This window comes from Micromonospora sp. NPDC023888 (genome assembly GCF_040639415.1).
Taxonomy (GTDB): domain Bacteria; phylum Actinomycetota; class Actinomycetes; order Mycobacteriales; family Micromonosporaceae; genus Micromonospora.
Window position 1 is genome coordinate 56,735 of sequence record NZ_JBEZZW010000019.1, and the last position, 55,789, is coordinate 112,523.

Annotated in this window: 52 protein-coding genes, 1 pseudogene and 1 riboswitch (1 of these 54 only partly in view); of the genes and pseudogenes, 24 read left to right on the plus strand and 29 right to left on the minus strand. The window is 72.5% G+C overall.

Features of this window, described 5'->3' with window-relative positions; translation table 11 throughout:
- On the minus strand, nt 1–219 hold the beginning of the coding sequence (locus AB0F61_RS18740) for a histidine kinase (RefSeq protein WP_357811093.1). 933 nt of this gene lie to the left of the window's left edge; only the first 219 of its 1,152 coding nucleotides appear in the window; the start codon lies at nt 217–219; its stop codon lies beyond the left edge, outside the window.
- A 132-nt stretch (nt 220–351) separates the two neighbouring features.
- On the opposite strand from AB0F61_RS18740, the gene AB0F61_RS18745 reads away from it, so the two are divergent.
- Both AB0F61_RS18745 and AB0F61_RS18750 read left to right on the plus strand, forming a co-directional pair.
- Complete coding sequence (locus tag AB0F61_RS18745) at nt 352–1,224, plus strand: hypothetical protein (protein ID WP_357811096.1); 873 nt, start codon at nt 352–354, stop codon at nt 1,222–1,224.
- Between the two features lie 110 nt (nt 1,225–1,334).
- Complete coding sequence (locus AB0F61_RS18750; protein ID WP_357811099.1) at nt 1,335–3,080, plus strand: DEAD/DEAH box helicase; 1,746 nt, start codon at nt 1,335–1,337, stop codon at nt 3,078–3,080.
- Nucleotides 3,081–3,155: 75 nt separating this feature from the next.
- On the opposite strand, the gene AB0F61_RS18755 is transcribed toward AB0F61_RS18750, so the two are convergent.
- From AB0F61_RS18755 to AB0F61_RS18770, 4 genes are all read right to left on the minus strand, one after another.
- Nucleotides 3,156–3,560, minus strand: a complete 405-nt coding sequence (locus AB0F61_RS18755) for a DoxX family protein (RefSeq protein ID WP_357811102.1) — start codon at nt 3,558–3,560, stop codon at nt 3,156–3,158.
- 131 nt (nt 3,561–3,691) lie between these two features.
- Entirely contained in the window at nt 3,692–6,022 is a 2,331-nt protein-coding gene (lon, locus tag AB0F61_RS18760; protein ID WP_357811105.1) for an endopeptidase La, read from the minus strand.
- 140 nt (nt 6,023–6,162) lie between these two features.
- Nucleotides 6,163–7,032, minus strand: a complete 870-nt coding sequence (locus AB0F61_RS18765) for a manganese catalase family protein (protein WP_357811108.1) — start codon at nt 7,030–7,032, stop codon at nt 6,163–6,165.
- A gap of 83 nt (nt 7,033–7,115) precedes the next feature.
- The gene (locus AB0F61_RS18770) at nt 7,116–7,847 is read right to left on the minus strand and encodes a HAMP domain-containing sensor histidine kinase (RefSeq protein ID WP_357811111.1); all 732 of its coding nucleotides are present in this window, start codon (nt 7,845–7,847) and stop codon (nt 7,116–7,118) included.
- Nucleotides 7,848–7,945: 98 nt separating this feature from the next.
- Between AB0F61_RS18770 and AB0F61_RS18775 the strand changes: the two genes are divergently transcribed.
- Both AB0F61_RS18775 and AB0F61_RS18780 read left to right on the plus strand, forming a co-directional pair.
- Entirely contained in the window at nt 7,946–8,554 is a 609-nt protein-coding gene (locus AB0F61_RS18775) for a response regulator transcription factor (protein ID WP_357811114.1), read from the plus strand.
- 140 nt (nt 8,555–8,694) lie between these two features.
- On the plus strand, nt 8,695–9,042 hold the full coding sequence (locus AB0F61_RS18780; protein WP_355030559.1) for an Lsr2 family protein: 348 nt from the start codon (nt 8,695–8,697) through the stop codon (nt 9,040–9,042).
- A gap of 127 nt (nt 9,043–9,169) precedes the next feature.
- Here AB0F61_RS18780 and AB0F61_RS18785 read toward each other — a convergent pair whose 3' ends face one another.
- Complete coding sequence (locus AB0F61_RS18785) at nt 9,170–10,447, minus strand: hypothetical protein (protein WP_357811118.1); 1,278 nt, start codon at nt 10,445–10,447, stop codon at nt 9,170–9,172.
- Between the two features lie 283 nt (nt 10,448–10,730).
- Entirely contained in the window at nt 10,731–11,606 is an 876-nt protein-coding gene (locus tag AB0F61_RS18790; RefSeq protein ID WP_357811121.1) for a DUF2726 domain-containing protein, read from the minus strand.
- A 162-nt stretch (nt 11,607–11,768) separates the two neighbouring features.
- Between AB0F61_RS18790 and AB0F61_RS18795 the strand changes: the two genes are divergently transcribed.
- The 5 genes from AB0F61_RS18795 to AB0F61_RS18815 are packed head-to-tail and all read left to right on the plus strand — an operon-like array spanning nt 11,769 to nt 14,143.
- On the plus strand, nt 11,769–11,960 hold the full coding sequence (locus AB0F61_RS18795; RefSeq protein ID WP_357811124.1) for a hypothetical protein: 192 nt from the start codon (nt 11,769–11,771) through the stop codon (nt 11,958–11,960).
- Nucleotides 11,957–12,277 carry an Asp23/Gls24 family envelope stress response protein gene (locus tag AB0F61_RS18800; protein WP_357811127.1) on the plus strand — a complete coding sequence of 107 codons (321 nt, stop codon included), beginning with the start codon at nt 11,957–11,959 and terminating at the stop codon, nt 12,275–12,277. Before AB0F61_RS18795 ends, AB0F61_RS18800 begins: the two co-directional genes overlap by 4 nt.
- 1 nt (nt 12,278) lies before the next feature.
- Complete coding sequence (locus AB0F61_RS18805) at nt 12,279–12,800, plus strand: DUF6286 domain-containing protein (protein ID WP_357811130.1); 522 nt, start codon at nt 12,279–12,281, stop codon at nt 12,798–12,800.
- Nucleotides 12,797–13,357 (plus strand): hypothetical protein, encoded by a 561-nt coding sequence (locus AB0F61_RS18810; protein WP_357811133.1) that lies wholly within the window; start codon nt 12,797–12,799, stop codon nt 13,355–13,357. Before AB0F61_RS18805 ends, AB0F61_RS18810 begins: the two co-directional genes overlap by 4 nt.
- Before the next feature lie 60 nt (nt 13,358–13,417).
- Nucleotides 13,418–14,143 (plus strand): helical backbone metal receptor, encoded by a 726-nt coding sequence (locus AB0F61_RS18815; RefSeq protein WP_357811136.1) that lies wholly within the window; start codon nt 13,418–13,420, stop codon nt 14,141–14,143.
- Nucleotides 14,144–14,174: 31 nt separating this feature from the next.
- On the opposite strand, the gene AB0F61_RS18820 is transcribed toward AB0F61_RS18815, so the two are convergent.
- Entirely contained in the window at nt 14,175–15,119 is a 945-nt protein-coding gene (locus tag AB0F61_RS18820; RefSeq protein ID WP_357811139.1) for a TerC family protein, read from the minus strand.
- 301 nt (nt 15,120–15,420) lie between these two features.
- On the opposite strand from AB0F61_RS18820, the gene AB0F61_RS18825 reads away from it, so the two are divergent.
- Nucleotides 15,421–15,813 carry an FKBP-type peptidyl-prolyl cis-trans isomerase gene (locus AB0F61_RS18825; protein ID WP_357811142.1) on the plus strand — a complete coding sequence of 131 codons (393 nt, stop codon included), beginning with the start codon at nt 15,421–15,423 and terminating at the stop codon, nt 15,811–15,813.
- 240 nt (nt 15,814–16,053) lie between these two features.
- On the opposite strand, the gene AB0F61_RS18830 is transcribed toward AB0F61_RS18825, so the two are convergent.
- Nucleotides 16,054–16,440: an STAS domain-containing protein gene (locus tag AB0F61_RS18830; RefSeq protein ID WP_357811144.1), complete on the minus strand. Its 387-nt coding sequence runs from the start codon at nt 16,438–16,440 to the stop codon at nt 16,054–16,056.
- Between the two features lie 276 nt (nt 16,441–16,716).
- Here AB0F61_RS18830 and AB0F61_RS18835 point away from each other — a divergent pair, with 276 nt between their 5' ends.
- Entirely contained in the window at nt 16,717–17,733 is a 1,017-nt protein-coding gene (locus tag AB0F61_RS18835; protein WP_357811147.1) for an SMP-30/gluconolactonase/LRE family protein, read from the plus strand.
- Nucleotides 17,734–17,793: 60 nt separating this feature from the next.
- Here the strand turns inward: AB0F61_RS18835 and AB0F61_RS18840 are convergent, their stop codons facing one another.
- Complete coding sequence (locus tag AB0F61_RS18840) at nt 17,794–19,062, minus strand: Ig-like domain-containing protein (RefSeq protein WP_357811150.1); 1,269 nt, start codon at nt 19,060–19,062, stop codon at nt 17,794–17,796.
- Between the two features lie 625 nt (nt 19,063–19,687).
- On the opposite strand from AB0F61_RS18840, the gene AB0F61_RS18845 reads away from it, so the two are divergent.
- Together AB0F61_RS18845 and AB0F61_RS18850 are read left to right on the plus strand one after the other, a co-directional pair.
- A complete protein-coding gene (locus AB0F61_RS18845) occupies nt 19,688–20,638 on the plus strand; it encodes a sugar phosphate isomerase/epimerase (RefSeq protein ID WP_357811153.1) in 951 nt (316 codons plus the stop codon).
- A gap of 22 nt (nt 20,639–20,660) precedes the next feature.
- Complete coding sequence (locus AB0F61_RS18850; protein WP_357811156.1) at nt 20,661–22,760, plus strand: PQQ-dependent sugar dehydrogenase; 2,100 nt, start codon at nt 20,661–20,663, stop codon at nt 22,758–22,760.
- A gap of 171 nt (nt 22,761–22,931) precedes the next feature.
- Here AB0F61_RS18850 and AB0F61_RS18855 read toward each other — a convergent pair whose 3' ends face one another.
- The 4 genes from AB0F61_RS18855 to pdhA all read right to left on the minus strand — a co-directional run bounded on the left by AB0F61_RS18855 (nt 22,932) and on the right by pdhA (nt 28,448).
- Entirely contained in the window at nt 22,932–24,611 is a 1,680-nt protein-coding gene (locus AB0F61_RS18855; RefSeq protein ID WP_357811303.1) for a right-handed parallel beta-helix repeat-containing protein, read from the minus strand.
- Between the two features lie 158 nt (nt 24,612–24,769).
- On the minus strand, nt 24,770–26,239 hold the full coding sequence (locus AB0F61_RS18860) for a dihydrolipoamide acetyltransferase family protein (protein ID WP_357811163.1): 1,470 nt from the start codon (nt 26,237–26,239) through the stop codon (nt 24,770–24,772).
- Nucleotides 26,236–27,252 (minus strand): alpha-ketoacid dehydrogenase subunit beta, encoded by a 1,017-nt coding sequence (locus AB0F61_RS18865; RefSeq protein WP_357811306.1) that lies wholly within the window; start codon nt 27,250–27,252, stop codon nt 26,236–26,238. Before AB0F61_RS18865 ends, AB0F61_RS18860 begins: the two co-directional genes overlap by 4 nt.
- Nucleotides 27,249–28,448 (minus strand): pyruvate dehydrogenase (acetyl-transferring) E1 component subunit alpha, encoded by a 1,200-nt coding sequence (pdhA, locus tag AB0F61_RS18870; RefSeq protein ID WP_357811309.1) that lies wholly within the window; start codon nt 28,446–28,448, stop codon nt 27,249–27,251. Before pdhA ends, AB0F61_RS18865 begins: the two co-directional genes overlap by 4 nt.
- A gap of 73 nt (nt 28,449–28,521) precedes the next feature.
- Between pdhA and AB0F61_RS18875 the strand changes: the two genes are divergently transcribed.
- Nucleotides 28,522–29,028 carry an Lrp/AsnC family transcriptional regulator gene (locus AB0F61_RS18875; protein WP_357811166.1) on the plus strand — a complete coding sequence of 169 codons (507 nt, stop codon included), beginning with the start codon at nt 28,522–28,524 and terminating at the stop codon, nt 29,026–29,028.
- A gap of 73 nt (nt 29,029–29,101) precedes the next feature.
- Nucleotides 29,102–31,267, plus strand: a complete 2,166-nt coding sequence (locus AB0F61_RS18880) for an acyltransferase family protein (RefSeq protein WP_357811169.1) — start codon at nt 29,102–29,104, stop codon at nt 31,265–31,267.
- 21 nt (nt 31,268–31,288) lie between these two features.
- Here AB0F61_RS18880 and AB0F61_RS18885 read toward each other — a convergent pair whose 3' ends face one another.
- The 4 genes from AB0F61_RS18885 to AB0F61_RS18900 all read right to left on the minus strand — a co-directional run bounded on the left by AB0F61_RS18885 (nt 31,289) and on the right by AB0F61_RS18900 (nt 35,677).
- Entirely contained in the window at nt 31,289–32,260 is a 972-nt protein-coding gene (locus tag AB0F61_RS18885) for a DNA primase small subunit domain-containing protein (protein WP_357811172.1), read from the minus strand.
- Nucleotides 32,261–32,462: 202 nt separating this feature from the next.
- Nucleotides 32,463–33,767 carry an acyltransferase gene (locus AB0F61_RS18890; protein WP_357811175.1) on the minus strand — a complete coding sequence of 435 codons (1,305 nt, stop codon included), beginning with the start codon at nt 33,765–33,767 and terminating at the stop codon, nt 32,463–32,465.
- Nucleotides 33,768–33,788: 21 nt separating this feature from the next.
- A complete protein-coding gene (locus AB0F61_RS18895) occupies nt 33,789–34,763 on the minus strand; it encodes an NAD(P)-dependent oxidoreductase (protein ID WP_357811179.1) in 975 nt (324 codons plus the stop codon).
- A gap of 23 nt (nt 34,764–34,786) precedes the next feature.
- Entirely contained in the window at nt 34,787–35,677 is an 891-nt protein-coding gene (locus AB0F61_RS18900) for a glycosyltransferase (RefSeq protein WP_357811182.1), read from the minus strand.
- A 196-nt stretch (nt 35,678–35,873) separates the two neighbouring features.
- Here AB0F61_RS18900 and AB0F61_RS18905 point away from each other — a divergent pair, with 196 nt between their 5' ends.
- The 4 genes from AB0F61_RS18905 (at nt 35,874) to AB0F61_RS18920 (ending at nt 39,644) form a co-directional block, all read left to right on the plus strand.
- Nucleotides 35,874–37,433 (plus strand): glycosyltransferase family 39 protein, encoded by a 1,560-nt coding sequence (locus tag AB0F61_RS18905; protein WP_357811185.1) that lies wholly within the window; start codon nt 35,874–35,876, stop codon nt 37,431–37,433.
- A gap of 44 nt (nt 37,434–37,477) precedes the next feature.
- Complete coding sequence (locus AB0F61_RS18910; RefSeq protein ID WP_357811188.1) at nt 37,478–38,209, plus strand: histidine phosphatase family protein; 732 nt, start codon at nt 37,478–37,480, stop codon at nt 38,207–38,209.
- The gene (locus AB0F61_RS18915; RefSeq protein ID WP_357811191.1) at nt 38,193–39,062 is read left to right on the plus strand and encodes an NAD(P)H-hydrate dehydratase; all 870 of its coding nucleotides are present in this window, start codon (nt 38,193–38,195) and stop codon (nt 39,060–39,062) included. Before AB0F61_RS18910 ends, AB0F61_RS18915 begins: the two co-directional genes overlap by 17 nt.
- An 81-nt stretch (nt 39,063–39,143) precedes the next feature.
- Nucleotides 39,144–39,644, plus strand: a complete 501-nt coding sequence (locus AB0F61_RS18920) for a hemerythrin domain-containing protein (RefSeq protein WP_357811194.1) — start codon at nt 39,144–39,146, stop codon at nt 39,642–39,644.
- Nucleotides 39,645–39,706: 62 nt separating this feature from the next.
- On the opposite strand, the gene AB0F61_RS18925 is transcribed toward AB0F61_RS18920, so the two are convergent.
- Entirely contained in the window at nt 39,707–40,513 is an 807-nt protein-coding gene (locus tag AB0F61_RS18925) for an SDR family NAD(P)-dependent oxidoreductase (RefSeq protein ID WP_357811197.1), read from the minus strand.
- 147 nt (nt 40,514–40,660) lie between these two features.
- Nucleotides 40,661–40,750: riboswitch (ZMP/ZTP riboswitch) on the plus strand.
- Between the two features lie 19 nt (nt 40,751–40,769).
- Here AB0F61_RS18925 and AB0F61_RS18930 point away from each other — a divergent pair.
- Nucleotides 40,770–42,206, plus strand: a complete 1,437-nt coding sequence (locus AB0F61_RS18930; RefSeq protein WP_357811200.1) for a glycine hydroxymethyltransferase — start codon at nt 40,770–40,772, stop codon at nt 42,204–42,206.
- A 118-nt stretch (nt 42,207–42,324) separates the two neighbouring features.
- On the opposite strand, the gene AB0F61_RS18935 is transcribed toward AB0F61_RS18930, so the two are convergent.
- The 10 genes from AB0F61_RS18935 to AB0F61_RS18980 all read right to left on the minus strand — a co-directional run bounded on the left by AB0F61_RS18935 (nt 42,325) and on the right by AB0F61_RS18980 (nt 50,898).
- Complete coding sequence (locus tag AB0F61_RS18935) at nt 42,325–42,585, minus strand: hypothetical protein (protein WP_110566555.1); 261 nt, start codon at nt 42,583–42,585, stop codon at nt 42,325–42,327.
- 233 nt (nt 42,586–42,818) lie between these two features.
- Nucleotides 42,819–43,136: an antibiotic biosynthesis monooxygenase family protein gene (locus AB0F61_RS18940; protein WP_357811203.1), complete on the minus strand. Its 318-nt coding sequence runs from the start codon at nt 43,134–43,136 to the stop codon at nt 42,819–42,821.
- A complete protein-coding gene (locus tag AB0F61_RS18945; protein WP_357811206.1) occupies nt 43,133–44,383 on the minus strand; it encodes a beta-ketoacyl synthase N-terminal-like domain-containing protein in 1,251 nt (416 codons plus the stop codon). Before AB0F61_RS18945 ends, AB0F61_RS18940 begins: the two co-directional genes overlap by 4 nt.
- Nucleotides 44,380–45,654 (minus strand): beta-ketoacyl-[acyl-carrier-protein] synthase family protein, encoded by a 1,275-nt coding sequence (locus AB0F61_RS18950; protein WP_357811211.1) that lies wholly within the window; start codon nt 45,652–45,654, stop codon nt 44,380–44,382. The genes AB0F61_RS18945 and AB0F61_RS18950 overlap by 4 nt, the downstream gene beginning before the upstream one ends.
- A gap of 55 nt (nt 45,655–45,709) precedes the next feature.
- Complete coding sequence (locus tag AB0F61_RS18955) at nt 45,710–46,114, minus strand: cupin domain-containing protein (RefSeq protein ID WP_357811214.1); 405 nt, start codon at nt 46,112–46,114, stop codon at nt 45,710–45,712.
- Nucleotides 46,107–46,862: an SRPBCC family protein gene (locus AB0F61_RS18960; protein WP_357811217.1), complete on the minus strand. Its 756-nt coding sequence runs from the start codon at nt 46,860–46,862 to the stop codon at nt 46,107–46,109. The genes AB0F61_RS18955 and AB0F61_RS18960 overlap by 8 nt, the downstream gene beginning before the upstream one ends.
- The gene (locus AB0F61_RS18965; RefSeq protein ID WP_357811220.1) at nt 46,859–48,301 is read right to left on the minus strand and encodes an acetyl-CoA carboxylase biotin carboxylase subunit; all 1,443 of its coding nucleotides are present in this window, start codon (nt 48,299–48,301) and stop codon (nt 46,859–46,861) included. The genes AB0F61_RS18960 and AB0F61_RS18965 overlap by 4 nt, the downstream gene beginning before the upstream one ends.
- 19 nt (nt 48,302–48,320) lie before the next feature.
- Nucleotides 48,321–48,833 (minus strand): acetyl-CoA carboxylase biotin carboxyl carrier protein, encoded by a 513-nt coding sequence (gene accB, locus AB0F61_RS18970; RefSeq protein ID WP_357811223.1) that lies wholly within the window; start codon nt 48,831–48,833, stop codon nt 48,321–48,323.
- Nucleotides 48,830–50,563, minus strand: coding sequence for an acetyl-CoA carboxylase carboxyltransferase subunit alpha (locus tag AB0F61_RS18975; protein WP_357811226.1), 1,734 nt, complete (start codon nt 50,561–50,563; stop codon nt 48,830–48,832). Before AB0F61_RS18975 ends, accB begins: the two co-directional genes overlap by 4 nt.
- The gene (locus AB0F61_RS18980; protein WP_357811229.1) at nt 50,560–50,898 is read right to left on the minus strand and encodes a TcmI family type II polyketide cyclase; all 339 of its coding nucleotides are present in this window, start codon (nt 50,896–50,898) and stop codon (nt 50,560–50,562) included. The genes AB0F61_RS18975 and AB0F61_RS18980 overlap by 4 nt, the downstream gene beginning before the upstream one ends.
- A gap of 444 nt (nt 50,899–51,342) precedes the next feature.
- On the opposite strand from AB0F61_RS18980, the gene AB0F61_RS18985 reads away from it, so the two are divergent.
- The 4 genes and pseudogenes from AB0F61_RS18985 (at nt 51,343) to AB0F61_RS19000 (ending at nt 55,507) form a co-directional block, all read left to right on the plus strand.
- Nucleotides 51,343–52,140, plus strand: a complete 798-nt coding sequence (locus AB0F61_RS18985; RefSeq protein WP_357811232.1) for a BTAD domain-containing putative transcriptional regulator — start codon at nt 51,343–51,345, stop codon at nt 52,138–52,140.
- Between the two features lie 90 nt (nt 52,141–52,230).
- Nucleotides 52,231–52,548, plus strand: a pseudogene (locus AB0F61_RS18990) (TcmI family type II polyketide cyclase); the annotation flags it as partial.
- Nucleotides 52,549–52,702: 154 nt separating this feature from the next.
- Nucleotides 52,703–54,052 (plus strand): NAD(P)/FAD-dependent oxidoreductase, encoded by a 1,350-nt coding sequence (locus tag AB0F61_RS18995; protein WP_357811235.1) that lies wholly within the window; start codon nt 52,703–52,705, stop codon nt 54,050–54,052.
- A gap of 285 nt (nt 54,053–54,337) precedes the next feature.
- A complete protein-coding gene (locus AB0F61_RS19000; protein WP_357811238.1) occupies nt 54,338–55,507 on the plus strand; it encodes a hypothetical protein in 1,170 nt (389 codons plus the stop codon).
- Nucleotides 55,508–55,789: the final 282 nt, after the last annotated feature.

A 55,789-nucleotide genomic window follows, 5' to 3' on the forward strand; every position in this document is an offset into this window, starting at 1 on the left:
GGGGGTGACCGCGGCGTACAGCACAGCGGTCTGGGTGGCCGCGGAGATGAGGATCCCGACCGCGCCGAGCACGACGCGGCCGGCGGACGACTCCCGGGTCAGGCCGACGGCGGGCAGCAGGACACCCGCCCACACGCCGGTGGCCAGCGACAGCAGCGTCGCCCGCCGAGCCCGGTGCAGCCGGCGGTCCGCCCGGGGGGTCACCGCCTCGCTCGCCACGCACCGATCCTAGGACCGCCCGGCGCCCGGTCCACCCGTGCGACATGTCACGGTCGGACCGTGCGATCCGCGCGGGATTCCGGTGACGGACGAGCCTGCCGACCACGCCGGGACACCGGCAGGGTCAACGGCATGGAAAACACACGGGTGTACGCGGACAGCATGGTCGTACCGTCGCCTGCGCCGATGCCGGCAGCGCCCGGCGCCGGCACGCGACGGCTGTGGTGGCATCTCGCCGAGATGGCGGTGGCGATGGTCGTCGGGATGCTGCTGCTCGGGCCCCTGTGGGACGCGGCCGGCGCCCCGCTCGGGATCAGCGGGACGCTCGGCCGGCCGGACGTCGCCGCGCTGGTGATGGCCACGAACATGACGGTCGGGATGACGGTGTGGATGCGCTACCGGGCGCACCACTGGCGTGGGGTCGTCGAGATGGCCGCGGCGATGTACGTGCCGTTCCTGTTGGTGCTCGTACCGTTCTGGGCCGGCTGGCTGGACGGCGACGCGCTGATGCTCGGCGGTCACCTGCTGATGGTGCCGGCGATGGTGCTGGTGGCGGTGCGCCATCGGCACGAGACGCCGGTGGCGGTACGCCGGCATCCGACCGTGGTGGCGCTGGCCCACCGCTGGCCGGCCGGGCTGGCGCTGCTGATGACGGTGGACATGTGGGTCGAGCCGAGGGTGCTCAGCCCGTGGACGATGCTGGTGTTGCCCGGCGGGTACCTGCTGATCGGCATGGTCCGACGCACCCTGCGCGGGCCGGGCGTGCTCGCCACCCAACTGGTCGGCCTGGCCGTCTGGGTCGCGCTGACGCTGACCGCGGTCGTGGTCGGGGGTCAGACGGCCGCGTGGCTGGTGGCGCTCGGTTGGCTGGCGCACGCCGGATGGGACCTGGCCCACCACCGCACCGGCCGGGTGGTGCCACGCGGGTACGCCGAGTGGTGCGTTGTGCTCGACGTGACGCTGGCGGTCATCATGATCGTGGCAATCCTGACCGGCGCCGTCTGACGGCTCCGCCCGACGGGGCCGATCTTGTGCGGGGGGTGCCGCTGGGCGCTGATCGCGCTCTTGTGGCGGTCGGCGCAGCGGCTCGGACGGCGTAATGAAAGGCTTGGCACATGAGTTCCGCACCTGCACAGCACGACGCACCGACCGACGCACCGATTGACGCCACCCCCGGCGGCACCGACGAGGTGAGCGCCTTCACCGAGCTCGGGCTGCGCGCCGAGCTGCTGGGAGCGCTCGCCGCCCTCGGGTACGAGGAGCCGACCCCCATCCAGCGGGAGGCGATCCCGCCGCTGCTGCAAGGGCGGGACCTTTTGGGTCAGGCGGCCACCGGCACCGGCAAGACGGCGGCGTTCGCGCTGCCGCTGCTGAACCTCATGACGCCCCACCGCCGCGACGGCGACCCGGTGGCGCTGGTGCTGGTGCCGACCCGGGAGCTGGCGGTGCAGGTCTCCGAGGCGTTCCACCGCTACGGCAAGGACCTGGGTGCGCGGGTGCTGCCGATCTACGGTGGGCAGCCGATCGGGCGGCAACTGCGGGCACTGGACATTGGCGTCGACGTCGTGGTGGCCACCCCGGGTCGGGCGCTCGACCACATCGCCCGGGGCACCCTGCGCCTCGGTGGCCTTTCCACGGTGGTGCTCGACGAGGCCGACGAGATGCTCGACATGGGCTTCGCCGAGGACATCGAGGCGATCCTGGAGCACGCTCCGGCGCAGCGTCAGACGGTGCTCTTCTCGGCCACCATGCCGTCGCGCATCGACGGGATGGCCCGCCAGCACCTGCGCGAGCCGGTCCGGATCGAGATCGGTCGGGAGCAGACCGTCGCCGGTGAGGCGCCCCGGGTGCGGCAGAGCGCCTACATCGTGACCCGGGCGCACAAGCCGGCCGCGCTGGGCCGGGTGCTGGACGTGGAGTCCCCCACCGCGGCGATCGTGTTCTGCCGCAGCCGGGAGGAGGTCGACCGGCTGACCGAGACCATGAACGGGCGGGGTTACCGCTCCGAGGCGCTGCACGGCGGCATGAGCCAGGAGCAGCGCGACCGGGTGATGGGCCGGCTGCGGGCGGGCACCGCCGACCTGCTGGTCGCCACCGACGTGGCGGCCCGCGGGCTGGACGTCGAGCAGCTCACCCACGTGGTCAACTACGACGTGCCGTCCGCGCCGGAGTCGTACGTGCACCGGATCGGTCGGGTGGGCCGGGCCGGCCGTGAGGGCGTGGCGATCACCCTCGCCGAGCCGCGTGAGCACCGGATGCTCAAGACCATCGAGCGGGTGACCGGCCAGCGGATCACCATCGACAAGATCCCCACCGTGGCCGACATGCGCACCCGCCGGTTGGAGCTGACCCAGGCGGCGCTGCGGGAGAGCCTGCTGGAGGACGACCTCGACCCGTACCGGGTGATCGTGGAGACGCTCACCGACGAGTTCGACCTGATGGAGGTCGCCCTCGCCGCCGTGAAGCTGGCCCACGAGGTGACCTCGCCGGGCGCCGACGACGAGGAGGAGATCCCGCAGGTCCCGGTGCGCGCTCCCCGCGAAGGTCGGCCGGAGAGCGGCGGCCGGGGCGGCGACCGGCGGGGCGGGGGCCGGCCGCGCTCGGGCGGCGGCAACACCGTCCAGGTCTTCGTCGGCCTGGGCCGGCGGGCCGGGGTGCGCCCGCAGGATCTGGTGGGTGCGATCACCGGGGAGACCGGGATCCGTGGCCGGGACATCGGCTCGATCGAGATCGCCGACCGGTTCTCGCTGGTCGAGGTGCCGCAGGGGGTGGCCGACGAGGTGATCTCCGGGCTGCGGCAGAGCACGATCAAGGGCCGCAAGGCCACCGTGCGCCGCGACCGCGGGGGCGACGAGCGCTGAGCGCGCCGCCGGCGACCGCCGGCCTGAGCGCGCCGCCGGCGACCGTCGGGGTACGACGGTCGCCGGCGCGGCGGGTCAGAAGGAGTACGGGCCGAAGCGGCCCCAGGCCACCACGGCGGCGAGCACGAGCAGCACCGCGCAGGTGATCGCACCCTGAAGCTCGGCGCGACGCCCCTCCGGCGTGTCCCGCTTCTTCAGGTCCCGCAGGTGCACCAGGATGCCGCCGATCATGACGATGACCAGCCCGGTGGCGGCGATCGGGGTGAGCACTGTGGCGATGCCGGTGAGCGCGGGCAGCACCAGCCCGACGGCGGCCAGCAGCTCGACGGCGCCGAGTGCCTTGACCTGGGTCGGCGGGACCGGGTCCACCCACCGCATCAGCTCACGCAACTTGTCCTTGGGCTGGGTCAGCTTGGCGAAGCCGGCGCCGGCGAAGACGACGGCGAGCAGGATCTGGATGATCCAGAGCACGACGTTCACGGGGGTTCCTCCAGGGGGACGCCTCGCGGCGAAGAGGTAGTCGAGGATTCAAGCGAGACGGTAGACCTCTCCCCGCGTACCGGAGAACCCCCGCCGTCTGGGCAGACGGCGGGGGTTCCGGTGGGTGGGCGTCAGACGGTGAAGAGCGCCGGACCGTCAAGCGCCTCGACGTCGGCCGGGCGCAGCGCCAGGGCGAGCACGTCGGCCACGTCGGCCAGGGTGTGCACGGTCAGCGCCTCGCGCACCTCGGTCGGCAGGTCGTCCAGGTCGGGCTCGTTGCGCGCCGGGATGATCACCTCGGTGAGGCCGGCCCGGTGTGCGGCGAGCAGCTTCTGCTTCACCCCACCGATCGGCAGCACCCGACCGGAGAGCGTCACCTCGCCGGTCATCCCGAACTCGGGGCGGACCGGGCGGCCGGTGACGAGCGACGCCAGGGCCGTGACCATGGTGATGCCGGCGCTCGGGCCGTCCTTGGGCACCGCGCCCGCCGGGACGTGCAGGTGGATCCGCCGTCCCGCCAGGGCGTTCGGGTCGATGCCGAGCCGCCGCCCGTTGGAGCGCAGGTACGACAGGGCGATGTGCGCCGACTCCTTCATCACGTCGCCGAGCTGGCCGGTCAGGGTCAGCCCCGGCTCGCCCTCCATGCTCGTCGCCTCGATGAAGAGCACGTCCCCACCGGCGCCGGTGACGGCGAGGCCGGTTGCCACGCCGGGCACGGCGGTGCGCTCGGCCGATTCCGGGGTGAACTTCGGTCGCCCCAGGTAACCGGTGAGGTTGTCGGTGTCGACGCGTACCGGGGTCGGGTCGGTCGCCAGCGTCACCGCCACCTTGCGCAGGATCTTGGCCAGCGCACGCTCGAGCTGCCGGACTCCGGCCTCCCGCGTGTACTCGCCCGCGATCAGCGCGAGAGCGTCGTCGGCGACGCTCACCTCGTCGGCGGTCAGCCCGGCCCGATCCCGCTGCCGGGGCAGCAGGTGGTCGCGGGCGATGGCGACCTTCTCGTCCTCGGTGTAGCCGTCCAGGGTGACCAGCTCCATCCGGTCCAGCAGCGGGCCGGGGATGGACTCCACCACGTTGGCGGTGGCCAGGAACAGCACGTCGGACAGGTCCAGGTCGACCTCCAGGTAGTGGTCCCGGAAGGTGTGGTTCTGGGCCGGGTCGAGCACCTCCAGCAGGGCGGCGGCCGGGTCGCCGGCGTAGCCGGCGGAGACCTTGTCCACCTCGTCGAGGAGCACGACCGGGTTCATCGAGCCGGCCTCGCGCAGCGCGCGGACGATCCGGCCGGGCAGCGCCCCCACGTAGGTGCGCCGGTGACCGCGGATCTCCGCCTCGTCGCGGACGCCGCCGAGCGAGACCCGGACGAAGTTCCGCCCGAGCGCGCGGGCCACGGACTCGCCGAGGCTGGTCTTGCCCACTCCGGGAGGACCGGCGAGGGCGAGCACCGCGCCGGAGCCGCGACCGCCGACCACGCCGAGGTTGCGCTCGGCACGGCGGTTGCGCACGGCCAGGTACTCCAGGATGCGGTCCTTCACGTCGGCCAGGCCGGCGTGGTCGGCGTCGAGCACCGCGCGGGCCGCGGCCAGGTCGGTGTTGTCCTCGGTACGCGTGCCCCACGGCATTTCCAGCACGGTGTCCAGCCAGGTGCGGATCCAGCCCGCCTCCGGGGAGGCGTCACTGGCCCGCTCCAGCTTGCCGACCTCGCGCATGGCCGCCTCGCGGACCTTCTCCGGCAGTTCGGCGGCCTCGACCCGGGACCGGTAGTCGGCCGAGCCGTCCGGCTCGTCCTCGCCCAGTTCCTTGCGGATCGCGGCGAGCTGCTGGCGCAGCAGGAACTCCCGCTGGGACTTCTCCAGGCCCTCGCGGACGTCACTGTTGATCTGCTCGGTGACCTCCTGCTCGGCCAGGTAGTCCTTCACCCAGCCGACAAGCAGCTCCAACCGGGCGGTGACGTCCGGCGCGGCGAGCAGTTCGGTCTTCTGGTCCAGGGTCAACCAGGGCGCGTAGCCGGCCGAGTCGGCCAGCTCGGACAGGTCGGTCATCCGCTCCACCGCGTCGATGACCTGCCAGGCGCCCCGTTGCTGAAGCACGGAGGTCACCAGGGCGCGGTACTCGCGGGCGAGTTCCCGGGCGCGGCCGGCGGGAGCGGGTTCGTCGATCTCGGTCGCCTCGACCCAGAGTGCGGCGCCGGGGCCGGGCACGCCGGAGCCGATCCGGGCCCGGGACAGGCCACGGATGACGGCGGCGGGTTCACCCTCGGGCAGCCGGCCGACCTTCTCGATGGTGGCGACGACGCCGACCGGGCCGTACTCGCCGTCGATGCGTGGCACGGCAAGCAGCTTGCGATCGCCGGTCGCCCGTGCCGCGTCGATCGCGGCCTGGGTGGTCGGGTCGAGGGTCACCGGGATGACCATGCCGGGCAGCAGCACGGCGTCGGTCAGGGGAAGTACCGGAAGAGTTGCCATCGAACACCTGCTATCGCGTTGAGTTGAGCGTGTCTCACTCAAGTAACAAAGCGTTCCCCTTGTTCCGGACTGTGACCCAGGCCACCTCACCGGGGCTCCGGCGGGCCGCCCCCGCACCGGTGGCGGCCCGCCGAGAAACCTCAGGTGAGCTTGCTCTTCACCGTGTTCACGACCGAGCCCGCCACACCCGGATTGGTGCCGTACAACCGTGGGTCCCCCGGGGGCAGCACCGGCTCCGGGGCGTTCGCGCGCGGGGCGTCGTCGTACCGGAACTCGCCCTTGCCGTCCGGCGCGGGCCCGGACGCCCAACGCCCCTCGGCGGCGTCCGTACCCGAGGAGAAGCCCAGGTAGGTGTAGCCGTACTCCGCGGTGAGGTCGCCGGAGTCCGGGAACGCCTCCGGCACCGGCATGTCCTCCAGGCCGTCCTCCTTGAGCTGCTCGATCGCCGCCAGCCACATGTTCTGGTGCATCGTGTCGCGGGCCAGCAGGAAGCGCAGCATCTGCTTGACGCCCGGGTCGTCGGTCATGTTGAACAACCGGGCGACCTGGAGCCGGCCCTGCGCCTCCGCCGTGACGTTAAGGTGGAAGTCGGCGAGCAGATTGCCGCTCGCGGTGATGTACGAGCCGTTCCAGGGCACCCCGCTGGAGTCGACGGGCAATGCCCCGCCGCCACCGTGGATGAAGTGCGCCGGGTTCGACCCGGCGTAGGTCGCCGCACCCCCGGGATCCTCCGCGATCCCCTCCGTCAGCGACAGCGGTGCGCTGTCCAACAGCCGGGTGATCATCGCGACGATCATCTCGACGTGACCCATCTCCTCGGTGCCGACGTCGAGCAGCAGGTCCTTGTACTTACCGGGCAGGCGGCAGTTCCAGCCCTGGTAGAGGTACTGGTTGGCGACTGTCATCTCGCCCCACTTGCCGCCCAGAACCTCCTGCAACCGGCGGGCGAACGCGGCGTCCGGACCGTCCGGCTTCGCCTCGAACTGCAGATCCTTGACGTGACTGAACATCTGACCCCCTCGACACCGGAAAGCTGGTAGCGAGGCGTTCCCCTCCCGGTGACCCGGTCGGGCCGACCGGCGTCCCCCCGGGGTCAGGCCACCGGCCGCGCCGCGGGCAGCAGCACCTCCAGCGCCACACCGCGCGGCCGCAGCCGGTGCACCCGCAGCGTTCCCCCATCCGTCGCCACGAGTTGCCGCACGATCCACAACCCCAACCCGGACATCCCGACGGTCGGCACCGGGCGACGCAGCGCCGCCAGCAGCGCGTCGTCCACCCGCCCCTCGTCGGTGACCAGGATGCTCAGGCCGGGACCGCGCAGCGCCGCGTAGAGCCCGACCTGCCCCTGCGCCGGCCCGTGCCGCAGCGCGTTCTCCACCAGGTTGACGAGCACCTGACGGGTCCGCCCGCCGGGCACCGGGCAGGAGGCCGCCCGGCGGGTGGCCCGAGCACGCCGCCGACCCGCCGGCACCAGCGCGGCGGCCTCGCGCAGGATGCCCGCCAGCGGCACGACCGGCTCCGGTCCGGGAGCCGACGCCAACGCGCCGGTGCCGGCGGTCGCGTCCCGCAGCAGGGTCTGTAGGTGCACAGCCTGGTCACGGGCCAACTCGGTGATCGCCCGCCGGTCCGCGCCGGTCAGCTCACGGCGCTCGTCGGCAAGCGTCCGGGTCAGCGAGGTCAGGGTGCTGATCGGCGTCCGGAACTCGTGACACAACACCCGCAACAGCAACTCCGAATCGGCCTCCGGTAGCCGCAGGTCACCGGAGGCCGGCTCGATCTGGCGCAACCCTCGCAGCAGGCCCCGCAGACCGTGGCGTGCGCGCATCCACCCGACTCCCCTCGTTCGGTGCGTACCCGCATGATCGGTACCCGCTGGGGAACGGCGCAGACATGCCGGGAGCCTCCACCATCCGACTCGTTGTCGTGGACGATCACCCCCTCTTCGTCCGCGGGCTGGAGTTGCTGCTCCCCATCACCACCGACGGCCGGGCCGAGGTGGTCGCCTCGACCGGCGACGCCGCCGCCGCGGCCGCGCTGACCAGCCGCTGCCGGCCCGACCTGGCCCTGGTCGACCTGCACATGCCGGCACCCGGCGGGATCCGGGCGGTGGCCGCGATCAGGCGGACCACCCCACGGGTACGGGTGGTCGCGATGTCCGGTTCCGTCGATCCCGCTCCGGCACTGGAGGCGCTGCGGGCGGGCGCCGAGGGATTCCTGCCGAAGACCAGCGAACCGGAGGAACTGCTTCCCCCGCTGCTGGCGATCCTCGACGGCTGGGCGGTGCTCCCCGCCGAGTTGCTGCGGGCCATGCTGCGGCCTACGAACGCCACGTCTGTCGACCTGGACGGCGAGGAACGGCGGCTGTTGCGCGCGATCGCCGCCGGTCGCAAGACCGTCGACATCGCCGAAGAACTGCACGTCTCGGAACGGACGGTGAAACGGATGACGGCCGCCTTGCTGCGCAGGTTGCGGGTGTCCAACCGGGCCGAGGCGGCCGCCGTGGCCGGGCACAGCGGCCTGCTCGACGATTGAGGCTCCGTCAACGCACCGATTCACGGTTTTTCTGGGTAACGGAATCACGACGCGCCGAATGGGGCGCATATTGTTGCGGATTACCGGGGTGATAGGTCAGACTTTGAACACATCCCGCCGCACACAGGGAGTAATCGGCAATGGCGAGAAAAGTAATCACGGTCCTGACCGACGACCTCGACGGCGGCAAGGCCGACCGGACGGTCGAGTTCAGTCTCGACGGAGTGGCCTACACGATCGACGTCTCGGACGAAAATGCCGGCGTCTTGCGCAAGGCACTGGATCCGTACATCAATGCGGGTCGGCGGATCGGGCGCGGTCCGGTGGAGAGCACCCGATCGATCCGGAGGCCGGGGCGACCCACCGGCGCCGGAATGGATCGGGAGCAGAACCGGGCCATCCGGGAATGGGCCGTCAAGAACGGCTACAAGATTTCCGAGCGGGGCCGGATCCCGGTTGAGGTCGTCGAGGCGTACAAGGCGCGCTGACGCGCGAGTTGCCGACGGGGTCCCGCCACGACGGCGGGGCCCCGTCGGATTGTCTCGGCAGGAAACGACGGTGGCCGGTCACCCGGGTTGTCGCCCGGGTGACCGGCCACCGGCCGATCGAGGTGGATCAGTTCACGTCGATGCGTACCGAGTCGAAGGCGGGGGTCTGGTTGGCCCGCTCCATCATCGGCAGGCGATGCGAGCCGTCACCGGCCCAGACGGAGCACTGCGCCGTCCCCGATTCCGGCAGACCCGGAATCTGGATCGTCACCTCGTCGGGCTGGGCACCACCGCGGCCGTCCTCGGTCGCCACGAAGAAGGCGGGCACCTCCTGCGGCTCCGGCGGGGTGGTCAGGCTGTCCAACATCCGGCACGCGGTGTGGAAGTGGCCCCGGACCAGGCCCTGGGCGTTGAGCAGCGAGCTCTCCACGTAGTAGCCGCCCTGACCGGCGGCCAGGAAACGGTCCCGGACCAGGTTGCGGGTGCTGACCCGGAGGGTGAACGCCTGGTTGCGGCCGACCTGGTCGGGGAACTGGGTGATCAGCAGGGACGGGTTGTTGGCGGCGGCGCCGACCTCACCGAACTCGGTGCTCACGCAGCGGTTGCCGATCTGGAAACCGTCGTGCGGCTGGAGCCGGCTCTCGTCGCAGTCGTTGGCGAGCACGCCGAGCCCGGCACCGGGGGCGTTGCCACCGTTGTTGCCGCCGCCGGTGTTGCCGCCACCGTTGTTGCCACCGCCGGTGTTGCCGCCGCCGGGGGTGGTGGTGGGCGTGCTGCCGCCGCCGTTGTTGTTGCCGGTCGGCTGCACCTGACAGTCGGCGAGCTGCGCGAGACCCTGCGGCCGAGGTCCGACCCGGTCGATCGCGGTCGTGATCCGGTCCAGCACCGCGCGCCGCTTGCCGGCCAGCGGCTGCAGGATCGCGTTGCGGATGAACGCCTCGCCCTTGTTGCCCTCGGCTGCCAGCCGGCGGTCCGCCTCGGCGATCTGGGCCTGCAACTGGGCGAGACCGCGGTCCACCTCGGCCCGCGCCTGGGCCGGCACCTGCGGCAACTTCGCCGTCACATCCGGACAGGCGATGGCCGTGCCGGTGCCCACCGTGCCGTCCTTGCCGTCCTCGCACTCGGGGACCGACTGCTGCCCGTCACCCCAGTGATTACGCACCCACCGACCGTTCTGCCAGGTCCGGCTGGTCGAGGCGGCGCCAGCCGGCGCGGTCGAACCCGGGCTCGGCTCCACGCACTGCGCGGAAGCCGGACGCGGCTTATTTGTCCGCCGGTCCTGGGCCGACGAAATCTGGGTCACGGCGACGACTCCGCCGAAGACCACGAGCGTGCCGACAACGGCCAGCAGACGCTTGCTCCGCGCGTTGCCGGATGACCGGCGCGCCCGTGTGGACCTGCGCATCGAATTGCTCTCCTTCTCGATCCGGTAGTGGATTCCTGCCCTCGGCGGACCGACGGATGTGAGATGGCACGCCACGGCGGTGAGCGCCGTGACCTACCCGGGTAATGCGTCGATGGCCGACGATGCCCTTTCCGCACCGTCTCCCGCGCCCGGTGGACGCGGATGGGGAGATCCTGTTCATTCGCGCAGGAGTACGGGACGGCGACCGGGAAGGTTCAACCGTCGCGCAGGAAATTGCGGCACCGGATCCGGAGCCGGTGTCAGCAGGCAGAACGGGCGCCGGTCAGTCGGCGCAGAGGTGGTCGAAGGCGAACCCGCCGACCAGTTCGTCACGGCGCCGACTCAGCGCGGCGATCTGTGCGGTCAACTCGGCGCGCGGCAGCAGGTCCGTTCCGGTGTCCGCGCGTAGCCGCTCCCCCACCGCGACGGTGGCGAGATCCTCGGCCAGTCGGGCCGCGTCGATGCCGCAGGAGAAGCGGTGCTCGGTCACCGAGACCCGCTCGACGAGGCACGCGTCCGGGCGGACCTGCACCCAACTCCACCCCTGCGCCGGCCCGTCGGCCCAGCGCACGTGCAGTCCCCGCACGATCGGGTCGGCCACCCGTCCCGCCACGTACGCCTCGACCGCCGCCGCGCGGGTGAGCGCGCCCAGGTCGTTGACCGGCCCGGTCCGGCCGTCCGGCAGCCGACCGAGGATGTCCCGGAAGCCCACCGGGGCCGGGTCGTCCCCGGTCACCGCGGCGGCGCCCGCCGCGTAGACGCGGGCGTCGATCACGTACTCAACGAGGCGCCGGCCGTGCTCGGCGGCCCGCAACGTCGGCGACCCGATCCGCAGCACGGGCAGGCCGGCCGCCGCGCTCACCGCGTCCTTGAGTCGCTCGACGCGCTGCTGCGCCGAGCCTGCGGTGGCGACCGGACCGATCTCCACGGCGACGATCGCCCGGCCGGTGTCGGCGGCGCAGAGCACGAAGTCGAAGCTGGCCCGGCTGGCCGAACTCCACTGACTGCCGGTGACCCCGGGCGGGCGACCCTGGACCAGGTCGCTGAGCCGGCGCGCCGGATGGACCAGGTGGCCGGCGCGACTGAGCAGCGGCTCATGCCCACCGTCGGCGGGCAGCGCCCGCAGCCAGCCGCGGTAGTCGCTGCCGATGCTCGTCATCTGCCTGATCCATCCGCCGGTCGGTCGAGCCGGGCCGAGTCTAGGTGGTCGATCATGGGACACCGAGTTCGAGTGTGACCGGGATCACAGGCGACTGACGTTCCAGGGACGGCCGGCGGGTGTATCCAGCGACCGCCGGTACCGGACCGGCCGGAGGTGACCATGTCGCGACAGCAGTTCGGCTTCCTCGCCGGGTTTCTCGCCGTGGCGGTCTGGGCACTCGCCGGCATCGGCGTGGCCGCCCTCGCCGTGCTCGCGGGCCTGCTCGGCTGGCTGGTGGTCCGGGTGCTCGACGGCGACCTCACCGTGACCGGCCTCGGCGACCGCCACACCGACCCGCGGCGACGCCGATGACCACCCGCCCCGCCGACGCCCCGGAGGTCGCGCGGATCGCGGTCCAGGCGGCCAGCCTGGTGCCGGGCGTGTCCGTCGTCCGTCCGGCGGCGGTCCGCCTCGACGACCGGTCCGTCGGCCTCGACCTGCACCTGATCACCTGGTACGGGCACAGCGTGCCCGCCATCGCCGAGACGGTCCGGGCGGTGGTCGCCGACCGGGTGGCCGCCACCACCGGGCTCCGCGTGGCGGCGGTGACCGTCACCGTGGACGACCTGCTCGTCCCGGGCGTCGACGTCTCCGCCGCCCCCGCGACAGTGCCCGCCGAGGGCGGCTGAGATGCGCAGCGTCAACCGGGTCGCCTCGCTGCTGCTGGCCACCGCCCTGCTCGCCGGCGGGGCGCTGGTGGCCGTCCAGGCACTGCTGCTCGCCCTGGACCGGCCGGCGCCACTGGAGACCACCGGCTGGCTCGACGCCCTGAGCGACACCCGGTGGCGCGACCCGACCGTCCAGGCGGTGGCCGGCGGCGCCGTACTGCTGGGCCTGGCCATCCTGGTCGCCCAACTGCGCCCCTGGACGCCGGTGCGGTTGCGCACCGACGAACGCGACGGTTGGCACCTGCACCGGCGCAGCGTCGAGCGGCGGCTGGCAGACGCCGCCAGCGCGGTGCCGGGCGTACGCCGCGCCCGGGTCCGGGTCCGACGGCGCGGCGGCCAGTGGCGGCCCCGGGTGCGCGCGAGCGGCGACCCGGCGGCCCGGGCGGAGATCGAGTACGCGGTGCACCAGGAGTTGCACCGGCTCACCGCGCCCCGCCCCGGCCACGTCGACGTCCGGCTCCAGCCTCGCCGGCGTCCGGCATGACCAACGCCGGGCACCGCCTGCTGTGGACCATCATCGCGCTGCTACTGGTGGCGGGCGGAGCGGCGGCGCTGGCGGCCGGCCACGGCACCCTGCCCGGCGCCGGTGCACAGGCGATGGTGCTCAGCCCCGGAATGCTTGAGCAATGGCGGACGGCCACGCCGTGGAGCACCCTCGCCGCGGCGGTCGGCGGCGCACTACTCGCCCTGGCCGGGCAGCGCCTGCTGGCCCGGGAGGTGCGGCGACCCGCCGGTACGCTGCGCGGCACCCTGAGCCACCCCGGCCGACGACCGGGCCGCACCCGACTTTCCACCGACGTCCTCACCGACGCGCTGGTCCGCGACCTGACCGGCAACCCCGGGGTACGCCGGGCCCGCGTGGTGCTCACCGGCGAGCCGCCGCACCCCGACGTGTGGATCCGGGTGGACCTGACGGCCGACGCGACGGCCGCGGGCGTACGCGACCACGTTCGCGCCGCCGTCCACCGGTTCGCGGCGACGACCGGCTGCCAGCCGGCGCACCTTGACGTGACGGCCCACATCGAGCCGGGCCGGCCCTGACCCGCGCCGAACCGGCGGGCATGATCGGTGCCGGAACGGGCGGCGGACGGAGGTGCGCGGGTGCGGGTGGTGTCGCTGGTGCCGTCGCTGACCGAGGCGGTGGCGCTCACCCTGCCGGGGCTGCTGGTCGGCGCCACCGACTGGTGCAGCCACCCGGCCGGGCTCGACGTCGCCCGCGTCGGCGGCAGCAAGTACCCGGACCTGGACCGGGTCCGCGCGCTGCGGCCGGATCTGGTGCTGCTGAACGTCGAGGAGAACAGCCGGGCCGACGCCGAGGCGCTGCGGTCGGCAGGCGTGCCGGTGCGGGTCACCTACCCGCGTACCGTCGCGGGCGCGTTGACCGAGCTGGGCGACCTGCTGGCGGAGTTGGGCGCCCCGGCCGAGCCGGACTGGCTGCGCGCCGCCCGCCGCGCGTGGGCCGCGCCGCCCCGGCTGGTGCCACCCCGCCGCGCGGTGGTGCCGGTCTGGCGTCGGCCGTGGGTCGTGCTCGGCAGCGACACGTTCGCCGGTGACGTGCTGCGCCGGCTCGGCGTGGTCAACACCTACGACGAGCACCCCGAGCGCTATCCCCGCCCGCCCCTCGCCGAGCTGCGCGAACGGGAGCCCGACCTGGTGGTGCTACCCGACGAGCCGTACCGGTTCACCGCCGAGGACGGGCCGGAGGCGTTCCCCGGCGTACCGTGCGCCCTGCTCTCCGGTCGGCACCTCACCTGGTACGGCCCGTCCCTGGCCGAGGCGCCCACGCTCCTGGCCGAACAGTTGTCCCGGCCGGTGCTGAGCGACTGAGGCGGGCGTTTGCACCGGGCGGCCCGGCGACTCAGCCGTCGACGCCGGGGCGGCGCGCGGCCACGACACTGGCCCCGATGGAGACCGCCAGGGTCAGCACCACCACCGCGAGGGTCGACCAGACCGGCAGCTTGCCCACCGGCGTCTCGGCGAGGATGAGCTTCAGCCCCGCGAAGCCGAGCAGCAGCGCGAGCCCGTAGCGCAGGTAGCCGAACTGGCGCAGCAGGCCGGCGAGGCAGAAGTAGAGGCTGCGCAACCCCAGGACGGCGAACGCGGTGGCCGTCCAGACCAGGAAGGTGTTCGTGGTGATGGCGAGGATCGCCGCCACCGAGTCGATGGCGAAGACCACGTCGGTGGCCTCGATGGCGACGAGCGCCACCAACAGCAACGTCGCCACCCGCCGGCCGGCCACCCGGGCGGTGAACCGGTCGTCGTGGTACCGGGCGTCGGTGGGCACCAGCTTTCGGAACAGCCGGACCACGACGTTGCGTTCCGGGTCGACGTCGGGCTTTCCGCGTACGGCCAGCCGCCAGCCGGTCCAGATCAGGAAGGCGCCCAGCGCGAACCCGGCCCAGGCGAGCCGGTCCAACAGCTCGGCGCCGGCGAAGATGAACAGCAGGCGGAAGACGAGCGCCCCGACGACGCCCCAGAACAGCACCTTGTGCTGGTAGCCCGGTGGCACCCGGAAGTAGCCGAAGAGCAGGGCGAAGACGAACACGTTGTCCACCGAGAGGGCCTTCTCCAACAGGTAGCCGGAGAAGTACGCGATGGCCGGGTCGCCGCCGAGACCCCACCAGAGGACCAGCCCGAACAGCAGACCCGCGCCAATCCAGACGGCGCTCCACAGCAACGCCTCGCGTAGCTCGATGACGTGGTTGTCCCGGTGCAGGACCACGTCCACGGTGAGCAGCACGGCGATCAGCGCGCTGACCGCCGCCCAGGCCCACAGCGGCACCGCGACCGTCGCCTCAGCCACCGACGCCCTCCGCATCGACCACGGCCACCGCCCGACACCTCAAGCCGGCTGTGTCGAGCCTAGGCGAACGCCCCCGCCCCCACCGGGGCTCCGATGAAGTCGGTGCCGGCCGGTCTCGCACCCACCGCCCCGACGACGAGTGCGAAACGGGACACACCAGCGACCGGAAGTGCAAGGTCGACGAAGGGTCGGGGCGGTGTGTGGGGTCGGGGGTGGGCGGGTCTGCCGCACATCGGTGTGGGGTGATCCGGCAGGATCGAGGTGACCGGACACATCAACCGACACGGCAGGAGATCCCCGCATGAACCAGGCAGCAGGCGCCCGATCCGGCAAGCCCGAGGTGGGTCCGATCGAGGGTGCGCCGCCGGCCGACCTCGTGATCGAGGACATCACCGTGGGCGAGGGACCGCAGGCCGAACCGGGCCAGTTGGCAAGCGTGCACTACGTCGGCGTGTCGCACTCGACCGGCGACGAGTTCGACTCGTCCTGGAACCGGGGCGAGGCGTTCGAGTTCCCGCTCGGCGGCGGTCAGGTCATCGCCGGCTGGGACCAGGGCGTCGTCGGCATGCGCGTCGGCGGCCGCCGTCGTCTGACCATCCCGCCACACCTGGGGTACGGCGACCGCGGTGCGGCCGGCGTCATCAAGCCGGGCGAGACGCTCGTCTTCGTCGTCGATCTGCTCGGCGTGCGCTGACCGATGCTCGGGGGGTCGCCGGCGCGCGCCGGCGGCCCCGCGGGACTCCGATCGCTCGGGGGCGTCGTCGGCTCGCTCGGGGGGCGTCGTCGGCGCGCTGGCGGCCTCGCGGGACTCTGATCACTCGGAGGCGTCGTCGGCGCGCCGGCGGCCTCGCGGGACTCCGATCGTTCGGGGGGCGTCGGCGCGCGCTGGCGGCGCCTCGGCGGGCTCGGATCGGGCGGGCCGATCGGGCCGGGGTCAGGCGGCCAGTTGCAGGTGTGCCGGCTCGACCGCCGGGCGACGGGCAGCCTCGACGATCCGGGCCGGCTCCAGAATCGGCATCACCCGGTGCAGGCCGGTGGCGCGCAGCACCCGGGCCACGACCGGGCTCGGGTCGACCAGGACCAGTGCCCCACCACACGCCCGAGCACGCAGGTGCGTGGCGAGCAGCGTGCGGACGCCGGCGGCGGAGAGCAGCCGCAGCCCGGACAGGTCCACCTGGAGCACCGGACGGGCCGGCACGGACCACAGCGCGGAGCGGAACGCGGCCACCGTGGCGATGTCGACCTCGCCGGCCACCCGCACGAGGACCATCTGGTCACTCACGCTGACCTGCACGTCCAGCCGGTCGCTCCGCTCTCCCATGCCCAGAAATCTAGCCGCCCCCACCGACAGTTTCGGCCTCTGCAGGAGTGATTCCGGGTACGCCCAGGGTCTTACCCCGAGGTGCCCCTCATCCCCCTCGGGGTGCAGGCCCGGGGCACGCTCCTCGCCGCGCCATCGAACGCCAACCGCCGGGCCCGGCCGTGATCGACTCCAGGTCCGTGAAACCGGGGTATCCGCAGCAGCGGAACACCCCGACACCACGAATACCGTGTCGATCATGGGCGGGGGTCGGTGCCGGCGGTGGAGAATAGGCCGATGCTGATCCCCCGGCCCCGGCCGCCCCGGTTGATTCGTCCGGTCCGCGAGCCGGCCACCGTACCCCCGGCGTTGGCCGGCGCCTGGGCGCCGACGGACCGCAGGCTCGACCGGGCCGAGTTGCTGCCCCTCCCCGACGGCGCCGTCGGCCCGGAGGACGTGCTTGTCGACGACGCCGGCCGGGTGATCAGTGGCGACGAGGCCGGCCGGCTCTGGTGCTGGCCGGTCGACGCGCCGGCCGGCACCCGCCCCCGACCGCTTGCCGAGACCGGTGGCCGACCGCTCGGCATCGAGCTGGACGCCTCCGGTGAGGCTCTCGTCGTCTGCGACGCGTACCGCGGGCTGCTGCGGGTGACGCCCGACGGCGCGGTACGCGAACTGACCGGGACAGCGCCCCTGGTGCACCTGGCCAACAACGCGACGGTGGCCCGCGACGGCACCATCTACTTCACCGACTCCTCCGACCGGTTCCCGGTCTCGCACTGGAAACGGGACCTGCTGGAGCACCGCCCCAACGGTCGGGTGCTGGCCCACCACCCGGGCAGCGGCCGGACCGAGGTGGTGGCCGACGGGCTGTACTTCCCCAACGGGATCGCGCTGACCCCGGACGAGTCGGCGCTGATGCTCGTGGAGACCAGCACCCACCGCCTGCTCCGCGTCGAACTGGGCGGCGGCGTCCGGGTGCTCGCCGACCTGCCCGCGTACCCGGACAATCTCTCCGCCGTCGGCGACGGGACGTACTGGATCGCGTTGCCCAGCCCACGGGTGCCGATCGCCGAGCGGCTGCTGCCGCACCCGCGACTGCGTCAGATCGCCGCGTTGCTGCCCGACGCGGTGCAGCCGCAGCCGCGCCGCTACGGGCTTGTCGCGCTCGTCGACGGCGCGGGCGCGGTCCGCCGGACGCTGCACGGCCCGACCGGGCACTACCAGATGATCACCGGGGTACGCCAGCACGGCGAGCACCTCTGGCTGGGCAGCCTGACCGGGGCGGGAGTGGCCCGCGTACCGCTGGGGTGACACCCCCGGCGGGCCGGCCCGCCGTGGTGGCGGACCGGCCCGGGATGCGGCGACGGTGTCTCAGCGGCCGCTGACCGAGGGCGCCGGGGCGGGCGAACCGCCGGCCACCGCGCCCGGGTGCGCCGGGGCGACCGGCGCGGGCTTGAGCCCGGGCGGCACCGGCAGGGCGCTACCCCGGACGAACTCGTCCCAGCTCACGTTCCACGCGGTCCAGCCGTTGCCCGGCTGCAACTCCACCTCGGTGCCCTTGACGGTGATCAGGTCGCCGACCTGCGTCACCCCCATCAACCAGTCGGCTGCGGTCGCGGAGACGTTCGCGCAGCCGTGCGAGACGTTCGTGCTGCCCTGGTCACCCTCCGACCACGGCGCGGAGTGGATGAACTCACCACCCCAGGTGTAGCGCTGGGCGTCGTCGACGTCGACCACGTAGCCACCGTTCGGATCACCCCGGGTGTCGAAGGTGGTCCGCTCGTGCTTCTCCATGATCACCATCTTGCCGCTGGAACTCGGTGTGCTCGGCTTGCCCAGGCTGACCGGGATCCGGCGGATCTGCTTGCCGTCGCGCAGCACCGTCATCTGCTTGGTGGCGTTGTCGATCTCCAGCGACAGTTGGCGTCCGATCTTGGAGGTCGCGGTCCGCTCGGCGTCGCCGACCCGGTCCTTGCCGATCGGCAGGCCCTCCAGCCCGGCCCGGACACTGATCGTGGTCCCCGGCTTCCAGAAATCGGGCGCCCGGTAATAGACCTGACTGCCGTCTTCGAGCCACGACCAGGTGCCCGGCTGCGGAGGATTCGTCTTCACGAACAACCGCCGCTGAACATCTGCTCTGGCCTCTTTCGGAATTGCCGGGTCGAACGCGACGGTTACCGGCATCGCCGTGCCGTACGTCCGATTACCCACGAAATAGAGGGTGCTGGTGATCTGTGGTTTGGTCGATTTGGCCATGGTGGTGAACGTGCTGGTGCGGGTGGTGGTGGCACCGGAGTCCCCGGTCGCTGTCACCTCGGCGGTGTACGTCCGACGCGGTTGCAGCGGCGCCGTCGGCACCCAACCCGAGCCGTCTTCGCGCGGCTCCGCGCCGACCTGCTTGCCCTTGTCGTCGGTGAGGCGTACGCCGGTGACCCGGCCACCCTTGACCACGGTGCCCACCTCTGCGCTGACCGGGACGTCCCGGGCCTTGTCCGCCGGCGTCACGGCGAGGTCCGGGCCGGCGACGTGGTGCTTGGCCGAACCATTGGCCGGGTCCCGCTCGGCGGTGCATCCACCCAGGATGAGTGGTGCGGCTGCGATGGTTACCGCCAACAGCGTCAATCGCCGCCTAGACGTCATGTTCAGTCCCCCCGTTTTCGACTTCCCTCCGACACATTCTCACCTGCCCAGCACTGGGTATCCGCGGTATTCAGAAATAATCGGCCGCGCATTTACCGACGCATTTGCCGACGATGTTCCACTTGGCGGATGAGGCGTTCAACCGACACGTGTCGTGCCCTCTGCTCCGCTTGAGCGACCCCACCCCGCCTGTCCGGATGACGGGCGTCTGGCCGCGGGTCCGCCCGGCCGGCCTGTTCGCCCCGGCGCGGCCACGCGCCCGACCCGAGGAGCGCGGAAGGAGGAGGTCACGCCGGAGGGCGCACCTCGGGGGCTGACTTTTGTCGACTGAAGCGAAACTTCTGCCGAACGCGACGAAGCTTTGCCTTCGTCCGGGGGCAAGGGTAAGGTCACGATCCAGATAGAGGGTTGCCCATTCGTCGATCAGCCTGCCGCCACCCCTGCCGGGTCGCCGTGTTCCGCCCCCGACGGGGGGCCGGGGCCGCACCGGCGCGCTGTCCTCACCGGCGCGTCGTCCTCACCGTCCAGCCGGAGCCCGCCTCCGGCCGGTTCGGCGCGCCCGGGTGACGGCAGCCAGGTCGACCGCCGCCGACGGCGTACCTGCCGTCAGGAAGGGACCACCACCATGGATCAACAGCTCAACCGACCGACACCGGCAACCGAGCCGATCAGCCGACGCGGAGTGCTGCGCGCCGCGACCGTCTCCGCCGCCGCCGTCGGCGCCGCCGGACTGCTCGCCAGCCCGGCCACCGCCGCACCCGCCGGGCAGTCCCAGGGTCGGCGTCGGGTGCCGGTCGACCGGATCAGCATCCAGCTCTACACCCTGCGCGACCAGCTCACCGCCGACCTGCCCGGCACCCTGGACGCGCTGCGCCGGATCGGCTACCGGCGGGTGGAGCACGCCGGATTCGTCGGACGCACCGCCGCGCAGTTCCGGGCCGCGCTCGACGAGGCCGGGTTGCGTGCCACCTCCGGGCACACCGGCATCCCACAGCCCTTCGACGCCGCCGCCTGGGAGCAGTCCCTCGCCGACGCCAACGTCGTGGGCTGCAAGAAGATCGTCCACCCGTACTTCGGTCGGGACGCCAACGGTCAGGCGATCCGGGACCCCAACGTCTACCGTGCCCTGGCGCGCGACCTGAACAAGGCCGGCCGGCTGGCCGAACGCGCCGGGCTCGACTTCGGCTACCACAACCACCAACTGGAGTTCGTGCCGTTGACCGACGGCTCGACCGGCTTCGAGATCCTCACCGGGCAGACCGACCCGCGCCTTGTCCACTTCGAGCTCGACCTCTACTGGACCTGGCGGGGCGCGCACGACCCGGTCGACGTGTTCCGGGCCAACCGCGGCCGGATCCGCCAGGTGCACGTCAAGGACCTCGACGTCGAGGGCGGTTTCGCCGACCTCGGCGACGGTGTCATCGACTTCGGCCGCATCTTCGACCACGAGCGGGAGGCCGGCATCGAGGAGTACATCGTGGAGCGCGACGACGCGGGCACCGCGCCACGCTCCCCCGCCGACGCCCTGGACACCGCCCGCGTCGGCTTCGACTATCTCGCTTCACTCCGGTACTGAAACACCTCGGGGGACAATTTTGATGAACAGGACCGCATTCGTGTCCGCCCTGCTGCTGGTGACGGCCGGTCTGGCCGTACCACCGTCAGCCGCGGCCGCCGCGCCGGCGCCGCCGCCGGACAGCAGCTTCCAGAAAGTGACGCTCAACGACTTCCCGGGCGAGCCGATGAGCCTCGCCGTCCTGCCCGACCTGCGGGTGCTGCACACCTCCCGCACCGGAGAGGTCCGCATCCACGACCCGCGCACCGGGCTGAACACCCTCGCCGCCGACATCCCCGTGTACGAGCACGACGAGGAGGGGCTGCAGGGGGTCGCCATCGACCCGAACTTCGCCCAGAACAAGTGGGTCTACCTCTACTACTCGCCGCCGATGGACACGCCCGTGGACGACCCGGCGACCCCGGGCGTCAACGAGGGGGACGCGCCGGAGACCGGCACCGCGGCGGACTGGCAGCGGTTCAAGGGCGCGCTGCGGCTGTCCCGGTTCAAGCTGGACGGGATGAAGCTCAACCTCGCCAGCGAGCAGCAGATCATCGACGTGCCCACCGACCGGGGCATCTGCTGCCACGTCGGCGGCCAGATCGACTTCGACAGCAAGGGCAACCTGTACCTGTCGACAGGTGACGACACCAACCCGTTCGCCTCCGACGGCTACATCCCGATCGACGAGCGGGCCGACCGCAACCCGGCGTTCGACGCCCAGCGCAGCGCGGCCAACACCAACGACCTGCGTGGCAAGCTGCTGCGGATCAAGGTGAAGAACGGTGGCGGTTACACCGTGCCGGCCGGCAACCTGTTCAAGCCGGGCACGGCGCAGACCCGCCCGGAGATCTACGCGATGGGGCTGCGCAACGCGTTCCGGTTCTCCGTGGACCGGCGTACCGACAACGTGTACGTGGGTGACTACTCCCCGGACGCCTCCAACCCGAACCCCGAGCGCGGGCCGGCCGGGCACGGCCGGTGGATGCTTGTCGACAAGCCGGCGAACTACGGCTGGCCGTACTGCGTGACCCCGACGATCGCCTACCGCGACTACGACTTCGCCACCGGTGAGTCCGGCGCCAAGTTCAACTGCAAGCGCCCGGTCAACGACTCACCGCACAACACCGGCAAGCGCGTGCTGCCGCCGGTCGAGCAGCCGCAGGTCTGGTACGCGGCCGCTGCCTCCGCCGAGTTCCCGCAGCTCGGTACCGGCGGTATCGCCCCGATGGGCGGCCCGGCGTACGACTACGACGGGACCAGCACGTCGCGTACCCGCTGGCCGGCCTACTACGACGGGGTGCCGCTGTTCTACGAGTGGACCCGCGACTACATCAAGGAGTTCCGCCTCGACGAGGACGGCGACGTCAAGGACATCCGGCCGGTGGCGCCCTCGCTGGTGGTGGACAACCCGATGGACATGGAGTTCGGCCCGGACGGCGCGCTCTACGTGCTGGAGTACGGCGACGGCTACTTCGCCGAGAACCCGGACGCCCAGTTGTCCCGGATCGACTTCGTCCGGGGCAACCGGACGCCGATCCCGAAGATCAGTGGCACCCCGACCGTCGGGCAGGCCCCGCTCACCGTCTCGTTCTCCAGCGCCGGCACCACCGACCCGGACGGTGACAAGCTCAGCTACGCGTGGGACTTCAACGCCGACGGTTCGGTGGACAGCACCAACCCGAACGCGACCTGGACGTTCCCGGAGAACGGCTCGTACACGCCGACGCTGAAGGTGACCGACCGCACCGGACGGTCCGCCTCGGCATCCCTGCCGCTCGTGGTCGGCCCGACCGCACCGGTCGTCGAGTTCGTCACCCCGGAGGCCGGGCAGCCGTTCCAGTTCGGGCAGACGGTCGCGTACGAGGTGAAGGTCACCGACGACCTGCCGGTGGACTGCTCCCGGGTGAAGGTGACCTACGTGCTCGGGCACGACGAGCACGGGCACCCGCTCTCCACCTCGACGGGTTGCTCCGGGTCGATTCCCACCTTCCTGGACGGTGGGCACTCCGGCGCGGACAACCTGACCGCGGTGTTCGTCGCCGAGTACACCGACGCCCCGACCGAGCCGGGCGTGCCCCCGCAGTCCGCCTCGGCAACTGTCGTGCTGGACCCGACCCCGGTGGCCGGTCTGGCCGGCTGACCACCTCACGATGACAGCGGCGGCGGCCGGATCACTCCGGTCGCCGCCGCTCGTCGTCTCTCCGCCGGCCAGCGCGACGTGCGGGCCGGCGGAACGTGCGGGCCGGCGGAACGTGCGGGCCGGCGGAACGTGCGGGCCGGCGCGACGCACGGCCCGGCCTCCGGTCGCCGCTCAGGTCCAGTCGCTGTCGACGTGGTTGTCCCGCCAGCGTCCGCCCACCGGCGGGGTGTCCAGCAGCATCCCGTCGCCGGCGTTGCCGGCCAGGTCGTTGTCCTCGACCCGGCAGTCCACGCAACTGCCCCGCTCGGTGATCCACAGCCCGTGCGTCTGGGTCTGGTCGTCGTGGTTGTCCCAGATCCGGTTGCCCCGCACCGTGGCCGAGTCGAACGGCGCGTCGATCGTGATCCCGGCTCGCCGCTCGGGTGCGGGAGACAGTTCGTATCCACAGCCGGGCGGCGGCACGTCCCCGCTCCACGCGCTGAACCCGTCGGGGCGTACCGGGGCGAGGGTGAGTTCGTCGCCGGTGTTGGAGGCGACCATGGCGACGGCTCGTCCGACCCGCAGGACCTTGCCCCGGTGCCCGTCGTGCGGCCAGTTGGCCGACCGGTCCACCAGGCACCGCTCGCTGTAGCGGACGGCATCGCCGGTACCGCCGGCACCCTCCGCGCACTGCCGCCCGTTGTTGCGGATCCGGTTGTTGAGCAGCACCGTGTCGGTCATCTGGTGGTCGATCCGGACCGCGTCCAGGCCGTTGCCCCAGAACTCGTTGCTCTCGATGACCACGTCCCGGATCGAGCCCTGGTAACCGCGCCCGAGATCCTGCGCGTGATAGCCGTGCCGCCCGTTGCCGCTGATCCGGTTGCCCCGCACGGTGTACGGACCCGGGCTGTTGCCGACGCTGACCCCGTCGCGGATGTTGCCGTCGATGACGCAGTCGGTGAGCAGCCCACCCCGTCCGGCGACTGCCGCGGTGCCCTGCGCGGAGATGTCGAAGCCGGCCTCCAGGTTGCCGGTCATGGTGCAGGCGGAGACGATGAGACCGTCGGCGCCCCAGTCGGAGATGCCGAACCGGTTGCCCTGGCTGTGGCAGCCGATGATGCGGTAGCCGCGCGGCGGCGGCCAGTAGTCCTTCTGCAACTCCAGGAAGATGCCGTTGGTGCCGTTGGCGAGCGTCGTGCAGTTGGCGATGGTCAACCGTTCCACGGTGCCCCAGCCGCCGATGCCCACGCCGATGCCGGCGCCGCCGATCTGCTCGCCGTTGTCGAGGCGGCCACAACCGACCACCACCACGCCGTCGATCAGCGAGTCCTGGAGGAAGTCGCAGCCCAGCCCGGTGGCCGCGGTGTGGTGGATGTAGAGGTTGCGGAACACGCCGCGCACGACGTACTGGAGGCCCAGGCCCTTGGCGAGGTAGTTGTACTCGGCCATGGCCACGCCGGAGCCGTCGATCTGGAAGTCGGCGAAGGTGCAGTCGGCGATGTGCCGGTCCCGGTCGGCGCCGTGCTGCACCGTCGTCCAGAAGGCCAACGGGGTCGGGTCGGCCCGGTTGCCCTCGTTGCTGAGCATGAACCGGGTCGCCGCCGGGCCGGCCCCGACCAGCGACACTCCGCTGCGCCACACCGTGCCGGCGTCGCGGATCGAGTAGATGCCCGGCGGGCAGTAGATGACCCGGGCCCGGCCGTCCGAGGCGTAGCCGGCGCCGAGGCGGTCGACGAGGGCGGCAAGCGCGGGCTGGTCGTTTGTCGCGCCGTCGCCGGTCAGCCCGTACTCCAGGGCGTCGCAGTAGAGCGGCGCGCCGGCCGAGGCGGGCCGTCGTACCCGGACCGAGTTCAGTAGCAGCTCGTTCGCCACAGCCACAGGCCGGCTCCCTTCGACGCGTTCGGTGCGCTTCGGCGGGGCCGACTTCCCGATGACGCCGCCGGGAAACCCCCGCCCGATGGCACCGCAGGGAACCCGGACGTGCGCCGGCCCCGGCGCCGCACAGGCAGCGCCGGGGCCGGGTACGCGCCTCAGACGGCGGCGATCAGCAGCGCCGGGCGCTCCACGCAGTCGGCGACGTGCCGCAGGAAACCGCCGGCCACCCCACCGTCACAGACCCGGTGGTCGAAGGTGAGGCTGAGCTGGGTCACCTTGCGGACGGCGAGTTGCCCGTCGACCACCCACGGCTTGTCCACGATCCGCCCGATCCCGAGCAGCGCCGCCTCCGGGTGGTTGATGATCGGCGTGGAGCCGTCGACGCCGAAGACCCCGTAGTTGTTGAGCGTGAACGTGCCGCCGGTCAGCCGGGCCGGCGGCAGGCTGCCCGCCCGCGCGGCGGCGGTGGTCGCCGCCAGTTCGGCGGCCAGTTCGGCGGTGGTGAGCCGCTGCGCGTCGCGCAGCACCGGCACCAGCAGACCCCGGTCGGTCTGCGCGGCGATGCCGAGGTGCACCCCGGCGGACTGGACGATCCGCTGCGCCTCGGTGTCGACCCGGGCGTTGAGCTGCGGGAACCGGCGCAGTCCGCTGAGGCAGATCCGGGCCAGCAGGGCCAGGATGCTCACCGGCGCGTCGGGCGTCGCCGCGTTGATCGCGGCCCGGGTCTCCAGCAGCCCGGTGGCGTCCACGTCGACCCAGATGGTCACCTCCGGGATCTCCCGCCGGCTGCGGGAGAGCTTGTCGGCGATGACCTTGCGGACGCCGGTGAGCGGGACGATCACGTCGTCGTCCCCGGAGGGCACCGGCGCGACGGGGGCGTCCGGCACGGCGGCGAGCCGGGCGGCGGGTACGGTCAGCGCCGCCTCCACGTCGGCACGGCGGATCACTCCGCCGGGCCCGGTGCCCCGTACCGCGGTCAGGTCGACGCCATGCTCCCGGGCCAGCCGCCGCACGATCGGCGAGATGACCAGGACGGTCGGCCGCACCGGGTCGCCGGGCGCGTCTCCCGCGCCCGGGGCAGCGCCGGCAGCCGCGCCGACCCCGACGGCCGGGGCCGCAGCACCGGTCGGGGTGGTGCCACCGGTCGGGGCGACGCCGCCCCTCGGGGTGGTGCCACCGGGCCGCGTGGTGTCGGGCCGCGTGGTGTCGGTCCGCGTGGTGTCGGCCGGTTCGGGGGCGAGCGTCAGCCGCGGCCGGCGTCGACGGCGGGTGGCACCGCCGTGGCCGGTGCCGTAGCCGATCAGCACGTTGCCGGAGCCGGCCCGCTCCTCTTCGCGGTAGGTGGCGTGCCCGGCCGGCTCGTCTCCGCCGTCCAGCGGCGCGATGGTGATCAACGGCTGGCCGACCGGGCGTACCTCACCGGCCGCGCCGTGCAGGGTGACCACCCGGCCGGCGTACGGGCAGGGCACGTCGACGACAGCCTTGGCGGTCTCCACCTCGACCACGCTCTGGTCGACAGTGACCACGTCGCCCACCGCGACCCGCCACTCGACGATCTCGGCCTCGCTCAGCCCCTCGCCCAGGTCGGGCAGGAGGAAGACCTGCGTCCGCTCGACGGTGGTCATGCCGCGCTGCCCTGCGCCGCCCAGCGCGAATCCGGCTGGTCGTCCCACTGAAGTCGGGCCACCGCGTCGAGCACCCGGTCCACACCGGGCAGGTGGGTGTGCTCGAGCATCGGCGCCGGGTACGGGATGTCCAGCCCGGCGACCCGCAGCACCGGGGCGTGCAGCGCGTGGAAGCAACGCTCCTGCACCCGGGCGGCGATCTCCGCGCCGACCCCCGCGAAGCCCTGCGCCTCCTGGATCACCACACACCGGCCGGTGCGCCGGACCGAGGCGGCGATGGTCTCGTCGTCGAACGGCACGATGGTGCGGACGTCCACCACCTCCAGGTCCCAGCCCTCCTCGCGGGCGGCCTCGGCGGCCTCCAGCGCGACCGGCACCGCCGGCCCGTACGCCACAAGTGTGGCGTCGCGTCCCGGCCGGCGCACGACGGCCCGCCCGAACGGCTCGGTCCGGGTCGGCAGGGCCGTCTCGGCGCTGCCGAAGTAGAGCTTCTTGGGCTCCATGAAGACCACCGGGTCGGGGTCGTCGATCGCCTCGCGCAGCAGCGAGTACGCGTCCTCGACGGTCGCCGGGGTGACCACCTTCAGGCCGGGGGTGTGCGCGTAGTACGCCTCGGACGAGTCGCAGTGGTGCTCGACCCCGCCGATCCCACCGGCGTACGGCACGCGGATCACGATGGGCACGCTGAGCTTGCCCCGGGTGCGGTTGCGCAGCTTCGCCACGTGCGAGGCGATCTGCTCGAACGCCGGGTACGCGAACGCGTCGAACTGCATCTCGACCACCGGCCGCAGACCGGACATGGCGAGGCCGACGGCGAAGCCGACGATGCCGGCCTCGGCGAGCGGGGTGTCGAAGCAGCGGTCTTCGCCGAAGCGGGCCTGGAGGCCGTCGGTGATCCGGAAGACGCCGCCGAGCGCGCCGACGTCCTCACCGAAGACCACGACCCGGTCGTCGGCGGCGAGGGCGTCGGCGAGCGCGGTGTTCAGCGCCTTCGCCATGGTGGTGGACATCAGGCGTCACCCTCCTCGTCGCGGGCGGCGGCCAACTCGGCGCGGACCTGCTCGCGCTGTTCGACGAGCTGCGGGGTGGGCTGGGCGTAGACGTGGTCGAAGAGGCTCAGCGGGTCCACCGTCGGCTGCTCGTTCATCCGGGTCCGCAGGTCCGCCGCGTACGCCTCGGCCTGCTCGGCGACCTCGGCGACCGCCGCGTCGTCGAGCACCCCGCGGGCCCGCAGGTAGGTCTCCAGCCGGGCGATCGGGTCGCGGTCGCGCCAGGCGTCGACCTCGGCGCCGTCGCGGTAGCGGCTGGCGTCGTCCGCGTTGGTGTGCGGCTCCATCCGGTAGGTGTGCGCCTCGACGAGGAACGGCCCGTTGCCGGCGCGGGCGTGGGCGACCGCGCGGGTGAGCACGGCGAGCACCGCCACCGGGTCGTTGCCGTCGACCTGCTCGCTGGGTACGCCGTAGCCGACGCCCTTGTAGGCAAGCGACGGGGCGGCGGTCTGCCGGGACAGCGGGACGCTGATGGCGTAGCGGTTGTTCTGCACGAAGTAGACCACCGGCGCCTTGAACACGGCGGCGAAGTTGATCCCCTCGTGGAAGTCGCCCTCGCTTGTCGCGCCGTCGCCGATGAAGGCGAGCGCCACGGTGTCGCGGCCCTGGTACGCCTCGCCGTGTGCCAGCCCGGCGGCGTGCACGCACTGGGTGGCGAGTGGCGTGCACTGCGGTGCGGTGTGGACCTCGGTCGGGTCGTAGCCGCAGTGCCAGTCGCCGCGCAGCAGGGTGAGCACCTCGACCGGATCGATGCCCCGGGCAACCAGCGCCATCGACTCACGGTAGGTGGGGAAGACCCAGTCGGTGTCGCGGACCGCGAGCACCGCGCCGACCTGGCACGCCTCCTGCCCCCGGGAGGACGGGTAGACGGCCAGCCGGCCCTGCTTGGTCAGGGCGGTGGCCTGGGTGTCGAACCGGCGGCCGAGCACCATCCGGCGGTACAGCTCGCGCAGCGCCTCGACGGGCGGCTCCGGGTAGTCGGCGCGGGCCGGCAGTGGCGTGCCGGTCGGGTCGAGCAGTCGGACGGGTTCGGTGTTCGGCAGTAGCGGGCGCGCCGGGTCGGGCGGGGTGGCCGCTCGACGCGTACGCGGGGATGCCCTGCGGACCGCCTGGGGAGTGGTCGTCACGGCGGAACCTCCTGGGACGTGTGGTGAGCCTATGCTTCCGCGTGGCGGATGATTGACTCAAGATCCACGCAGAAGGCGGGACGGTTGGCATGCGGAGGGCGCATCAGTGAGCCAGGAAACCGGTGACGAAGCGGCCCGGGCGGCGGGATCGGGACGATCGGTTCGAGGCCTCGACGAGGTGGACCGGCGGATCCTCGACGAGCTGGTCCGGGACGGGCGCACGTCGGTGCGCACCCTCGCCGAACGGATCCACATTTCCCGCACCAACGCGTACGCGCGGGTGGAGCGGTTGCTGCGCGACGGGGTCATCACCGGGTTCCACGCCCAGGTGGCACCCGAGGCCGCCGGGCTGGGCACCTCGGCGTACATGGCGCTGACGATCGAGCAGAACACCTGGCGGGAGGTGTCGGCCGAGCTGGCCCGGGTCCGCTATGTCGAGCACGTCGCGTTGCTCAGCGGCGAGCACGACGTGCTGGCGCTGGTCCGGGCTCCGGACAACGCCGCCCTGCGGGACGTGGTGTTGGACCGGGTGCAGCGCATCGCCGGGGTGTTGTCGACGCGGTCCTGGCTCGTCTTCGAGGAGTTCGGCGGGACACAGAGTCCCTGGCAGTAGGCCATAACACGAACTCATTGGCAGAAATGCCGAGATAGACGAATTGCCGCAGAACGCCGCTACTATCCGCGACGTGGCTATATCGAATGAGTTGTGGGCGCAGGCCCGGGTCGCCGCACCGCCCCCGACCAGGCCGGCATCGAGCAGGCCGGCGTCAACCGGGCCGCGGTCCTTCCGCGGGGACATCGAAGGCATGCGGGCGGTAGCCGTGCTGCTGGTGCTCCTCGGCCATGCCGGAGTGCCGTACCTGCCCGGCGGTTTCGTCGGTGTCGACGTGTTCTTCGTGATCTCCGGCTTCCTCATCACCGGTCTGCTGCTTGAGGAACTCGACAAACGTGGCCGGCTCTCACTCACCGACTTCTACGCCCGACGAGCGAAGCGGCTGCTCCCCGCCGCCGCGACAGTCCTCATCGCGACGCTGGTGCTCACCTACGTCTTCCTGCCTCGCGGCCGCTGGTCGGCCACCGCCTGGGACGTCATCGCCAGCGCCTGCTACGCCATGAACTGGCGGATGGCCGGGCAGTCCGCCGACTACGTGGCCGCCAACGACGCCGCCAGCATCGCCCAGCACTTCTGGTCCCTCGCCGTCGAGGAGCAGTTCTACCTGGTGTGGCCGCTGCTGCTGATCGCCCTCGGGTGGTTCGCCCGCCGCCACCGACGTGCCGGCCCCGGCCTCTACCTGCTCGGGTTGGCGCTGATCGCGGTCCCCTCGTTCGCCTGGGCGCTGTACGTCTCACCGACCGACCCGTCGGCGTACTACGTCACCACCACCCGGATGTGGGAGCTGGCCCTCGGCGGCGCCGTCGCCGTCACGACGATCTGGTGGAGCCGGTCACCGCGCCTGGTGGCCGTCCCGCTGGCCTGGGCCGGGGTGATCGCCGTCTGCGCCTCGGCCGCGCTGATCACCACGGAGGCCGGCTTCCCCGGCTACGCCGCGCTCGGCCCCACCCTCGGCACGGCCACGGTGATCGCGTTCGGTCCGGCCGCCGGCCGCGCCGGCCCCGCCCTCCTGCTGGGCCGGCAGCCGCTGCGCTACGTCGGTGGGATCTCCTACTCGCTGTACCTGTGGCACTGGCCGGTGCTTGTCGCCGCGCAGGCGTACTTCGGTGACCTCGGCGTCGGCCCCGCGCTCGCCGTCGTGGCCGCCTCGGCGATCCCCGCCGTGCTCACGTACCACTTCGTCGAGAACCCGGTACGCCGGTCACCGACCCTCGCCGACCGGCCATCCGCCGCCCTGCGCATCGGCGCCGTCTGCACCGGCGCGGCAGCGCTCGCCGGCCTGACCTTCCAACTGGCCATTCCGACGACGGACACGACGTCCCCGTCGGTCATCATGGGCCAGGTGCCCGGAGGGTCCCCGCAGGCGGAGCCACCGGCCGCGCCGGGCGCCGCGGCGCTCGGCGGATCCCCCCGCACCAGCCGGGCCGGGGTGCCCGTCGACAAGGTCGCCTCGATCGTTCCCGACCCGGCGCGAGCGGCCCAGGACGCGCCGCTGTTGCAGGCGACGAAGAGTTGCCACGTGTCGCTGGAATCCGCGACGCCGGAGGTGTGCGTCTACGGGAAGATGAACTCGGCGACCACTATCGCGCTCGCCGGTGACTCCCATGCCGACCAGTGGGTCCCCGCCATGCGGCAGGCGGCGGAGACCAACGGGTGGCGCCTCGCCACCTACACCAAGGGCGGCTGCCCGTTCCTGACGGCGGAGATCTCCCTGAACGACAGGCCCTACACCTCCTGCACCGAATGGAACAGGAAGGTCCGGCAGACGCTGCTCGGCGCCGGCCGCCCGGACCTGCTGATCGTCACCAACGCCGAGTACCCGGTCAACGGCGAGCCGCGCTCGGAATGGCGGTCCGCGCTGGTCCGCGAGCTGCGCAAGACGTGGAGCGGCATGATCGCGGAGAAGGTTCCGGTGGTGGTGCTGCGGGACACGCCGCTGCACCTGAAGGACATCGCCGAGTGCGTGTCGAAGAACCGGAACCGGCTGACGAAGTGCGCCGACAGCCGGGACGACGTCCTGGGGCGCGGGGGCGGTCCGGCCCAGGAGGAAGCGGCCGACGGGCTGGCCGGCGCCCACCTGATCGACCTGAACGACTGGATCTGTCCCGCGGACCGGTGCGCCCCCGTCATCGGAGGGGTGCTCGTCTGGCGCGACGCGCACCACCTGAGCGCCACGTACTCGACCACCCTCGCACCCCAGGTGGGCGCCGCGCTCAAGCCCGTGCTCGCCGAGCTGTGACCCGCGGGGGCGGACCGGTCCTCACCGTTCGGGAGGGGCCTCCAGCCCCTCCCGGTCGGCCAGCTCCAACAGCGGCTCCAACGAGTGCCGGTCGCCGTCCAGGCCGGCGTGCGGGTCGCCGCGCTCGGCGAAGCGGGCCGGCACGGACCGCACGTCGAAGTCCTCCGGTCGGGCGTCGTCCAGCTCCGCCCAGGTCAGCGGCGCCGACACCAGCGCCTGGGGTGTGGGGCGGATCGAGTACGCCGAGGCCATCGTGTGGTCCCGGGACATCTGGTTGTAGTCGACGAAGACCGGGCGGTCCCGCTGGTCACGCCACCAGGTGGTGGTGACCAGCTCCGGAAGCCGGCGCTGCATCTCCCGGCCCAACGCGAGCACCGCCCGACGGCAGTCGCCGAAGCTCCACCTCGGCTCGATCGACAGGTAGACGTGCAGGCCCCGCCCGCCGGTGGTCTTCGGGTAGCCGGTCATCCCCAACTCGGCGAGGAACGCCCGCACCTCCCGGGCGACCGGCACCACCTGGTCGAAGCCGACGCCGGGCAGCGGGTCGAGGTCGATGCGCAACTGGTCGGGTCGTTCCACGTCGGCGGCGGTGACCGGCCAGGGGTGAAACCGCAGGGTGCCCAGGTTGGCCGCCCAGATCACCACTGCCAACTCGCTCGGCGCGACCTCGTCGGCGGTCCGGCCACTGGGGAAGGTGATGTGCGCGGTGCGCACCCAGTCGGGCGCGCCCGCCGGCAGCCGCTTCTGGTAGAACGCGTCGCCCCGGTTGGTCTGCCGGGTGGCGATCGTCGCGCCTTCGAAGACGCCCCGCGGCCAGCGTTCGAGCATCGTCGGCCGGTCCCGCAGGGCGCGCAGGATCCCGTCACCCACCGACAGGAAGTAGCGGACCACGTCCAGCTTGGTCAGCCCGCGCTCCGGAAAGTACGGCTTGTCGGGGCTGGAGACGCGGACCAGCCGCTCCCCCACCTGAATCTCCTCCGCCACCGTGGCCACGCCCCCGAGCGTACGGCTCGGGGGCGGGCCGGCGGGTTAGGGCCTGTGTCAAAGTCCTCGGGCGAGCCGAGGCGGAGTCCAGGCGGCGGTCCGGCAAGGCGGAGATTGGCCCGGATACCGGTGTTGTATCCGGGCCAATCTCCAACGCGGCCGGTCGTCGTCTGGGCCCGCCGCAGGCCGGCCAGGGGCTTTGACACAGGCCCTAGCGGCCGGGAACCAGCGTGGCGGGTTGCTGCGGCAACTCCTGGGTCTGGCCGTCGACAGGCGCCTGCGGCGTCGCGGGCGGCTCCTCGGCCACAGCGGTCTGCTGCTCGACCGGCACCCGCTGCGACGACCGGCGGGCCACGAAGCCCGGCGTCCAGTCCTTCAACCGCAGCGCGGGCCGCTCGACCAGCTTCCAGGACAGGAACGCGGCGGCGAAGGCGACCGCGACCGACATCGCCGCGAACGGCACGTAGCCCCAGCGGCTCCAGCCGAGGCTCGTCATCACCTGCTGGAGGACGAACCCGTAGATGTAGATGCCGTACGAGTAGTCGTTCTTGCGGCCCACCCAGTGCAGTTGGCGTGGCATCCGCACCGACAACCAGACCAGCAGGTACGCGAACGCGGGCAGCCCGATGACGAAGAAGCCACCGACGAGCAGGGACAACCCGAGCGCCACCGCCGAGCCGATGCCCAGCGCGTCGTTGATCGGCACCCGCTCCCGGTAGAGGTCCAGGGTCGCGCCGAAGGCGAAGAGGAAGCCCAGGTAGACGATGTAGTGGAAGTTCATCGTGCCGACCAGCGGCGACACGAAGCTCCAGCTCGCCGTCGACACCGGGCCGCTGAGCCGTCCGGCGCTCACCCAGTCCTGCAGGATGCTCAGGTAGAGCGCGACGGTCAGGAACAGCACGAACCGGCGGGCGTTGCGCAGCACGGCGGTCACGGCCAGGACGCCCACCACGACGTAGCAGAACATCTCGTACTTGAGCGACCACAGGGCGCCGTTGAAGACGCTGTAGTTGACCTTCTGACCCCACGGGGTGGTCTCCGTGAACAGGTCGTGGACGCCGTACTGGCGGACACCGGTCCACCAGTTGGCCCGCAGGTAGGCCAGCGGACCGCCCCGGTCCCAGGCGTTGTCGAAGAAGCCGGCGGTGCTGCCGTGCTCGCGCAAGGTGACGAGCGGGGCGATCACCAGCGCGCTGACCAGCAGGCACACCCAGAGGCCGGGGAAGATCCGCAGGGCCCGGTGCCAGGCGTAACGGATGATGCCGGTACGGCGAGCGCTGCGGGTGATCAGCAGGCCGGACAGCACGAAGAAGCCGTACACGGCCATGGTGCCGACGTTCGTCTGCCGACCGGTCAGGTAGTAGCCCAGGTCGTTGGCGCCGAAGCCGAGCGGTTTGGAGTGTGACAGCACGACGCCGACGGCGAGGCAGAGCCGGATCAGCCCGATGCCGTTGCTCCGGCCGGAGAGCAGGTCGGCCAACGTGCCGCGGGACCGGATGAGAGCGGGGGTAGTCATGCGGTCAGGCACCTCTCGGCATCAGGCGGGCACCTCGGCGCCGGCGTGCTCCCACAACTGCTTCATCTCGGTGTGCAGGTCATCGCTCGGCGACCAACCGAGCACCTGGGCGGCCAACCCGACGTCCAGCCGCTGCCAGTTGGTCTCGGCGGGGCCGGTCTGCTCGGCCTCGACGAGGTCGGTCGGCACCTCACTCACGTCGATGAGGAGGCGGACCATATCACGCGCGCTGGCCGCCACCCCCCGACCAATGTTGATCACGCGGCCGGCCGCGTCGGGGCGGGTCGCGGCCAACTGCACGGCGGCGACCACGTCGCTGAGACCGATGAAGTCACGCCGGGAGCCGAGCGGAGCCAGCTCCAGCCGGGCCCGCTCACCGGCCCGCTGGGCGTCGCGCAGCCGGCCCGCGACCACCCCGAGCAGGCTGTGCCCGGGCTGGCCGGCGCCGATGACGTTGCCGACCCGCAGCGTGACGCCCTCGATGAGACCCTGCCGGTCCGCCGCGGTGACCGCCTCGGTGCAGCGCAGCTTGAACTCGCCGTACGGCATCACCGGCGCCGGGGTCGACTGCTCGGGCATCGACGTGTCCACCGGGACCAGCCCGTACTCGTGCACGCTGCCCATCTGGACCACCCGGACCCGACCCGGCAGTCGGCCCGCGGCCTCCAGGAGCCGCTCGACAAGCGTGACGTTGACGGCGAGCATCTGCGCCTCGGTGAGGCCCCACATCCCGCCCGCCGCGTTGATCACCACGTCCGGGTTGAGGTCACGCAGCACCGCGGTGATCTCGTCGACGTCGGCGGCGGCCAGGTCCAGCGCGCGGACCTCGACACCCGGGCCGATCCTCTTGGGGGTACGCGCCACGGCGACCACGGCGTGACCCTGGTCGGCGAGCGCGCGGCAGATCGGGCGGCCGAGGAAACCGGTGCCGCCGAGCACCACCACCCGTACCGGCTGGGCGGCGTCCTCCACCGGACGTCGTGGTCTCACGGTCATGGCGTCCCCCTGGCTGTGGTCGGTCATCGGCCCGGCCCGAACGCGTGCCGGGACAGGCTGCGTACGCCGGACATCTTGCCCGAGAGGACCGCCGTCGGCAGCAGGGTGATGGCGTGCAGACGCGACGAGGTGTAGCTGCGGGCGGCCCGGGCCGCCCGAGGCCAGCCCTGCTCGTCCATCCGCCGGGCGACGTCCAGGAAGAACGCCCGCGCCTCGGTGAACCGGGAGCCGGTGACCGCGTCGGCGGCGGACTTGCTGACCGCGTGCCGCCGGTACTGGAAGCAGAGGGTGGTGTCGACGGCCATCTGCTCACCACGCTGGATCAGGTCGATCACCAGGGCCAGGTCCTGGATGACCTGGAACTCCTCGCGGAAGTCGACGGCCTTGAGCGCGTCCGTCCGCCAGCAGATCGACGGGAAGTAGAACCAGCAGCCCCGCAGCAGGCTGGCCGCCAGGTCCTCACCTCCCATCAGCTCACGGGAGTCGATCCGGGGGGCGTAGATCCGCCGCTTCGCCTCGTCGACGATGGTGTTGACCACCGTGCCGTTGGCGTCGATGATCTCGACCCCCGGCTGGACCATGCCGACGCCCGGGTACTGCTCGATCACCGATCGCACGGTGGCGACGTAGTTGGGGTGCATGATGTCGTCAGTGCCCATCATCACCAGGTACTCGTGCTCGGCGAGCCCGACGCACTTGCGGTAGTTGGCGGTGATCCCCAGATTGTGCTCGTTGCGCTGGTAGCGGACCCGCTCGTCGTCGATGCCCGCGAACCACTCGGGCACGCCCGGCTCGGTGCCGTCGTCGACGACGGTGAGGCGCCAACCAGGGTCACTCTGCGCCATCACGCTGCGCACCGCCGCCTGCATGAGGGGCACACTTCCGTAGTACGGCAGCATAATGTCGACAATCATTGGGTCGGTAGGCCTAACTGTGCGTGGTGGGAATGCTCGACGGGCGCGGCCACATTATCAGGCCCGCCCCCTCGATCGGCCAGCGCCGAACCGGGCGACGCGCCCACCCCGACCGCGCCGATCACCGTCCGACGCCGGCCCTCGCGGGCGCTATCATCGTCGCGCCCCGTAACCCCGCCCCCCCGATCGGACGCCGATGTCGAACCGCGCCGTCGCCACGGACGCGCAGCCCGCGCAGACCGACGGGGAGAATCCGCCCCCGCCCGCCGGGCCGGACCGCCTGCCGGTCCCCCTCGCCCGACGGCTGGCGCGCAGCGTCTGGTTCTGGCCGACGGCGTTCGCCGCGCTCGCCGTCGGGTGGCGGCTCGGCAGCCCGGAGATGTGGCACGACGAGCTGGTCACCATCGACGTGGCGACGCGCTCCACCGCACAGATCCGCGGCATGCTGACGAACGTCGACGCCGTGCACGGGGCCTACTACCTGTTCATGCACGCCTGGACGACGCTGTTCGGCACCGGCCCCATCGCGGTACGCCTGCCGTCGGCGCTGGCCATGACCCTGGCGACCGCCTGCGTGGCGCTGGCGGGGCGGCGGCTCTTCGACCACCCGACGGGCGTCGCCGCCGGCTTCGTCTTCGCCCTGGTGCCCACTGTCACCCGGTTCGGGCAGGAGACCCGTTCGTACGCCTTCGTCGTCCTCGCCGCGGCGGCGTCCACCCTGTTCCTGCTCCGCGCGCTGGAGCGGCCCGGATGGCGACGCTGGGTGGCGTACGCGCTCGCGGTGGCCGGGATCGGCCTGGTCAACGTGGTGGCGCTGACCCTCCTGATCGGGCACGGCACGGCCGTTCTGATCCACTGCTGGCGGCAGCGCCGCTGGTGGTCGCTGGCCTGGTTCCCGCTCGCCGCCGTCGGTGGGGTGGCCCTCGCCGCGCCGGTGATCCTGCGGGGCATGAAACAGGCGGGCCGGCAGATCAGCTGGATCCCGGACATCTCGCCCTGGACGGTCTGGGAGCAGGCGTACGGCTCGACGCTGCTCGCCGCCGCGGTGACCGCGCTGGCCACTGTGGGTCTGCTGACCCACCTGCGCCGCGACGCCGTGGCCCGGACGGTGAGCGCGACGCTTGTCGCCGTGCTGCCGGTGCCGGTGATCCTGCTGGCCTCGACCGGCGAGATCAACTACTTCTTCTCCAAGTACCTGCTGTTCCTGCTGCCGGCCTGGGCGGTGCTGGCCGGTGCGGGGATCGCCGCGCTGCGCCGTACCCCGCTGCTGGCGGCGGGGCTCGTGGTCGTCGCCGCGCTGTCCGTGCCCGGTCAACTCGCGCTGCGCGCGGAGTACTCGCACGGCTGGTACACCTACCCGCGGGCCCGCGCCTTCGAGCCGCTGTCCTACTCCCAGGCCGCCGGGGTCATCGAGGCCGGCTACGAACCCGGCGACGGCCTCGTCGTGGGCGGCGTCTGGTGGTGGATGACCGAGCCCGGAGTGCGGTACTACCTGCCGGAGGACATCTCCCTGCGCAACGTGTTCCAGAAGCGGACGGCGGCCCAGCGCGACGAGCTGTTCGGCGCGGACTGCGGCGACCCAGCGAGCTGTCTGCGCGACGAGCCGCGGCTCTGGTTGGTGGTGCCGACGGTCACCGACGCACCGCTGACCGGGCTGTCGAAGGAGCCGGCCGCCCTGCTCGGCGAGCGTTACCAACTGGCCCGGCTGACCCACGTGACCGGGCTGACCGTCGCCCTGCTGCAACGGCGCGGCTGACCGGGGTGCGGTTACCGCCGCCGGCGCCCGGGTAGGGGGTCGGCATGGCGGAACTGGCGACGCTCTGGATCATCCGGCACGGTGAGAGCACCGCGAACGTGGCGGCGACGCACGCCGAGGCGTCCGGTGAGGAGCTGATCGGGCTCAGTCACCGCGACGCCGACGTGCCGCTCTCCCCCACCGGCGAGGACCAGGCCCGGGCCACCGGCCGGTGGTTGGCCGGGCTGCCCCCGGACCGCCGGCCGGACGTGGCGGTGGTCTCGCCGTACCTGCGGGCGGTCGCCACCGCCGAGCTGGCGCTGCACGGCACCGGGGTGCCGGTGAGCCGCGACGAGCGGCTGCGCGACCGGGAGCTGGGCATCCTCGACGGACTGACCGGGCACGGGGTGCGCCGGCGGTACCCGGACGAGGCCGAGCGCCGGGCCCGGCTCGGGAAGTTCTACTACCGCCCGCCCGGCGGTGAGTCCTGGACCGACGTGGCGCTGCGGCTGCGGACGCTCCTCGGCGACCTGCGCCGCGACCACGCGGGCCAACGGGTGCTGCTCTTCGGCCACGACGCGCTCGTGTTCCTGCTGCGCTACCTGGTGGAGGGGCTGACCGAGGCGGACCTGATGGCGCTGACCCGCGAGCACGTCATCGCCAACTGTTCCATCACCGACTGGTCGGCCGACGAGCAGGACCGGCTGGCGCTCGGCGGCTTCAACGAGGTCGGCCACCTGCACCGGCAGGGCGCCCAGCCGACCAGGGAGGACGAGATCCATGCCGAACCGGTCTGACGTGCAGGTGATCACCCCGGCGCTGCTGCGGGACTGGGCGCTGCCGGTGCCGGCCGGCGGCAAGGAGAGCCGCGGCACCGTCCTGGTCGTCGGTGGCTCCCGCTTCACCCCCGGCGCGGTGCTGCTCGCCGGGGTGGCCGCGTTGCGCGCCGGCGCCGGGGTGCTCCAGCTCGCCGCCGCCGAGTCCACCGCCGCCACGCTGAGCATCCAGGTGCCCGAGGCGCTCGTGGTCGGGCTGCCGGAGACCGCCGACGGCGCGGTCGCCGCCGACCGGGACGGCCAGCTCGGCGAGCTGGTCGCGCAGGCCGACGTGGTGGCTCTCGGGCCGGGGCTGAAGGCGATCGACGAGACCAACCGGCTGCTGAGCCTGGTCCTGGACGCGGCCCGCCCGCGGACGTCACTGGTGCTCGACGCGTACGCCCTCGGCGCGCTCAGTCACGCACCGGACCTGCTTGTCGGCTCGGGCCGGCCCGTGGTGCTCACCCCGAACGTCACCGAGGCCGGGCACCTGCTCGGCCGGGACCCGGGCGACGACCTGGACGCCGAGGCGGCCGAGCTGGCCGACCGGTACGAGGCGGTCGTCTCGCTCTACGGGCACGTGGCCGCGCCGGACGGGCGAGGGTGGCGGGAGGAGAGCGGCGACGCCGGGCTGGGCACCTCCGGCAGTGGGGACGTGCTCGCCGGGTTGCTGGCGGGGCTGCTGTCCCGGGGCGCCGACCCGGCGCAGGCCGCCTGCTGGGGTTCGTTCGCGCATGCGGTGAGCGGTCAGCGGCTGATCCCCCGGTACGGCCGGATCGGTTTCCTCGCCCGGGAGCTGCTCGACGAGATCCCCCGCACGTTGGCCATGGTCTGACCGGCAGATATCCGCTGTTTCCGCAGTTGACCACCTGGGTACCGAGCACCGCACCAGCCGAGATCCAGGGAGGTCATGCTCGTGTCGACAGATGCCATCGTCCTGCTGAAAGAGGATCACAAGGAGATGCGCCGCCTCTTCAAGGCCTTCCAGGACGCCGAGGAGGGGCCGGCGAGCCAGCGCCAGAAGCTGGTGGACCAGATCCTGGAGGCCCTCACCGTGCACACGTACCTCGAGAACGAGGTGATGTACCCGGAGGTCCGCCGCCTGTTGCCCGACCTGGAGGACGACATCCTCGAGTCGTACGAGGAGCATCACGTGGCCGACGTGCTCTGCGCCGAGTTGGCGAGCATGAACGCCGACGACGAACGCTTCAACGCCAAGACGACGGTGCTGATCGAGAACGTCACCCACCACGTCGAGGAGGAGGAGCAGGAGTGGTTCCCCAAGGTCCGCGACGCGCTTGGTCGTAAGCAACTCCAGGAGATCGGCGAGCGGATGATCGCGCTGCGGGCGGACGCGCCGCGCACCCCCACCGCGCCGAAGGCGATCAAGAAGGCGATGGACGCGATGACCGCCTGAGTCGACCACGTACACCGAGGGGCCCGGCGTGCTGCCGGGCCCCTCGTCGTGCGTCAGCGTGGTCAGCCACCGGAACCCGGCTCGGCCATGTGCCGGTGCTGCTCGGACTTGAGCTTGTCCGGGATGATCTTTCCGGCTGCGGTCTGCACCTTGTTCATCAGCGAACCCGCGGTGACCGTCTGATCACCCTTCATCAGCGCCTCGAAGCCCTGCGCGGCGACCTTCGCCGGGTCGTCCTTGGAGCCCGAGCCGACCCGGGTGTCCTCCATGTCGGCCCGCTCGAAGAACTCCGTGTCGGTCGGCCCGGGCATCAGCGCGGTCACCGTGACGCCGGTGTCCTTCAGCTCGTTGCGCAGCGCCTCGGCGAAGGACTGCACGAACGACTTCGAGGCGTTGTACACCGCCTGGAACGGCCCCGGCATGGTCGAGGCGATCGACGAGGTGAACAGCACCCGGCCCGCGCCCCGCTCGACCATGCCGGGCAGCAGCCGCTTGGCCAGGTGCACCGTCGAGCGCACGTTGAGGTCGACGATCTCCAACTCGTCACGCAGGTCGGTACCGCCGACGAACGCGCCGCCGGCGCCCCGGCCGGCGTTGAGCGCCAGGGCGTCCACCGGACGCCCGGTGGCGGCGATCGCCGATGCCAGCTCCTCCACGCCCTGCTCACGGGCCAGGTCGACGCGCACCGGCTGGACCTGCGGGCCGCCGTCGCGGCGCAGCTTCTCGGCCGCCGTCGAGATGCCGTCGTCCTCGGCGGCCACGACCAGGTCGAACCCGTGCTCGGCGAACTGCACGGCCAGCTCGTACCCGATTCCGCTGGACGCTCCGGTCACCACGGCGAGCGGCCGGTCGGTGGACGGTGTGGTCATGATGGGTGACTCCTCTCGTGCGGGTGGGCGGTCGTACCGGCAGCGGTAGCCGCTCTCTACCGTGTGCCCCGAGGTCGACCGCCCAACCCTTCCGGCGTGTGGCGTACGGAGGTCGCCCGGGACGGCCCCGGCCGGCCCGGTAGGATCGGCGCGGGCCGTTACTGGCGCGTGGGGATGGACAACCATCGGGGAGCGGCCCCGTCACGAGGACGTTTGCCGAGCGCCTGGGCCTTCCCGCACGTCTGTTGGAGGTCGCATGTCGCACAACGCCGAGTCCACCGCATTCCGTAGTGCCCTTGAGGTGATCCGGGCTGTCGAGCCGCGGGTCGCCGATGCCATCGGCGCCGAGCTGACCGACCAGCGGGAGTCGCTCAAGCTCATCGCCAGCGAGAACTACGCCTCCCCGGCGACCCTGCTGGCGATGGGCAACTGGTTCAGCGACAAGTACGCCGAGGGCACCGTCGGCCGCCGTTTCTACGCCGGCTGCCAGAACGTCGACACCGTCGAGGCGCTCGCCGCCGAGCACGCCCGGGAGCTGTTCGGCGCGGCGCACGCGTACGTGCAGCCGCACTCGGGCATCGACGCCAACCTGGTCGCCTTCTGGGCGGTGCTGGCCGACCGGGTGGAGTCCCCCGCGCTGAAGAAGGCGCAGGTGCGCCAGGTCAACGACCTCACCGAGGCCGACTGGTTCGCGCTGCGCCGCGAGCTGGGCAACCAGCGGATGCTCGGCATGTCGCTGGACGCCGGCGGCCACCTCACCCACGGTTTCCGGCCGAACATCTCCGGCAAGATGTTCGACCAGCGCAGCTACGGCACCGACCCGGCGACCGGCCTGATCGACTACGACCGGGTCGCCGAGGCGGCCCGCGAGTTCAAGCCGCTGATCCTGGTCGGCGGCTACTCGGCGTACCCGCGGAAGGTGAACTTCCGGATCCTGCGAGAGATCGCCGACTCGGTCGGCGCCACCTTCATGGTCGACATGGCGCACTTCGCCGGCCTGGTCGCGGGCAAGGTGTTCACCGGCGACTTCGACCCGGTGCCGCACGCGCACATCGTCACCACCACCACCCACAAGTCGCTGCGCGGCCCGCGCGGCGGCATGGTGCTCTGCCAGCCGGAGCTGGCCGACCAGGTGGACCGGGGCTGCCCGATGGTGCTCGGTGGTCCGCTGCCGCACGTCATGGCCGCCAAGGCCGTCGCCCTCGCGGAGGCCCGCCGCCCCGACTTCGCCGACTACGCCCAGCGGATCGTGGACAACGCGCAGGCCCTCGCCGAGGGGCTGCTGCGCCGGGGCGCGAAGCTCGTCACCGGTGGCACCGACAACCACCTGGTGTTGATCGACGTGTCCGGCTACGGGCTCACCGGCCGCCAGGCCGAGCAGGCGCTGCTCGACTCGGGCATCGTCACCAACCGCAACTCGGTCCCGCAGGACCCGAACGGGGCCTGGTACACGTCCGGCATCCGGATCGGCACCCCGGCGCTGACCACCCGGGGCCTGGGCACCGCCGAGATGGACCAGACCGCGGAGCTGATGCACACCGTGCTGACCCAGACCACGGCCGGCGCCAACGCCGACGGCACCCCCTCCAAGGCGAAGTACGTTCTCGACGCCGACCTGGCCGACAAGGTCGCCCGTCAGGCGACCGACCTGCTGGCCCCCCACCCGCTCTACCCAGGCATCGACCTGGCCTGACGGCACAGCCGCGACGGGTGCGCCCGGCACGCCGTCGGTGGCAGCCACCGGAACGAGCGATAGACCTCTGAGTCATGACCATGACCCAGAGGTCTATCGCTCACTGGGGTGACCGCCCTCAGGCCAGCGGACGCTTCAGGTGGTAGCGGTGCACCTCGGTACTGCCCTGGACGTTGTTCACGTCCTCGGCCGCGGAGACGAGCTCCCACCCCTCCCGGCCCGCGCGGTTGAGGTGCGCGATGGCGGTGTCACCGAAGGCGGTGATGTCCTTGCGGGACCCGTCCGGGGCGTACCAGACGAACGAGACATGGAAATTGCGGCCCTGTCCCTGATAGCGGCGGACGAGCAGGGCGTACTCCCAGGCAACCATGCGGCCCATTATGACCGTCCACCCAGGACGACGGTACGGCGGCCGTCGCGCATTGCCATCCGGTGAACGCGGTGTGTCAGCCCGCGAGTGGACGCCCCCGGCGATCGGCCCGGTCCGGCGGTCACCTCCGACGACGGTCGCAGCGTCCGTCGGACGGCCCGATGGCGTCGTGGTCACCGGGTGAGCCCGATGACTCGGACCGACACCCATGATCAGGCCGTCGCATCCACTCAGCACCGACCTCAGACCAGCGCGGGTGTCTGGGCGTGGATGTGGAAACGCAGCGAGCGGGCGTCGGTGAAGCACTCCCGCATCGGGCGCACCAGGTCCCGGTGCTCGGGGCTGCGCTCCCAGGCCTCGAAGTCGGCAAGGGTCACCCACTCGCTGGTGATCAGCCACTGTTCGGGGTCGGTCGACGAGCGGCACACCTGGTCGACGAGGTGTCCCGGCACCCCGTCGGCGACCAGGTGGCGCACCTCCTCGTAGGCGGCGAGAAACTCTTCGGTGCGCGGCACCGGCACCCGCACCAGGAACACCACCCGTGCCCGTTGTCCGCTCATGGCGTCTCTCCCCTCATCGGCACTGCCCCGCGCAGGACCAGCGCACTGTTGAACCCGTCGAAGCCTCTGGCGCAGACCAGCGCGAGCCGGCTGCGCGGCTGGCGGTGCTCGCGGAGGAAGTCCAGTTCGCACCCCTCGGCGACCTCCTCCGGGCCGGCCGACGCGGGCAGCGTGTCGTGCGCGAAGGCGAGCAGCGCGGTGGCCACGTCCAGTGCCGACCCGCCCTGGTACGCCCGCCCGGTCAGCGGCTTCTGCGTCGTCACCGGCACCGGCCGGTCGGCGAACACGGCGCGCAGCGCCTCGGCCTCGCTGCGGTCGTAACGGCGTACACCGAGGGCGTCGGGCAGCACCACGTCGATCCCGGCCGCCGCGACGTCGGCCCGGTCCAGGGCCAGCCGCATCGCCCGCGCGTACTGGGCCGGGTCGCCGGCGCTGTCCGCGGTGGTGTGCGCGGCGTCGTGGGTGGAACCCCACCCGCTCACCTCGCCGTAGACCCGGGCACCCCGGGCGAGGGCGTGCCCCAACTCCTCCACCACGAACACCGCGCCCCCCTCGGCCGGCAGGTAGCCGCTGGCCGAGGCGTCGAACGGTCGGTACGCCCGTTGCGGATCGGACACGTCGCTGAGGAGGCCGGAACGCAACTGGCACGCCAGCGCGTACGGGCTGAGCGGGCACTCGGTGGCCCCGGCGATCACCACCGGGGTGCCCCGGCGTACCGCGCGGGCGGCGTGCGCGAGGCTGTCCAGCCCGCCGGCCGCCTCCGCGACCAGCACCCCGCTCGGGCCCTTGAACTGGTGGTGGATGGACAGTTGGCCGACGCTCGCCGCGTAGAACCAGGCGATCGACTGGTACGCCCCGACCGTGCGCGACGACCCGCCCCACAGCCGTTGCAGTTCCCGCTGGCCGAACAGGTTGCCTCCGGACGAGCTGGCCAGGGCCACCGCGTAGCCGTACGGGTCGGGGGCCCGGTCGGGCAGGCCGGCGTCGGCCAACGCCAGCCGGGTCGCCGCGAAGCCGAGGTGCGTCCACCTGTCGGTCTGCACCACCTGTCGACTGTCGGCGTAGGAGTCGGCGGTGAAGCCGGGCACCTCTCCGCCGAGGCGGGTCGGGTAGCCGGCCGGGTCGAACAGGGTGATCGGTCCGGTCCGGCGGGTGCCGGCCAGTACGGTTCGCCAGTGCGCGTCCGCGCCGATGCCACTCGGTGCGACCACGCCGATGCCGGTCACCACCGCCCGGGCGGCGCTCACGCCGCCACCGTGCCGAACGGCCGGCGGAACACCATCGCCGACTGGAAGCCGCCGAACCCGCTGCCCACCGACAGCGCCACGTCCACCGGGACCTCGCGGGCCTCGTTCGGTACGTAGTCCAGGTCGCACTCCGGGTCCCGGGTGCTCCAGTTGGCCGTCGGTGGCACCACGCCGAACTCGATAGCGAGGGCGCACGCCGCCATCTCGATGGACCCGATCGCGCCGAGCGAGTGCCCGACCATCGACTTGATCGAGCTGATCGGCACCCGGTACGCGGCCTGGCCCAACGCCCGTTTGAACGCGGCTGTCTCGTGCCTGTCGTTCTGCCGGGTGCCGGAGCCGTGGGCGCTGATGTAGGACACCTGTTCGGGGAGGATGCGCCCCTGTTTCAGCGCGTCGCTGACGGCGAGGCCCATCTCCAGGCCGTCCGGACGCAGCCCCGTCATGTGGTAACCGTTGCTGCGGCTGGCGTAGCCGGCCACCTCGCAGTAGATGTGCGCGCCCCGCCGGCGGGCGTGCCCGAGCTCCTCCAACACCAGCACCGCCCCGCCCTCGGCCAGCACGAACCCGTGCCGGTCGGCGTCGAACGGGCGGGAGGCGTGCGCCGGGTCGTCGTTGTCCGGGCTGGTCGCCTTGATCGCGTCGAACGAGGCGACGGTGACCGGTGAGATCGGCGAGTCCGACGCGCCGGCCAGCATCACGTCCGCCTCACCGTCCACGATGAGCTGGTGGGCGTAGCCGATGGCGTCGATGCCGGAGGTGCAACCGGTGGACACCACCTGCGCCGGGCCGTGCAGCCCGTGCCGGCAGGCCACGTCGGCGGCGAGGCTGCTGGGCACCAGCGCCTGGTAGAGGTACGGGCCGCCGCGCGTCGCGTCGACAAGCCAGCGTTGGCCGTGCTCGCTGACGGTGACGTACTCCTGCTCCAACGCCATCGTGCCGCCCACGGCGGTGCCGAGGACCACCCCGGCCCGGTCCCGCTCGGCGTCGGTGAGCACCAGTCCGGCATCGGCGACGGCCTCCACGGAGCAGGCCAGCGCGAACTGCACGTACCGGTCGGCCCGGCGTCGTTCGGCTTCGGTGAGCCCCGCGGCGGTCGGGTCGAAGTCGCACTCCGCGGCGATTTGCGACCGGAACGCCGACGGGTCGAAGAAGCTGATCCGCCGGGTGGCTGTCCGCCCCTCGGTGATGGTCTTCCAGAACCGGTCCCGGCTGGCGCCCCCGGGGGCCACCACCCCGATCCCGGTCACCACCGTGCGACGTCCGCTCACGACGCCACCTCGGTTCGCGACTGCGGGGCTCGCAACCCCGGCTCACTCCTCGCGCTCACGACCCACCGCGCTGTTCGGCCAACTCGGTGTCGACGTGCCCCAGTTCGGGGCGGGGTGCGAGCGGGCCCAGGTGGAAGACCACCTCGGCCGGTTCGACGCCGGTGTTGCGCAGTCGGTGCCGCACGTTCACCGGTACGAACAGCGCCTCACCGGCGGCCAGCAGCGTCGGTTGGTCGTCCAGGTCGACGGTGATCGCGCCGCGCGCCACGTACAGGAACTCCTCGCTGTACGGGTGGTAGTGCTCGGCGATCCGCTCCCCCGGGGCGAGGGTGGCGACCCCGAGGAAGCCCGAGGTGCTGCCGACGGTGCGGGGGCCGAGCAGCACCCGCAGCTCACCGCCGCGTCGCCGGTCGGCGGGTACGTCCCCGGCTGCGATCGGCCGGGTGCTCAGGTCACTCATCGTCGGCCTCCGTCGGGTCGGCGCTGCCCGCCGGGGTGTCCTGGTCGGCGCGCTGCCGGGCCATCCGCTCCACCCGGTCCTTGATCACCGCGAGTTGGATGACGCTGTTGGTGTTGATCCGCTCGGTCATCGCGGCGTTGTCGAGCGGCGCGGTCGGCTTCATCGCGAAGTCCTGCGTCCAGGTCATCCGGGTGCCGTCGGCCTCCTCGGTGTAGCGCCAGTGGATCCGCATGTACTCGAACGGCCCGGTCTCCACCCGGTGCGCCCGGACCTGCCTGCTCACGGGGTCGGAGGTGCGTTCGCTGACCCAGCTCCAGGACACCCCGTTCTCGTCGGGATACATGGTGAGCCGGAACCGCACGGTGTGCCCCTCGCGGTGCAGGATGTCCACCACGGCGTACTCGGTGAACAGTTCGGTCCAGTTCGCCACGTCGTTGGTGACCTCCCAGACCAGCGCCAGCGGCGCGTCGATCACCACGGTGTTCTCGGTGTGCCCGGGTGGGTCGACGCGGCGGGCGACCAGATCGGCCACCGCCGGGATGCTCAGCTCCCCGGCCTGCTCGGGGATGCTCACCTGCCACCGGTCGGCGACGACCGCGGAGAGTTCCAGCAGTGCGAGTGAGTCCATCCCCAGCTCTTCCAGGGACGCGGCGGGCGCCCGGGCCGCCGCGTCGGCGTCCAGCCCACAGTGCGCCACCAGGATGTCGGTGATCTCTGCGGTCATCGGGCGACCATGAGTGACGGTCATCGGGTCCTCCTGAGGGTCGTGTCGGGCTCCGCGGCGGACGCGGGGCGCGGTGCGGGGGTGGCCGCCGGCCGCTGCGCGGACGCCGCCTCGGGCGCGGCGAGCAGACGGTCGACCAGGCCGGTCGTGTAGCGGCCCTTGCGGAATGCGGCGTCGTCGAGCACGCGCCGGACGAACGGGATGGTGGTGTGGACGCCCGGCCCGGCGATGTCGAACTCGTCCAGGGCCCGCTCCAGCCGGTTGAGGGCCAGCTCCCGGTCGGGCGCCCAGACGATCACCTTGGCCAGGAGCGAGTCGTACCAGGGGCCGACCAGGTAGCCGGCGCTGGCGTGGGTGTCCACCCGGGTGAACGGGCCGCCGGGTGGGGTGAACCGCTCCAACCGGCCGGGGGTCGGAGTGAAGTCCCGGGCGGGGTCCTCGGTGTTGACCCGGCACTCCACCGCGACGCCGTGCAGGCGGATCTCCTCCTGCCGCCAGCGCAGCGGCACCCCGGCGGCGATGTGCAGTTGCTCGTGCACCAGGTCGATCCCGGTGACCATCTCGGTGACCGGATGCTCGACCTGGATCCGGCAGTTGATCTCCAGGAAGTGGAACTTCTCCTCGGCGTCGACAAGGAACTCCAGCGTGCCGGCACCGACGAAACCGACAGCCAACGCGCCCCGCAGGGCGGCCTCGGCGATGGTGTCGAGAACGGCGGCGGACAGCGCCGGGGCGGGCGCCTCCTCGACCAACTTCTGGTGCCGGCGTTGCACCGAGCAGTCCCGGGTGCCCAGGTGCACCCCGTTGCCGTGGGAGTCGCAGAGCACCTGCACCTCGACGTGCCGCGCCTCGGTGAGGTAGCGCTCGACGTACACCCGGTCGTCGCCGAAGGCGGCCTGGGCGGCGGCCCGGGTACGCGTGTACGCCCGGCGCAGCTCGCCCGGTGTCCGCACGACTGTCATTCCCCGACCGCCGCCCCCGGCGGCGGCCTTCACGATCACCGGGTAGCCGACGGCCGCGGCGACCTCGGCCGCCGCGGCGGCGGTCGGCACCGGTGCGACACTGCCCGGCGACAGTGGCAGGCCGGCACGGCTCATCAGCGCGCGTGCCGAGGACTTGTCGGCAAGCGCGGCCATCACCGACGGTGGTGGGCCGATGAAGGTCAGCCCGTTGTCCACGCAGATCTCGGCGAAGTCGGCGTCCTCGGAGAGGAAGCCGTAACCGGGGTGCACGGCCTGCGCGCCCACCTGCCGGGCCGCCTCCACGATCGCCGCCGCGTTGAGGTAGCTGCGCCGACTCGACGCGGGCCCGATCCGGACGGCCTGGTCGGCGAGACGGACCGCCGCCGAGTCGGCGTCCGCCGCGGAGTAGACCACAGCCGTCCGCACGCCCAGCTCCTTGCAGGCGCGCAGCACCCGCAGGGCGATCTCGCCCCGATTGGCGATCAGCACGGTCTCGAACATGGTCAACCACCCTGCGCCGTCATGCCGGGTCCAGCTCGACAAGCGGCTGGTCGTACTCCACCGGGTGGCCGTCCTCGACGAGGATCGCGACCACCCGACCGGCGCGGTCGGCGGTCACCTCGTTCATCAGCTTCATCGCCTCGACGATGGCGACCGGTTGGCCCGGACGGACCAGGTCGCCCACCGCGACGAACGGCTTCGCGCCGGGCTCCGAGGCCCGGTAGAAGGTGCCGACGATGGGTGCCCGCACCGCGGCCCGTCCGGGCACCGCCGGCCGGACCGGCGCCGCTGGCGGGCCGGCGGCCGCCTCGACCACCCCAGCAGGTACGTCCGTTCGGGTCAGCTCTTCCGGGTGCCACTCGACCTCCAGCACCGCCGGACCGCTGCGCAGGCGGATCCGGCGCACCGGCCCGGCCAGTTCGGCGATCAGGTGTTGTGCCTGCCGGCGCAGGCCGGCCAGCGCCTCCTCGCCATCCGCCCCGGCGTCGTGGGGCGCCTCCACGGTCGACACCGTCGCGTCCCCGGCGGTCACCGGGCACCCGCCCGAGCACCGGCGCGCGCCATCCCGAACCGGCGGAAGCGCTGTCGACGCAGGCGGACCAGCATGGCGGGCGGCACGTCCAGCAGCGGCAGGAGATTGCTCAGCAGGGCGGCGCGCAACCGGTGGGCGGTCTCCGCCGGGTCGTCGTGCGCGGCGGTGGACGGCTCCGGTACGACCTCGTCGACCACGCCGAGCCGGCACAGGTCGGGCGCGGTCAGCTTGAGCGCGCGGGCGGCCTGCGGCGCCGCCGACCGGTCCGGCCAGAGGATGGCCGCGCAGCCCTCGGGGCTGATCACCGAGTAGACGGCGTTCTCCAGCATCAACACCCGGTCGGCGACCGCAAGCGCCAGCGCGCCGCCGCTGCCGCCCTCCCCGGTGATCACCGCGAGCACGGGGGTGGGCAGCACGGTGAGGGTGAGGATGTTCTCCGCGATGGCCGCCGCCTGGCCCTGCTCCTCGGCGCTCACCCCGGGGTCGGCGCCGGGGGTGTCCACGAGTGTGACCACGGGCAGGCCGAGCCGGGCGGCGAGGCGCATCAACCGCAGCGCCTTGCGGTGCCCGGCCGGGCTGGCCATGCCGAAGTTGCGGGCGACCAACTCGGCGGTGGTGTGCCCCTTCTGGTGGCCGATGACCATCACGTGCCGGTCGGCCAGTCGCGCCACACCTCCCACGACGGCCGGGCAGTCCCCGCCGAGCCGATCGCCGTGCAGCTCCAGGAAACCGTCGAAGACCGAGTCGAGGTAGTCCAGTGTGGTCGGTCGACCGGGGTGTCGCGCCAGCCGGACCGTGTCCCACGCGTCGCGTACCGCGGGGGTGTCACTGCCGCCCGCCGGGGCCGCCGCCGTCGTGCCGACGTCGGCCAGGGTCTCGCGGTGCGGCGCCGGCTCCTGCCGGGGTACGGGCGGACGGGCCGGGCGGGTGGCGCGGGTGGCGGTCAGCAACGCCCCCAACCGTCCGCGCAGTGACCGGCGCTGCACGACCATGTCGACCTGACCGTGGCGGAGCAGGACGTCGGCGCTCTGGAAGCCCTCCGGCAGCGCCCGACCGGTGATCTGGCGGATCACCCGGGGACCGGCGAAGCCCATCCGCGCGCCGCTCTCCGCGAGCACCAGATCGGTGTTGGTGGCGAACGACGCGGCCACCCCGCCGTAGGTCGGGTCGGTGAGGACGCTCACGGTGAGCAGGCCCGCCTCGCGCAGCGCGGCGATGGCCTGGCTGACGGTGGCCATCTGCATCAACGACAGCACGCCCTCCTGCATCCGCGCCCCGCCGGAGGCGGTGATCAGGATGAGCGGGACGCGGTCGTCCAGCGCCCGTTCGGCGGCCCGGGTGATCAGCTCCCCCACCGCGCAGCCCAGGCTGCCGCCCAGGAAGCGGAAATCCATCACCGCCAACACGGCCGGGTGCCCACCGATGGTGGCGGTGGCGCAGACGACCGCCTCGGTCAGGCCGGTGCTGGCACGCGCGGCGCTGAGCCGCTGCGGGTACGGCAGCACGTCGACGAAGTCGATCGGGTCCGTCTCGGGAAGCTGGTCGGGCAGCAGGCACAGCGACCCCGGGTCGACAAGCTGACGCAGGCGTTCCGGGGCGCCGAGTCGGGCGTGCTCCCCACACTCGGGGCAGACGTCCAGGTTGCGGCGCAACCGTTTGCGGTAGAGCAGGCTGGCGCAGCCGACGCAGCGCGACCAGAGCTGCTCCTCCCGTGGCACGGTGGCGGTCACGACCGCCGCCGGGTGTCCGGGGCGTCGAACCGGTAGAAGCACTGCGCCATCGCGTCCCGCGGTGAGCGCCAGGTGGGCAGGTACGGCGACACGTACGGGCGCAGGCGGTCGCTGACCCGGATGAACTCGGGGTGACCCCGGGCGCCCTCCACCGCGTCCGCTGCCGGATGCTCCGTCTCCAGCAGGTGCACGTAGAGATCGTGCAGCCGGTACAGCGACCGGTGCCGAACGCCGACCAGGCGCGGCAGCTCGGTCGCGTCCGACTCGGCGAAGATCTCGGCGACCCGCTCCTCGGCGGTCGGATCCACCTTCGCGACGATCAGTGATCGGTCCATACTGGGCCTCCCCCCACGGCGTCCGGCCGGCGACGGGTGGCCCCGGACGCGCTGGACGACTGCGGACACGATGCGGCAGTCCTCGTCACGGCGGCGTCACCGCGCGGCACCGACCAGCGACGTATGACGGTGACGCTGCGTTGACGCATCCTGTGTACCAGCTATGCGTACGCTGCACCCGAGGCGGCCGAGCCGACGAACGTTTACGCAGTTCAGAACCGATCTCGGGTTGACTGTCGGCCAATAGAACATTCACCACAGCGTTGACTCACCGTGACTGCTATTGATAATCTTCACAGTGGTCAGCCCGGCCGCCCCGGCGGGCGGGGCCGCGCCCGGCAGCCGTGACCGCGCCCGCAGCGGTGGGGCCGACAGTGGCGTCACGGGCAACCGATCCGGGACACAGCAGACAGTCGGGACGAGCGTTCCGCAGGGGGTGCCGCCGTGACCGCTGACCCGTCCGTGCCGACCGCCGGCGAGCCGCCCGGGGAAGGCGTCTCACTGCACCTGCTCGGCGGTTTCCGACTGTTGCGCGAGGCGGTGCCGGTCGTGGTGCCGCGCGGGCTGCAACGGGTGATCGCACTGATCGGGCTGCGCCCCGGCGCCACCCGCAGCCAACTCGCGGGCCTGCTCTGGCCGGACGCGTCGGAGGAACGGGCACTGTCCTCACTCCGCACCGCGCTGTGGCGACTCCGGCAGGACCCGTGCTGCCCGATGACCGTGGCCAGCGACACCGTCCGGCTCGGCCCGACGGTCCGGCTCGACGTGGACGACCTGGTCGGCACCGCAGCCCGGGTCCGCGACGGCGACGACCCGCGCATCGCCGCGGGAGCGCTCGCCGCCGGCCGGCACGACCTGCTGCCCGGCTGGTACGACGACTGGGTGCTGCTGGACCGGGAGAGACTGCGCCAACTCCGCCTGCACATGCTGGAACAGGTGGCCGAGCAGCACCTCACCGCGGGGCGGCACGGCGAGGCCCTCGAAGCCGCGCTGGAGGCGATGGCCGCCGAGCCGTTACGGGAGACGCCCCACCGGCTGGTGGTCCGCATCCACCTGGCCGAAGGCAACGCCTTCGAGGCCGTGCACGCCTTCTACGTCTACCGGGACCTGCTGCGCAGGGAGTTGAGTCTGGAACCGAGCCCCGCGATGAGCGCCCTGCTCGACGACACGCTCGCCCCGATCCGCCAGGCCACCCGCGACGCCGTCACCGACCGCCCGTCACCAGCGGGCCGGCGTACGTGACGGTGACGTGACAGACGCTGCGGCACGGTAGGCGCACAGAGCACGTGGCGCCGGTCCGCGGATCGGAAGGCCACCGGCGGAAGGGGTCCCATGAGTCGTCTACTGATCGTCAGCCGGATCATCCCGGGAGCGGAGGGGCGGGTCGCGCAGATCTTCGCCGAGTCCGACGCCACCGACCTGCCCGGTCTGACCGGCGTCACCCACCGATCCCTGTACTGCCTGCACGACCTGTGCGTACACCTGCTGGAGACCTCGGACGACGTCGACCCGGACGCGCTCGCGGCGGCCCGCAACCACCCGCTCTTCCAACAGGTCAACGAGCGGCTCTCCGCGCACACGTCGCCGTACCTGCCGACCTGGCGCTCCCCGCGGGACGCGATCGCCGGCTGCTTCTACCGGTGGGACGCCACCGACGCGCCCGCGGCGCGGCCGGCCAGCATTGACGCGCCTTCGGCGCGCCCGGCCAGCACCGACACGCCCGCGGCGCGCCCGGCCAGTTTTGAGGCGCCCGCGGCGCGCCCGGCCAGCACCGACGCGTCCGCGGCACACCCGGCGGGCTGACATGCCCGCCGCCCCACCGCACGTCCTGATCATCGGCGCCGGCACGGGCGGGTTGTGCCTGGCGCACGGTCTGCGCCGTGCCGGGATCAGCGTCGCCGTCTACGAGCGGCACCGCGACCGCGCCGAAGGGCTGCTCGGCTACCGGGTCGGCATCGGCCCCACCGGTAGCCGGGCCCTGCGACAGTGCCTGTCCCCGGAGTTGTTCGCCACCTTCCTGGCGACCTGCGCACGGCCGCCGCACTACTTCAACGTGGTCACCCAGGGGCTTCGCCAGACCGCGTCGTTCGCGCTGCGACCGAGCGCCGACCCGGTCCACACCGAACATTCGGTGGCCCGGATGGTGCTGCGCCAGGTACTGCTGACCGGCCTGGACGACGTGGTGCACTTCGACAAGACCTTCACCCACTACGAGCAGCGCGACGACGGCACGGTCACCGCGTACTTCGCCGACGGCACCAGCGCCACCGGCAACCTGCTCGTCGGAGCGGACGGCACCCACTCGGCGGTGCGCCGGCAGTACCTGCCGCACGCCGTCACCCGCGACGCCGGCACCATCAACATCGCCACCCGGATCCCCCTCACCGCGCACACCCGCGGCCTCGTCCCGGAGCGGGTCCGTCAGGGCATCTCGCTGATCTTCGGAGTCGGCGGGATGATGGGCGTCCTGCACGTCATGGAGTTCAAGTGGGACAACCGGCGGGCGGTCAAACCCGGCGTCAGCGACGCCGACGCCGCGCTGCTGCGAAACTGGCCCGGCCTGGCCCACGACACCACCACCGACAACATCAACCTGATCATCTGGAGCACGGGCCGCCGGTTCCCGACCGACGTCATGGACCGTCGCGGCGAGGACCTGGTGGGCGTCGCCCTGGACCTCACCTCCAACTGGCATCCGAACCTGCGGGAGCTGCTGACCCGCGCGGACCCGGCCAGTGCCCTGCCGATCAGGGTGTCCACGTCCGAGCCGACGCCGCCCTGGAAGAGCAGCACCGTCACCATGCTCGGCGACGCCATCCACACCATGACCCCGGGCCGCGGGGTGGGCGCGAACACCGCGCTGCGGGACGCCCGTCTGCTCTGCGACCAGCTCGGCCGGGCCGTCACCGGCGACAAGACGCTGGTGCAGGCGGTCGCCGACTACGAGGCCGTGATGGTGCCGTACGGCTTCGCCCGGGTCGCCGAGTCGCTGAACCGCAGCGGCACCAGCGGCGACGACCGGATGTACCGGCCGGTGGTGGGTCGACTCGCGCTCCTCGGCGCGCGCGGCTACTTCGGAGTGACAAGCCGGGTGCCACGGCTGCGTCGCCGGTTCGTCGACGACTTCCACACCTACGAGGGCGACCAGGACTGAGTCCAGCATCGGCCCGTCGACCCGGGTCCGGCGTCCCCCGCCGGGCCCGGGTCTCGTCGTGCCCGGGGTCTCGTCGGGTCCCCGGATCTCGTGCCGTTCGGTGCGACGCTGCGTGACTCGGCAGGCACCGCCTGAGGTGGCCGCCCCAACCGGGACACCTACGGCCGATCCTCTCTGTCGTCGGCAATACGCGTGTGCGAAGCTGCGGCGAGTTTTTCTCGTGACTTTTCCAACGAGCTGAGAGGGAGGTTCGCCGTGGCGTGGTCTATCGGACACTCGCTGATAGTGGTACTGGCACTGTTGCTGGGCCTGGCCGCCGGGTGGCTGCTGCGCGGCCGGCGGGGCGTACAGGGCAATTCGATAGTGGACGGAGACCCCGTAGCCGGCCTGGCCGTGATCTCCACGCCGACGCCGGCGGCCACCACCGACGAGGCCCGGCCCGCGGCCACCGTCGACCCCGCTCCGACCGCGGTCGCCGACGAACCGGTGCCGGTGGACACCGTAAGCGCACCCGCCGCCATTACCGGATCGGACAGTGCCACCGACGCGCCCACGCCGGTGCAGGCCCCGGTGGACGCGCCGAGCACTGTCGACCCGGGTGACATGGCGCTGACCGAGCCCCCGCCGCCCGTACCGGCCGCCGACGCGGCCGACCTGCCGGCGGAACCCGCTGTGGAGTCGACCCCCGAGCCGGTCGCGGCCGACGAGCAGCCCGCCCCGGCAGCCGTGGTCGCCCCCCGCCAGCCCGCGGACGACCTCCCGTCCGCCGACATCACGGCGCTCGACACCACCCCGGCCGACGAGCCGGTCGCGGCCACCCCGGCCGACGAGCCGGTCGACGCCGCCCCGGCCGACGATGCGGCGACCAAGGCCGCGGTGTCCGACGCGGTGCCGGCGCAGGCACCGGTGACCGTCGACGCGGGCTCGACCGACGCCGACGCGGACGCGGTGCGTACCGACGCGGTGGACGCCGCCCCGGTGGGTGCCAACGGCGTGGACGCGGACGCGCTGAGCGCCGACCAGGTGAACGCCGGAGCGGTGGGCACCGAGACGACGTCCCCCGAGTCGGTGGACGCCGAGTCGGTGGACGCCGAGTCGGACTCGGTGCGGTCGGCGGCTGCCACGCCTCCGGTCCGGCCGAGCGACACCGCGACGACTCCGGTCGGCACGGCCGACGTCAGCGCCGGCGACACGGACGCCGACCCGACGGGTCCGGCGGACGACTTCCGCCGCATCCAGGGAATCGGGCCGAAGATGGCGGCCGCCCTGCAGGACGCCGGTGTGCGCACGTACGGCCAGCTCGGTGCGCTGGACGAGGCGGCGCTGCGCGATCTGATCCGGGCCGCCGGCCTGCGCGCCGCAACCGGGCTGGCCACCTGGCCGCAGCAGGCCCGCGTGCTCGCCGGTGCGGGCGACGAGATGGCCGCCGTGCTGCCGAACGGCAACCGGGCCTGACGCCGGAGATCGAGCCCCCGACCCACCGTCCGACGCGACGGTAGGTCGGGGGCTCGGCCGTGACCGGAACAACCGGCGTGGCGCGCCCTGGCCGACCCGGTATCCCGGAAACCGGGGCATCCGGCCACCCCGGACACCCTGGTTTCCAGGAATCCGAGTCGATCGCCCCCGGTCGGGGGAAGACCCGGCGAATCCCCGGCCCCGGAGCCGACCGATCGTTACCGTCCGTTCAGGTGGGCCGGACGGGTCCGTCGAGTCGACCGGTTCCGCAGGAGCAGCCCG

What these genes read in the sequence shown, in the direction of transcription:
- AB0F61_RS18805 (WP_357811130.1), top strand. Translation starts at nt 12,279, where the DNA reads ATGCGCAGCGTCAACCGGGTCGCCTCGCTGCTGCTGGCCACCGCCCTG.
- AB0F61_RS18765 (WP_357811108.1), bottom strand. Translation starts at nt 7,032, where the DNA reads ATGTTCAGTCACGTCAAGGATCTGCAGTTCGAGGCGAAGCCGGACGGT.
- AB0F61_RS18830 (WP_357811144.1), bottom strand. Translation starts at nt 16,440, where the DNA reads ATGGGAGAGCGGAGCGACCGGCTGGACGTGCAGGTCAGCGTGAGTGAC.
- AB0F61_RS18935 (WP_110566555.1), bottom strand. Translation starts at nt 42,585, where the DNA reads ATGGGCCGCATGGTTGCCTGGGAGTACGCCCTGCTCGTCCGCCGCTAT.
- AB0F61_RS18790 (WP_357811121.1), bottom strand. Translation starts at nt 11,606, where the DNA reads ATGACGAGCATCGGCAGCGACTACCGCGGCTGGCTGCGGGCGCTGCCC.
- AB0F61_RS18940 (WP_357811203.1), bottom strand. Translation starts at nt 43,136, where the DNA reads ATGAGCGGACAACGGGCACGGGTGGTGTTCCTGGTGCGGGTGCCGGTG.
- AB0F61_RS18780 (WP_355030559.1), top strand. Translation starts at nt 8,695, where the DNA reads ATGGCGAGAAAAGTAATCACGGTCCTGACCGACGACCTCGACGGCGGC.
- AB0F61_RS18850 (WP_357811156.1), top strand. Translation starts at nt 20,661, where the DNA reads ATGAACAGGACCGCATTCGTGTCCGCCCTGCTGCTGGTGACGGCCGGT.
- AB0F61_RS18810 (WP_357811133.1), top strand. Translation starts at nt 12,797, where the DNA reads ATGACCAACGCCGGGCACCGCCTGCTGTGGACCATCATCGCGCTGCTA.
- AB0F61_RS18995 (WP_357811235.1), top strand. Translation starts at nt 52,703, where the DNA reads ATGCCCGCCGCCCCACCGCACGTCCTGATCATCGGCGCCGGCACGGGC.
- AB0F61_RS18845 (WP_357811153.1), top strand. Translation starts at nt 19,688, where the DNA reads ATGGATCAACAGCTCAACCGACCGACACCGGCAACCGAGCCGATCAGC.
- AB0F61_RS18905 (WP_357811185.1), top strand. Translation starts at nt 35,874, where the DNA reads ATGTCGAACCGCGCCGTCGCCACGGACGCGCAGCCCGCGCAGACCGAC.
- AB0F61_RS18965 (WP_357811220.1), bottom strand. Translation starts at nt 48,301, where the DNA reads ATGTTCGAGACCGTGCTGATCGCCAATCGGGGCGAGATCGCCCTGCGG.
- AB0F61_RS18925 (WP_357811197.1), bottom strand. Translation starts at nt 40,513, where the DNA reads ATGACCACACCGTCCACCGACCGGCCGCTCGCCGTGGTGACCGGAGCG.
- AB0F61_RS18825 (WP_357811142.1), top strand. Translation starts at nt 15,421, where the DNA reads ATGAACCAGGCAGCAGGCGCCCGATCCGGCAAGCCCGAGGTGGGTCCG.
- AB0F61_RS18955 (WP_357811214.1), bottom strand. Translation starts at nt 46,114, where the DNA reads ATGAGTGACCTGAGCACCCGGCCGATCGCAGCCGGGGACGTACCCGCC.
- AB0F61_RS18770 (WP_357811111.1), bottom strand. Translation starts at nt 7,847, where the DNA reads ATGCGCGCACGCCACGGTCTGCGGGGCCTGCTGCGAGGGTTGCGCCAG.
- AB0F61_RS18960 (WP_357811217.1), bottom strand. Translation starts at nt 46,862, where the DNA reads ATGACCGTCACTCATGGTCGCCCGATGACCGCAGAGATCACCGACATC.
- lon (WP_357811105.1), bottom strand. Translation starts at nt 6,022, where the DNA reads ATGGCAACTCTTCCGGTACTTCCCCTGACCGACGCCGTGCTGCTGCCC.
- AB0F61_RS18915 (WP_357811191.1), top strand. Translation starts at nt 38,193, where the DNA reads ATGCCGAACCGGTCTGACGTGCAGGTGATCACCCCGGCGCTGCTGCGG.
- AB0F61_RS18980 (WP_357811229.1), bottom strand. Translation starts at nt 50,898, where the DNA reads ATGGACCGATCACTGATCGTCGCGAAGGTGGATCCGACCGCCGAGGAG.
- AB0F61_RS18890 (WP_357811175.1), bottom strand. Translation starts at nt 33,767, where the DNA reads ATGACTACCCCCGCTCTCATCCGGTCCCGCGGCACGTTGGCCGACCTG.
- AB0F61_RS18900 (WP_357811182.1), bottom strand. Translation starts at nt 35,677, where the DNA reads ATGATTGTCGACATTATGCTGCCGTACTACGGAAGTGTGCCCCTCATG.
- AB0F61_RS18895 (WP_357811179.1), bottom strand. Translation starts at nt 34,763, where the DNA reads ATGACCGTGAGACCACGACGTCCGGTGGAGGACGCCGCCCAGCCGGTA.
- AB0F61_RS18835 (WP_357811147.1), top strand. Translation starts at nt 16,717, where the DNA reads ATGCTGATCCCCCGGCCCCGGCCGCCCCGGTTGATTCGTCCGGTCCGC.
- AB0F61_RS18795 (WP_357811124.1), top strand. Translation starts at nt 11,769, where the DNA reads ATGTCGCGACAGCAGTTCGGCTTCCTCGCCGGGTTTCTCGCCGTGGCG.
- AB0F61_RS18800 (WP_357811127.1), top strand. Translation starts at nt 11,957, where the DNA reads ATGACCACCCGCCCCGCCGACGCCCCGGAGGTCGCGCGGATCGCGGTC.
- AB0F61_RS18930 (WP_357811200.1), top strand. Translation starts at nt 40,770, where the DNA reads ATGTCGCACAACGCCGAGTCCACCGCATTCCGTAGTGCCCTTGAGGTG.
- AB0F61_RS18910 (WP_357811188.1), top strand. Translation starts at nt 37,478, where the DNA reads ATGGCGGAACTGGCGACGCTCTGGATCATCCGGCACGGTGAGAGCACC.
- AB0F61_RS18785 (WP_357811118.1), bottom strand. Translation starts at nt 10,447, where the DNA reads ATGCGCAGGTCCACACGGGCGCGCCGGTCATCCGGCAACGCGCGGAGC.
- AB0F61_RS18745 (WP_357811096.1), top strand. Translation starts at nt 352, where the DNA reads ATGGAAAACACACGGGTGTACGCGGACAGCATGGTCGTACCGTCGCCT.
- AB0F61_RS18750 (WP_357811099.1), top strand. Translation starts at nt 1,335, where the DNA reads ATGAGTTCCGCACCTGCACAGCACGACGCACCGACCGACGCACCGATT.
- AB0F61_RS18840 (WP_357811150.1), bottom strand. Translation starts at nt 19,062, where the DNA reads ATGACGTCTAGGCGGCGATTGACGCTGTTGGCGGTAACCATCGCAGCC.
- AB0F61_RS18860 (WP_357811163.1), bottom strand. Translation starts at nt 26,239, where the DNA reads ATGACCACCGTCGAGCGGACGCAGGTCTTCCTCCTGCCCGACCTGGGC.